Annotated in this window: 57 protein-coding genes and 1 riboswitch (1 of these 58 running past the window's edge); of the genes, 23 read left to right on the forward strand and 34 right to left on the reverse strand. The window is 65.0% G+C overall.

What is annotated here, in order from left to right; genetic code table 11:
- Positions 1-3,293: the 3' portion of a PAS domain S-box protein gene (locus AAE027_RS08920; protein WP_370986264.1), read on the forward strand. 37 nt of this gene lie to the left of the window's left edge; 3,293 of the gene's 3,330 nt are visible here — the last part of the coding sequence; the start codon falls outside the window, past its left edge; it ends in the stop codon at positions 3,291-3,293.
- Between the two features lie 413 nt (positions 3,294-3,706).
- Here the strand turns inward: AAE027_RS08920 and AAE027_RS08925 are convergent, their stop codons facing one another.
- The 11 genes from AAE027_RS08925 to AAE027_RS08975 form a co-directional block, all read right to left on the reverse strand.
- Positions 3,707-4,873: a serine hydrolase gene (locus AAE027_RS08925; protein ID WP_370986265.1), complete on the reverse strand. Its 1,167-nt coding sequence runs from the start codon at positions 4,871-4,873 to the stop codon at positions 3,707-3,709.
- Positions 4,874-5,106: 233 nt separating this feature from the next.
- Positions 5,107-6,279: a thiolase family protein gene (locus tag AAE027_RS08930; RefSeq protein WP_370986266.1), complete on the reverse strand. Its 1,173-nt coding sequence runs from the start codon at positions 6,277-6,279 to the stop codon at positions 5,107-5,109.
- Between the two features lie 141 nt (positions 6,280-6,420).
- Positions 6,421-8,010: a phosphoglycerate dehydrogenase gene (gene serA / locus AAE027_RS08935; protein ID WP_370986267.1), complete on the reverse strand. Its 1,590-nt coding sequence runs from the start codon at positions 8,008-8,010 to the stop codon at positions 6,421-6,423.
- Positions 8,011-8,225: 215 nt separating this feature from the next.
- Entirely contained in the window at positions 8,226-9,398 is a 1,173-nt protein-coding gene (locus AAE027_RS08940) for a phosphoserine transaminase (RefSeq protein WP_370986268.1), read from the reverse strand.
- A gap of 78 nt (positions 9,399-9,476) precedes the next feature.
- The gene (locus tag AAE027_RS08945; protein ID WP_370986269.1) at positions 9,477-9,668 is read right to left on the reverse strand and encodes a hypothetical protein; all 192 of its coding nucleotides are present in this window, start codon (positions 9,666-9,668) and stop codon (positions 9,477-9,479) included.
- A 275-nt stretch (positions 9,669-9,943) separates the two neighbouring features.
- Positions 9,944-10,408: a GNAT family N-acetyltransferase gene (locus AAE027_RS08950; protein ID WP_370986270.1), complete on the reverse strand. Its 465-nt coding sequence runs from the start codon at positions 10,406-10,408 to the stop codon at positions 9,944-9,946.
- Positions 10,409-10,424: 16 nt separating this feature from the next.
- The gene (locus AAE027_RS08955) at positions 10,425-11,015 is read right to left on the reverse strand and encodes a glutathione S-transferase family protein (RefSeq protein WP_370986271.1); all 591 of its coding nucleotides are present in this window, start codon (positions 11,013-11,015) and stop codon (positions 10,425-10,427) included.
- A gap of 72 nt (positions 11,016-11,087) precedes the next feature.
- Positions 11,088-11,897, reverse strand: a complete 810-nt coding sequence (locus AAE027_RS08960; RefSeq protein WP_370986272.1) for an outer membrane protein — start codon at positions 11,895-11,897, stop codon at positions 11,088-11,090.
- Positions 11,898-12,065: 168 nt separating this feature from the next.
- Positions 12,066-12,899: an outer membrane protein gene (locus tag AAE027_RS08965; RefSeq protein WP_370986273.1), complete on the reverse strand. Its 834-nt coding sequence runs from the start codon at positions 12,897-12,899 to the stop codon at positions 12,066-12,068.
- A 527-nt stretch (positions 12,900-13,426) separates the two neighbouring features.
- A complete protein-coding gene (glmM, locus tag AAE027_RS08970) occupies positions 13,427-14,770 on the reverse strand; it encodes a phosphoglucosamine mutase (protein WP_091886618.1) in 1,344 nt (447 codons plus the stop codon).
- 221 nt (positions 14,771-14,991) lie between these two features.
- Entirely contained in the window at positions 14,992-15,159 is a 168-nt protein-coding gene (locus tag AAE027_RS08975; RefSeq protein ID WP_164939789.1) for a hypothetical protein, read from the reverse strand.
- A gap of 91 nt (positions 15,160-15,250) precedes the next feature.
- Between AAE027_RS08975 and AAE027_RS08980 the strand changes: the two genes are divergently transcribed.
- Positions 15,251-16,387 (forward strand): alpha-hydroxy acid oxidase, encoded by a 1,137-nt coding sequence (locus AAE027_RS08980; RefSeq protein ID WP_091886621.1) that lies wholly within the window; start codon positions 15,251-15,253, stop codon positions 16,385-16,387.
- A 209-nt stretch (positions 16,388-16,596) separates the two neighbouring features.
- Here AAE027_RS08980 and AAE027_RS08985 read toward each other — a convergent pair whose 3' ends face one another.
- The 7 genes from AAE027_RS08985 to AAE027_RS09015 all read right to left on the reverse strand — a co-directional run bounded on the left by AAE027_RS08985 (position 16,597) and on the right by AAE027_RS09015 (position 25,008).
- Entirely contained in the window at positions 16,597-17,223 is a 627-nt protein-coding gene (locus AAE027_RS08985; protein WP_370986274.1) for a hypothetical protein, read from the reverse strand.
- A gap of 56 nt (positions 17,224-17,279) precedes the next feature.
- Entirely contained in the window at positions 17,280-18,113 is an 834-nt protein-coding gene (locus tag AAE027_RS08990; protein WP_128931465.1) for a shikimate dehydrogenase, read from the reverse strand.
- Positions 18,114-18,204: 91 nt separating this feature from the next.
- The gene (locus AAE027_RS08995) at positions 18,205-19,959 is read right to left on the reverse strand and encodes a SulP family inorganic anion transporter (protein WP_370986275.1); all 1,755 of its coding nucleotides are present in this window, start codon (positions 19,957-19,959) and stop codon (positions 18,205-18,207) included.
- A gap of 93 nt (positions 19,960-20,052) precedes the next feature.
- The gene (locus AAE027_RS09000; RefSeq protein WP_091886630.1) at positions 20,053-20,325 is read right to left on the reverse strand and encodes a helix-turn-helix domain-containing protein; all 273 of its coding nucleotides are present in this window, start codon (positions 20,323-20,325) and stop codon (positions 20,053-20,055) included.
- Positions 20,326-20,698: 373 nt separating this feature from the next.
- Entirely contained in the window at positions 20,699-22,747 is a 2,049-nt protein-coding gene (locus AAE027_RS09005; RefSeq protein WP_091886639.1) for an elongation factor G, read from the reverse strand.
- A 178-nt stretch (positions 22,748-22,925) separates the two neighbouring features.
- A complete protein-coding gene (locus AAE027_RS09010) occupies positions 22,926-23,405 on the reverse strand; it encodes a DUF992 domain-containing protein (RefSeq protein ID WP_370986277.1) in 480 nt (159 codons plus the stop codon).
- A gap of 400 nt (positions 23,406-23,805) precedes the next feature.
- Positions 23,806-25,008: a pyridoxal phosphate-dependent aminotransferase gene (locus AAE027_RS09015; RefSeq protein WP_091887068.1), complete on the reverse strand. Its 1,203-nt coding sequence runs from the start codon at positions 25,006-25,008 to the stop codon at positions 23,806-23,808.
- Between the two features lie 605 nt (positions 25,009-25,613).
- On the opposite strand from AAE027_RS09015, the gene AAE027_RS09020 reads away from it, so the two are divergent.
- The 6 genes from AAE027_RS09020 (at position 25,614) to AAE027_RS09045 (ending at position 29,745) form a co-directional block, all read left to right on the forward strand.
- The gene (locus AAE027_RS09020; RefSeq protein WP_370986278.1) at positions 25,614-26,264 is read left to right on the forward strand and encodes a glutathione S-transferase family protein; all 651 of its coding nucleotides are present in this window, start codon (positions 25,614-25,616) and stop codon (positions 26,262-26,264) included.
- Positions 26,265-26,423: 159 nt separating this feature from the next.
- Positions 26,424-26,600, forward strand: coding sequence for a hypothetical protein (locus AAE027_RS09025; protein ID WP_164934664.1), 177 nt, complete (start codon positions 26,424-26,426; stop codon positions 26,598-26,600).
- A gap of 73 nt (positions 26,601-26,673) precedes the next feature.
- On the forward strand, positions 26,674-26,832 hold the full coding sequence (locus AAE027_RS09030) for a hypothetical protein (protein ID WP_091886648.1): 159 nt from the start codon (positions 26,674-26,676) through the stop codon (positions 26,830-26,832).
- 128 nt (positions 26,833-26,960) lie between these two features.
- The gene (locus tag AAE027_RS09035) at positions 26,961-27,773 is read left to right on the forward strand and encodes a PAS-domain containing protein (RefSeq protein WP_128939785.1); all 813 of its coding nucleotides are present in this window, start codon (positions 26,961-26,963) and stop codon (positions 27,771-27,773) included.
- 322 nt (positions 27,774-28,095) lie between these two features.
- Positions 28,096-28,551 carry a GNAT family N-acetyltransferase gene (locus AAE027_RS09040; RefSeq protein ID WP_370986279.1) on the forward strand — a complete coding sequence of 152 codons (456 nt, stop codon included), beginning with the start codon at positions 28,096-28,098 and terminating at the stop codon, positions 28,549-28,551.
- Positions 28,552-28,803: 252 nt separating this feature from the next.
- Positions 28,804-29,745, forward strand: a complete 942-nt coding sequence (locus AAE027_RS09045; protein WP_370986280.1) for an aldo/keto reductase — start codon at positions 28,804-28,806, stop codon at positions 29,743-29,745.
- Between the two features lie 13 nt (positions 29,746-29,758).
- Here AAE027_RS09045 and hmuQ read toward each other — a convergent pair whose 3' ends face one another.
- The 4 genes from hmuQ to AAE027_RS09065 all read right to left on the reverse strand — a co-directional run bounded on the left by hmuQ (position 29,759) and on the right by AAE027_RS09065 (position 33,671).
- A complete protein-coding gene (hmuQ, locus tag AAE027_RS09050; RefSeq protein ID WP_370986281.1) occupies positions 29,759-30,082 on the reverse strand; it encodes a heme-degrading protein HmuQ in 324 nt (107 codons plus the stop codon).
- 355 nt (positions 30,083-30,437) lie between these two features.
- On the reverse strand, positions 30,438-30,809 hold the full coding sequence (locus tag AAE027_RS09055; RefSeq protein ID WP_370986282.1) for an endonuclease domain-containing protein: 372 nt from the start codon (positions 30,807-30,809) through the stop codon (positions 30,438-30,440).
- A gap of 88 nt (positions 30,810-30,897) precedes the next feature.
- A complete protein-coding gene (locus tag AAE027_RS09060) occupies positions 30,898-32,115 on the reverse strand; it encodes a DUF1501 domain-containing protein (protein WP_370986513.1) in 1,218 nt (405 codons plus the stop codon).
- 2 nt (positions 32,116-32,117) lie between these two features.
- Positions 32,118-33,671 carry a DUF1800 domain-containing protein gene (locus AAE027_RS09065; protein ID WP_370986283.1) on the reverse strand — a complete coding sequence of 518 codons (1,554 nt, stop codon included), beginning with the start codon at positions 33,669-33,671 and terminating at the stop codon, positions 32,118-32,120.
- A 114-nt stretch (positions 33,672-33,785) separates the two neighbouring features.
- Between AAE027_RS09065 and AAE027_RS09070 the strand changes: the two genes are divergently transcribed.
- Entirely contained in the window at positions 33,786-34,001 is a 216-nt protein-coding gene (locus AAE027_RS09070) for a cysteine-rich CWC family protein (RefSeq protein ID WP_370986284.1), read from the forward strand.
- A gap of 157 nt (positions 34,002-34,158) precedes the next feature.
- On the opposite strand, the gene AAE027_RS09075 is transcribed toward AAE027_RS09070, so the two are convergent.
- From AAE027_RS09075 to AAE027_RS09085, 3 genes are all read right to left on the reverse strand, one after another.
- Positions 34,159-34,857 (reverse strand): glutathione S-transferase family protein, encoded by a 699-nt coding sequence (locus tag AAE027_RS09075; RefSeq protein WP_370986285.1) that lies wholly within the window; start codon positions 34,855-34,857, stop codon positions 34,159-34,161.
- A gap of 267 nt (positions 34,858-35,124) precedes the next feature.
- Positions 35,125-35,355 (reverse strand): hypothetical protein, encoded by a 231-nt coding sequence (locus AAE027_RS09080; RefSeq protein ID WP_370986286.1) that lies wholly within the window; start codon positions 35,353-35,355, stop codon positions 35,125-35,127.
- Positions 35,352-36,131 (reverse strand): TSUP family transporter, encoded by a 780-nt coding sequence (locus AAE027_RS09085; RefSeq protein ID WP_370986287.1) that lies wholly within the window; start codon positions 36,129-36,131, stop codon positions 35,352-35,354. Before AAE027_RS09085 ends, AAE027_RS09080 begins: the two co-directional genes overlap by 4 nt.
- Before the next feature lie 294 nt (positions 36,132-36,425).
- Between AAE027_RS09085 and AAE027_RS09090 the strand changes: the two genes are divergently transcribed.
- From AAE027_RS09090 to uvrB, 4 genes are all read left to right on the forward strand, one after another.
- Positions 36,426-37,343, forward strand: coding sequence for a LysR substrate-binding domain-containing protein (locus AAE027_RS09090; protein WP_370986514.1), 918 nt, complete (start codon positions 36,426-36,428; stop codon positions 37,341-37,343).
- Between the two features lie 103 nt (positions 37,344-37,446).
- Positions 37,447-37,671, forward strand: coding sequence for a hypothetical protein (locus AAE027_RS09095; protein ID WP_370986288.1), 225 nt, complete (start codon positions 37,447-37,449; stop codon positions 37,669-37,671).
- Between the two features lie 51 nt (positions 37,672-37,722).
- Entirely contained in the window at positions 37,723-37,950 is a 228-nt protein-coding gene (locus AAE027_RS09100; RefSeq protein WP_370986289.1) for a TFIIB-type zinc ribbon-containing protein, read from the forward strand.
- Between the two features lie 93 nt (positions 37,951-38,043).
- Positions 38,044-41,007 carry an excinuclease ABC subunit UvrB gene (gene uvrB, locus AAE027_RS09105; protein WP_370986290.1) on the forward strand — a complete coding sequence of 988 codons (2,964 nt, stop codon included), beginning with the start codon at positions 38,044-38,046 and terminating at the stop codon, positions 41,005-41,007.
- 87 nt (positions 41,008-41,094) lie between these two features.
- Here uvrB and AAE027_RS09110 read toward each other — a convergent pair whose 3' ends face one another.
- Positions 41,095-41,481, reverse strand: a complete 387-nt coding sequence (locus AAE027_RS09110; protein ID WP_370986291.1) for a hypothetical protein — start codon at positions 41,479-41,481, stop codon at positions 41,095-41,097.
- Positions 41,482-41,818: 337 nt separating this feature from the next.
- Between AAE027_RS09110 and AAE027_RS09115 the strand changes: the two genes are divergently transcribed.
- The 4 genes from AAE027_RS09115 to AAE027_RS09130 all read left to right on the forward strand — a co-directional run bounded on the left by AAE027_RS09115 (position 41,819) and on the right by AAE027_RS09130 (position 44,696).
- Complete coding sequence (locus tag AAE027_RS09115) at positions 41,819-42,259, forward strand: nuclear transport factor 2 family protein (protein ID WP_370986292.1); 441 nt, start codon at positions 41,819-41,821, stop codon at positions 42,257-42,259.
- 260 nt (positions 42,260-42,519) lie between these two features.
- The gene (locus AAE027_RS09120) at positions 42,520-43,431 is read left to right on the forward strand and encodes a hypothetical protein (protein ID WP_370986293.1); all 912 of its coding nucleotides are present in this window, start codon (positions 42,520-42,522) and stop codon (positions 43,429-43,431) included.
- A gap of 337 nt (positions 43,432-43,768) precedes the next feature.
- The gene (locus tag AAE027_RS09125) at positions 43,769-44,188 is read left to right on the forward strand and encodes a hypothetical protein (RefSeq protein WP_091886700.1); all 420 of its coding nucleotides are present in this window, start codon (positions 43,769-43,771) and stop codon (positions 44,186-44,188) included.
- 370 nt (positions 44,189-44,558) lie between these two features.
- Positions 44,559-44,696 (forward strand): hypothetical protein, encoded by a 138-nt coding sequence (locus AAE027_RS09130; RefSeq protein WP_164934668.1) that lies wholly within the window; start codon positions 44,559-44,561, stop codon positions 44,694-44,696.
- A 38-nt stretch (positions 44,697-44,734) separates the two neighbouring features.
- Here AAE027_RS09130 and AAE027_RS09135 read toward each other — a convergent pair whose 3' ends face one another.
- The 3 genes from AAE027_RS09135 to AAE027_RS09145 form a co-directional block, all read right to left on the reverse strand.
- Positions 44,735-44,881 (reverse strand): hypothetical protein, encoded by a 147-nt coding sequence (locus AAE027_RS09135; RefSeq protein ID WP_164934669.1) that lies wholly within the window; start codon positions 44,879-44,881, stop codon positions 44,735-44,737.
- A 198-nt stretch (positions 44,882-45,079) separates the two neighbouring features.
- Positions 45,080-45,559, reverse strand: a complete 480-nt coding sequence (locus tag AAE027_RS09140; protein WP_370986294.1) for a MaoC family dehydratase — start codon at positions 45,557-45,559, stop codon at positions 45,080-45,082.
- Positions 45,559-46,011: a MaoC family dehydratase gene (locus tag AAE027_RS09145; RefSeq protein ID WP_370986295.1), complete on the reverse strand. Its 453-nt coding sequence runs from the start codon at positions 46,009-46,011 to the stop codon at positions 45,559-45,561. Before AAE027_RS09145 ends, AAE027_RS09140 begins: the two co-directional genes overlap by 1 nt.
- A 182-nt stretch (positions 46,012-46,193) precedes the next feature.
- Between AAE027_RS09145 and AAE027_RS09150 the strand changes: the two genes are divergently transcribed.
- The gene (locus AAE027_RS09150) at positions 46,194-46,490 is read left to right on the forward strand and encodes a DUF4282 domain-containing protein (protein ID WP_091886710.1); all 297 of its coding nucleotides are present in this window, start codon (positions 46,194-46,196) and stop codon (positions 46,488-46,490) included.
- A gap of 144 nt (positions 46,491-46,634) precedes the next feature.
- Here the strand turns inward: AAE027_RS09150 and ychF are convergent, their stop codons facing one another.
- From ychF to AAE027_RS09170, 4 genes are all read right to left on the reverse strand, one after another.
- Positions 46,635-47,732 (reverse strand): redox-regulated ATPase YchF, encoded by a 1,098-nt coding sequence (gene ychF / locus AAE027_RS09155; RefSeq protein ID WP_091886713.1) that lies wholly within the window; start codon positions 47,730-47,732, stop codon positions 46,635-46,637.
- Between the two features lie 5 nt (positions 47,733-47,737).
- Positions 47,738-48,343, reverse strand: coding sequence for an aminoacyl-tRNA hydrolase (gene pth, locus AAE027_RS09160; protein ID WP_370986296.1), 606 nt, complete (start codon positions 48,341-48,343; stop codon positions 47,738-47,740).
- 58 nt (positions 48,344-48,401) lie between these two features.
- Positions 48,402-49,121: a 50S ribosomal protein L25/general stress protein Ctc gene (locus AAE027_RS09165; RefSeq protein ID WP_091886720.1), complete on the reverse strand. Its 720-nt coding sequence runs from the start codon at positions 49,119-49,121 to the stop codon at positions 48,402-48,404.
- A gap of 222 nt (positions 49,122-49,343) precedes the next feature.
- The gene (locus tag AAE027_RS09170) at positions 49,344-49,604 is read right to left on the reverse strand and encodes an accessory factor UbiK family protein (protein ID WP_370986297.1); all 261 of its coding nucleotides are present in this window, start codon (positions 49,602-49,604) and stop codon (positions 49,344-49,346) included.
- 198 nt (positions 49,605-49,802) lie between these two features.
- On the opposite strand from AAE027_RS09170, the gene lgt reads away from it, so the two are divergent.
- The 5 genes from lgt (at position 49,803) to AAE027_RS09195 (ending at position 54,508) form a co-directional block, all read left to right on the forward strand.
- A complete protein-coding gene (gene lgt / locus AAE027_RS09175; protein ID WP_370986298.1) occupies positions 49,803-50,648 on the forward strand; it encodes a prolipoprotein diacylglyceryl transferase in 846 nt (281 codons plus the stop codon).
- A gap of 21 nt (positions 50,649-50,669) precedes the next feature.
- The gene (locus AAE027_RS09180; RefSeq protein ID WP_370986299.1) at positions 50,670-51,788 is read left to right on the forward strand and encodes a class I SAM-dependent methyltransferase; all 1,119 of its coding nucleotides are present in this window, start codon (positions 50,670-50,672) and stop codon (positions 51,786-51,788) included.
- A complete protein-coding gene (gene pgeF, locus AAE027_RS09185) occupies positions 51,785-52,552 on the forward strand; it encodes a peptidoglycan editing factor PgeF (RefSeq protein ID WP_370986300.1) in 768 nt (255 codons plus the stop codon). The genes AAE027_RS09180 and pgeF overlap by 4 nt, the downstream gene beginning before the upstream one ends.
- 191 nt (positions 52,553-52,743) lie before the next feature.
- Positions 52,744-53,358, forward strand: coding sequence for a hypothetical protein (locus AAE027_RS09190; RefSeq protein WP_370986301.1), 615 nt, complete (start codon positions 52,744-52,746; stop codon positions 53,356-53,358).
- A gap of 196 nt (positions 53,359-53,554) precedes the next feature.
- On the forward strand, positions 53,555-54,508 hold the full coding sequence (locus AAE027_RS09195) for a ribose-phosphate pyrophosphokinase (RefSeq protein ID WP_370986302.1): 954 nt from the start codon (positions 53,555-53,557) through the stop codon (positions 54,506-54,508).
- 175 nt (positions 54,509-54,683) lie between these two features.
- Here AAE027_RS09195 and AAE027_RS09200 read toward each other — a convergent pair whose 3' ends face one another.
- Positions 54,684-55,256, reverse strand: a complete 573-nt coding sequence (locus tag AAE027_RS09200; RefSeq protein WP_370986303.1) for a 6,7-dimethyl-8-ribityllumazine synthase — start codon at positions 55,254-55,256, stop codon at positions 54,684-54,686.
- A 77-nt stretch (positions 55,257-55,333) separates the two neighbouring features.
- Positions 55,334-55,508, reverse strand: a riboswitch (FMN riboswitch).
- Positions 55,509-55,772 lie beyond the last annotated feature (264 nt).

Genomic DNA, 55,772 nt, shown 5'->3' on the forward strand with positions numbered 1-55,772 from the left:
ATCCCCGGCTGGCCGTGCACGCGACCTCTGCGCTGCCCGCCTGGCTATGGTCGATCGACGGCACGCGCGTGCTCTGGGCAAATCCGGTCGGGGCAAAACTGTTTGGCGCGGCCCATGCCGCCGTCCTTGCAGAAAGAACCTTCGGCCCGGCGGACAGCCACCGCCGCCAGGTCGCCCGGCTCGCCCGCAGCCTGCCGGCGAACGGCGCCGTGCGGCTCGAGCGGCTACGCGGTTTCGGCGCCCGGCTCGGCATGCTGATGACCTGCGCCTGCGCCCGGCTCGACTTTGCCGATGGCGGCCATGGCGTGCTCGTTGCCGCGATGGACCCGACCCTGCGCCCGATGCCGCTGGTCGAGCGGCTGCATCGTCTCGTCGCCGGCGCCAAGGTGCCGATGGCCGCGTTCGCGCCCGACGGGATGTTCGTCGGCGCCAGCGAAGCCGCCCGTTCCCTGCTCGGCTTTCGCGATCTCTTTGAGGCCGGCCTCGACCGCGCCCGCAGCGAAGCGCTCACTAGCGGCCGCGCCGCGACGCCGATCGGCATCGGCCAGATGGTGCTGCAACGGGTCGGTGTCGGCGCCGATATCGGCCTCGTCGCGCTAATCGATCCCGCGCAGGAGCCGCGCGCAGCGGCCGCGCCTAAAAGCATGCCGAACGATCCGCCATCGCAGGATCCGCCGGTCGGGATCGCATTGTTCGACGCCTTCGCAGAGCCGGCCGATGCAAGCGAAACCGCCGAGACGCTGACGCCCGCGCCTGAACCTGCCGTGAGCGAAGCGCTCGTGGAGGCCTTCCAAGAACCGGTGCCCGACCAGACCACCGCGGCCGCGGCCAAAACTCCGGTTGAAAACTGCGCCCGGGCCATTGTGTCGCCGCAGGCCGCGCGGATCACGTCAGCCATGTTCGAGCTGCCGTCGGGCCACACCGAGACGCCCGCACCGCATCAGCATCCGCTGCGCTTCCTGTGGCAGATGGATGCGGAGGGACGCTTTGTGCTGCTCTCCGACGAATTCATCCGCCTGATGGGCCCGCACACCGCCGCCGGCTTCGGCCGCCCCTGGCGCGAGATCGCCGCGGACTTTGCGCTCGATCCCGAGGGGCGCGTTGCGCGGGCGCTGGAAAGCCACGATACCTGGGCCGGCATCACCGTGAACTGGCCCGCCGATGGCGGCGAGCATTTGCCGGTCGAGCTCGCGGGCCTGCCGATCTACGACCGCGAGCGCAATTTCGCCGGCTTCAAAGGCTTTGGCGTCTGCCGCGATCTCGACGGCCTCAACCGGCTCGAAGCGCTCCGGCGCTTCGAGCGGCTGGCCGAGGCGCCGGCGCAGCGCGGCCTGTCCGCCGATGTCGTCGAGCCGGACTCCGAGCTGGGGGCCGAGGCCGCGACGCCGCCTCCGCCCATCGAGCCGCCTGCACCCGAGCCTGAGCCTGAAGCTGAACTGCCCGAACCCGCAACTGATGTGACTTCACACCCAACCGAGCCCGAGACGTCAGTGGAAACGCCAGTGGAAACGCCTCCCAACGTCGTGCCGTTTCGTCCGCATGGCGATGCGCGCTCGCCGACGCTGACGCCGGTCGAGAACAGCGCGTTCAACGAGCTCGCCCGGCAATTGTCCGAGCGCCTCGAACGCGACCGCGAGTCGATCGCGGCCGATACATCCGAACCGCCGGCGGCAGAGATCACGCCCGAACCGCCTGCGCCGGAGCTTGAAGCGCCACAAACCGCAGCCGAATGGCTGACCGAGCCCGCACCGCCGGCACGCGGCGCGCCGGCGCGCGACCGCGCGCTGCTCGACCTGTTGCCGACGGGCATCCTGATCTATCGCCTCGATCGCCTGCTCTACGCCAACCCCGCCTTCCTCGCACGCATGGGCTACGCCAACCTGGGCGCGCTGGAGCATGCCGGCGGGCTCGACGCGCTCTATGTCGAGCCGGGCGTCTCTGCAGCCAGCAGCACGTCGCAAGGCGGCACGCCGGTGACCATCAGCGCGGCGATCGCGAACGGCGAAGAGCCGCTTGCGGCCACCGAGGCGCATCTGCACACGATCGACTGGGACGGCGAGAGCGCGCATGCGCTGATCTGCGCGCTGCCGCAGGCCGCGCCCATCGTCGCTGCGCCCGTCATCGCCGAGACCATTGTCCCCGAATCCTTCCCCTACGCGCCCGACCTCGAGCCCGCGGCCGGCGATGCCGACGCCGAGGATCTCGCCGCGATCCTGGACACCACGGCCGAGGGCATCGTGATGTTCGACGCCGAAGGCAACATCCACGCCTGCAACCGCAGCGCCGAGGCGCTGTTCGGCTATGACGGCGAGGCGCTGCTCGAGCAGAATCTGGCGACGCTGTTCGCGCCGGAGAGCCAGCAGATCGTCGCCGACTATCTCGAAAGCCTGAAGAGCCAGGACATTGCCAGCCTGCTCGACCACGGCCGCGAGGTGCTGGGCCGCGAGAAGAAGGGCGGCGTGATTCCGCTCGCGATGATCATGGGCCGCACACGGCCGGACGGGCCGAACTTCTTCGCCGTGTTCCGCGATCTCTCGCAGAGCAAGAAGGGCGAGAGCGAGCTGACCCAGGCCCGCCATCGCGCCGACGGCGCAGCGACGGCCAAGGCCGACATGCTGGCGCGGATCAGCCACGAGATCCGCACCCCGCTCAACGCCATCATCGGCTTTGCCGAGGTGATGATCTCCGAACGTTTCGGCGCGCTCGGTAACGAGCGCTATGGCGAATACATGAAGGACATCCGCGCTTCGGGCGAGCGCGTCATCGCGATCATCGACGATCTCTTGGAGCTGTCGCGGATCGAGACCGGCAAGCTCGATCTCAACTTCGCCAACCTCAATCTCAACGACCTCGTCGAGGCCTGCGTTACGGTGATGCAGCCGCAGGCCAACCGCGAGCGCATCATCATCCGCACCTCGCTGGCGCATGCGCTGCCGCAGGTGACAGTGGATGCGTGCGCGATGCGGCAGATCACCGTGAACCTGATCTCGAACTCGATCCGGCTCGCCAGCGCCGGCGGCCAGGTCATCGTCTCGACCGCGCTGACCGATCGCGGCGAGATCGCGCTTCGCATCCGCGACACCGGCCATGGCCTCAGCGAGCGCGAGGTCGCCGCCGCGATGGAGCCGTTCCGCACCCCGCCGCCGGGCGACGCCGCGGACAGCGCTGCGCTCAGCCTGTCGCTGACCAAGGCGCTGGTCGAAGCCAACCGCGCCCAGTTCAACATCAAGAGCGCGGGCAATTCCGGCACGCTGATCGAAGTGGTGTTCGCGCCGGCGCTGGCGAAGGCTTAAGGGAGATTGCAATGAATCGAGCGAGCCACGGCCTCGCTCGGGCCGTCATTCCGGGGCGCGCCTCTCGGCGCGAGCCCGGAATCCATCGAGCCGCAGCGACGGTGGAGCGATAGATTCCGGGCTCGTCGCTTCGCGACGCCCCGGAATGACGATGGATTGGGCGCGTGGTTTATGCACGATACCCGTCATAGGCTGGGCGCGTCGACACGCTTGCTCGGCGCCTTATGCACGGTCACAAGCCAAGAAAAACACGGCGCTTGCGCCGCCATGTTTGACTAGGCGCCCCGGATCGTCGACATCATAGGCGATCGGGCCCTTCGCAGGATTGTCCGTCATCCTATCGTCGAAAGGACGAGCCCGGACTTGAGTCTACTCGACTTGCGTCAACTCGACTTCGGTCAATTCGACTTGGGTCAACTCGACGACAAACCACCCTCGACGTCGGCGCTCAGAAGAGTGGACATGATTTTCTGTCCCACGGACGAGGCGAGGCTGCCGGCGGACAGAACGACGACGCCATTGCCCGACGGAGCGTTTGCGCCGTTCTGAACCCAGCTCTCAAACCCCATCCACGAGCTGAAGCCCGGTACGCTGCCATCTTTCGACAGGACACGTCCCGCAGCGCCGGCGATTTTCGGAAAGAACCATCCAATTGCGACCGTGGGGCCCTGCGTCTGCACCTGGCAGGTGCCCGTCGTACCGCATTTGCCGCGGGCCGGGCTGGCCTGCTGCTGCATCTGCAGGATGGCGAATTCCGTTGGTGAAGGCTGCAGTTGGCCCATGTTGTAGAGCAGCCATTGAAGCATGTCCGAGGCGCAGCTGACGATCGCTCCGGCGCCGAACTCCATCGTTGGGCCCGGCTTATAGCTCTGACCCACGTCGTAAGGCTGCGTCCCGTTATACCCACACGCCATGCTGGGCACTTGGCCCGTACTGAACAAAGCGGTGTTGCTCATGCTCAGATCCGCGCACAGCTCCGCGAGTTGCGCGTTGTACCCATCATAGACGTCGACGTAGGGGTTCTGCGGGTTGAGACCGACGATAGCCAGGAGCGACCAGGCAAGGTTTGAATACGTGTAGCAGTGGCCCGCGGGGCAGATCCAGGACGAGTGCTGTCCGCTGTTGAACCAATCGACGAGGTCGGCGAGGTTCTGCAAGTTGCTTGGCGGGCAGAACTGTCCCCGCGGATCGGGGGGCTCGTCATTGTCCTGCGGAAATCCAGAAGCATAAGTGACGATATCGGCAACCGGAATCCCGCTGATCGCTACCGGCAGGGAAATCGAGGGCATGCAGGACCCAACCGTATTTCCATCATATGTGCCTTGAAGACTGTAAAAAATCCTGGACGTGAAAACTTTTGAAATGGATCCGATTTCGAACAGAGTATTTGGCAGCTTCGCAGCGCTCACGACATCATGGTTTGAGTCCCAGACTTCAGTCTTAGAGGGAGAGAAGAACTTTGCGGAGGGGGTGCCGAAGCCGTCAAAATCCGTGAACGCGTAGACTGCCATCCCCATGTAATCGCTGACGGCCGCGTCTATGATGTTTTGGATCGCCGAGCTCGGGTCCGAACAGGCCATTTGCGCCCCTCCCCATTGCAAGCTGCATCGCAAGCAAGCTTTAGCACCTTTCGCTGCGGTTGTCTTTATGAGAATGACACCGTAGAGGTTGATAGCGTGATTTGATGGTGAAGAGCGGTCCAAGTCCCCGCGTGGGCGCTACGTCTGGGTTGGGCCTACCTAGCGCTCAGGCGCTCAAATAAAAGGGCACGGCGCTTGCGGCGCCGTGCCCTTTCGCATTCCTGTGGCCTGGATCAGCTGTAGATCTCGAACAGGCCGGCGCCGCCCTGGCCGCCGCCGATGCACATGGTGACGACGCCCCACTTGGCCTTGCGGCGCGCGCCTTCCTGCAGGAGATGGCCGGTGAGCCGCGCGCCGGTCATGCCGAAGGGATGGCCGATCGCGATCGAGCCGCCGTTGACGTTGTACTTGGCGGGATCGATGCCGAGCGTGTCGCGGCAATACAGGCACTGGCTGGCGAAGGCTTCGTTGAGCTCCCACAGATCGATGTCGTCGATCTTGAGGCCGGTGCGCTTCAACAGCTTCGGAATCGCGAACACCGGGCCGATGCCCATCTCGTCGGGCTCGCAGCCCGCGGTCGCCCAGGCAACGAAGCGGCCGAGCGGCTTGAGGCCGCGCTTCTCGGCGTCCTTGGCTTCCATCAGCACCACGGCGGCGGCGCCGTCGGAGAGCTGGCTGGCATTGCCGGCGGTGACGAACTTGCCGGGACCCTTGACCGGCTCGAGTTTGGCAAGGCCCTCCATCGTGGTGTCGGGCCGGTTGCACTCGTCGCGATCGACGACGTAGTCGACGATGCTCTCGGCCTTGGTCTGCTTGTCGACCACCTTCATCTTGGTCTTCATCGGGACGATCTCGTCCTTGTACTTGCCGGCCTGCTGCGCCGCGGCCATGCGGCGCTGCGATTCCAGCGAGAACTCGTCCTGATATTCGCGGCTGAGCTTGTAGCGCTCGGCGACGATGTCGGCGGTGTCGATCATCGCCATGAAGATGTCAGGCGCGACCTTGAGCAGTTCCGGATCGATCGACTCCTTCGGCGAGCCGCCGCCCGGAATCGAGATGCTCTCGACGCCGCCGGCGACGATGCAGTCGGCACCGTCGGAGCGGATCGAGTTGGCGGCCATCGCGATGGTCTGCAGCCCCGAGGAGCAGAAGCGGTTCACCGAGACGCCGGCGGTGGTCTTCGGCAGGCCCGCGAGCAGCGCCGCCTGGCGGCCGATGTTCGGCGCGCCATGGGCGCAATTGCCGAGATAGCAGTCCTCGACATAGTCCTTGTCGACGCCGGCGCGCTTCACCGCGTGCTGGATGGCGTGGGCCGCGAGCGACATCGGCGCCGTGATGTTGAACCCGCCGCGGCCGGATTTGGCAAGACCCGTGCGCGCATAGGAAACGATGACGGCTTCACGCATTGTGTTCTCCCTTTTCGAACGATTTTGAACGGAGCGTCCCTATCGCCATTGGTACACAAAGTTTGACGCGCGCGGGGAAAATAAAACGCCGCCTCCAGGTGATGGAGGCGGCGTTGTTCCGCGGGTCGGAATATGTCGATGTTAGAACGTCAGCGCCTTGGCCTGCTTGACCTGCGGCAGCGCCTGCACCTTGGCGAGCACATCCGCCGGCACCGCGCCGTCGACCTCGATCAGCGCGATGGCATCGCTGCCGGGGGCGACGCGGCCGAGATGGAAGGTGGCGATGTTGATCTTGGCATCGCCGAGCAGGCTGGCGAACTTGCCGATGAAACCCGGCTTGTCCTCGTTGGTGACGTAGATCATCGACTTGCCGAACTCGGCGTCGACGCGGATGCCCTTGACGTCGACCAATCGCGGCTTGCCGTCATGGTACACGGTGCCGGAGACCGAGCGCTCCTGGCGCTCCGTCGCCACCGTGACGGTGATCAGGCTTTCGTAGTCACTCTGGGCTGCGCGCACGATCTCGTCCACCACCATGCCGCGCTCCTTGGCGACGACGGGCGCGGACACCACGTTGACCTCGCCCAGCATCGGCCGCAGCAGGCCCGACAGCACCGCGGAGGTGATCGCCTTGATCTTCATCTCGGCGACGTGGCCTTCATAGGTGATCTCGACCTTGAGGATGCCGCTTTCGGTGAGCTGGCCGGCGAACGAGCCGAGCTTCTCGGCGAGCGCGATGAACGGCTTCAGCTTCGGCGCTTCTTCCGCGGTGATCGAGGGGAAGTTGACCGCGTTCGAGATCGCACCGGTGAGCAGATAGTCCGACATCTGCTCGGCGACCTGGAGCGCGACGTTCTCCTGCGCTTCCGTGGTGGAGGCGCCGAGATGCGGCGTGCAGATCACGTTGGGATGGCCGAACAGCACGTTGGACGTCGCAGGCTCTTCGATGAAGACGTCGAAGGCGGCGCCGGCGATGTGCTTGGAATTGAGCGCATCGACCACGGCCTGCTCGTCGACGAGGCCGCCGCGGGCGGAGTTGATCAGGCGCACGCCCTTCTTCATCTTGGCGATCGCGGCCGCATCGATGATGTTCCTGGTCTTCTCGGTCAGCGGCGTATGCAGGGTGATGAAGTCGGCGCGCTTGAGGAGATCGTCGAGATCGACCTTCTCGACGCCGATGTCTTTGGCGCGCTCCGGCGACAGGAACGGGTCGAACGCGATCACCTTCATGCGCAGGCCGAGCGCGCGGTCGGCGACGATCGAGCCGATATTGCCGCAGCCGACGACGCCCAGCACCTTGCCGGTGATCTCGACGCCCATGAAACGGTTCTTCTCCCATTTGCCGGCCTGGGTCGAGGCGTCGGCCTGCGGGATCTCGCGGGCGAGCGCGAGCATCAGGGTGATGGCGTGCTCGGCGGTCGTGATCGAATTGCCGAACGGCGTGTTCATCACGATGATGCCCTTGGCCGTGGCGGCGGGAATCTCGACATTGTCGACGCCGATGCCGGCGCGGCCGATCACCTTCAGCTTCGTGGCCTTGTCGATAATCTTGGCCGTCGCTTTCGTCGCGGAGCGGATCGCGAGGCCGTCGTAATTGCCGATGATCTCGGCGAGCTTGTCCTTGTCCTTGCCGAGATTGGGCTGGAAGTCGACCTCGACGCCACGGTCTTTGAAGATCTGCACGGCTGCGGGCGAGAGCGCGTCGGAAATGAGAACTTTGGGTTTGGTCATGGGGATGATCCTTCGCCTTCCCTACCGGGAGGATCGGCCTGCGATGGCCGGAATTGAATGAGGAGGCTTTGTCTTCCCCCTCTTCCCGTTCTTACGGGGAGAGGGTTGGGGTGAGGGGCAGCCACAGGCGAAGGTGCAAGCGGAGAGAGCCCCTCACCCGGATTGCTGCGCAATCCGGCCTCTCCCCGTAAGAACGGGGAGAGGCGAAAAGAAAATCACGCCGCCTTGGCCAGCTGCGCCTTGGTCTCGGCAAAGGCCCAGTCGATCCACTGCGTCAGCAGCTCGACGTCCTTGGCCTCGACGGTGGCGCCGCACCAGATGCGCAGGCCGGCCGGGGCATCGCGGTAATAGGCGAAGTCGAAGCCGGCGCCTTCCTTCTCGACCAGCGCGACCAGCTTCTTGGAGAAGTCGGCCTGCGCGTCCTCGGAGAGCGAGGTGATCGCGGGATCGGTGAACTTCAGGCACACCGAGGTGTTGGAGCGGATCGACGGATCCTTCGCCAGGAAGTCGATCCACGGCGTCTTCGCCTTCCAGTCGGCGAGCACCTTGGTGTTGGCGTCGGCCCGCGCGATCAGCGCCTTGAGGCCGCCGATCGACTTGGCCCAGTTCAGCGCATCGAGATAGTCCTCGACGCAGAGCATCGAGGGCGTGTTGATGGTCTCGCCGACGAAGATGCCTTCGTTGATCTTGCCGCCCTTGGTCATGCGGAAGATTTTTGGCAGCGGCCAGGCCGGCTTGTAGGTCTCGAGCCGTTCCACCGCGCGGGGCGAGAGGATCAGCATGCCGTGCGCGGCCTCGCCGCCGAGCGCCTTCTGCCAGGAGAAGGTGACGACGTCGAGTTTTGCGAAATCGAGCGGCTGCGCGAACGCGGCCGAGGTGGCGTCGCAGATCGTGAGCCCTTCGCGGTTAGCGCTGATCCAGTCCGCGTTCGGCACGCGCACGCCGGAGGTGGTGCCGTTCCAGGTGAAGACGACGTCGCTCTTGGGATCGACCTTGGAGAGGTCGGGGATCTCACCATAGGCTGCGTTCAGCTTGGTGACGTCCTTGAGCTTCAATTCCTTGACGATGTCGCTGACCCAGCCTTCGCCGAAGGATTCCCAGGCGATCGTGGTGACGGGCCGCGCACCGAGCAGCGACCACAGCGCCATCTCGACCGCGCCGGTATCGGAGGCCGGCACGATGCCGATGCGGTAATCGGCGGGGACCTCGAGCACTTCGCGTGTCAGATCGATCGCGAGCTTGAGCTTGGCCTTGCCGATCTTCGCGCGATGCGAGCGGCCGAGGGCTGCGTCTTTGAGATTTTGGGCGTTCCAGCCGGGGCGCTTGGCGCAGGGGCCGGAGGAGAAATGCGGCACGTTCGGCCGCAAAGCGGGCTTCGCTACAGTCATGTCTACCCTTCCAGATAGTAAGCCTCCCGTTGGGGGGAGGTGTCCCGCCGCGGCTGATACGGGAATCGGGAAGGGCAGTCAAGGAAGTTCCGGCGTCTCACGGGGGAGTGAAGGCGCCTCTGGCGCGATACCAGGGGATTCGACGGCAGCGAGCGCATTCAGCAAGTCCGTGGCCTCGCTGATCAATTGCGCGGCTTTGCGGCGGCTGCCGACCTTCAAAATGCATTTGTCATTGGCCTGCACGACGTAGTTGTTGCCGACCTTGATCATCGAATAGCTTGTCATCGAAATCCCCGAACCGACCGAGCTCGGTGTCTGACACTGCCGTAGCACCGTTCGTTCCTGTACAAACATGAACGACGGGCGGGTAGTTTATCAGCTCTTAAAATGAACGAATGCGCGATCCGAATGTGCTGATTGCGCAACGCCCGCGGCTAGAGCCACTTTCGTTCCGATAGAATCAAAACGGAGATCCAGAATCTTTTCTTGACGCGTTTTCTTTACGCGAACCGGTATCCACTTCGCTTGAAAACGCTCTTGCTGCCTCAAAAGCGGACAGTCATGCCCACATGACTCGCAGCGAATCCGAGCCGCGTGTAGAAGCGCTGCGCATCGACGCGCGTCTGATGCGTCAGCAGCTCGACCAGATTGCAGCCGCGTGATTTCGCTTCCGCGATCGCCCATTGCACCAATCGCTCGCCGATGCCACGGCTGCGACAATCGGAAGCAACGCGGACGTCTTCGAGCAGGCCGCGCACGCCGCCTTGCGAGCTGATGCCGGGCAGGATCGCGAGTTGCAGGCAGCCGACCACCCTGCCCTCGCTCTCGGCGACCACGAGCATCAGATTCGGATCGCGCTCGACCCGCGCGAATGCCTCGTCATAGGCGGCGGGCAGCGGATCCTCGACGCGCTCACGCCCGCGTCCGAGATGATCATCGGCGAGCATCGCCACGATCGCGGCGACATCGTCGCGGCGCGCGCGGCGAATGGAAACGGCCTCAGTGTTCATGCGCGTTACTCCAGGCTCAGCGCGCCGGCGCAAGGCTGAGAAACGCCTCGGCCTCGTCGATCCAGCGACGGACGGCCGCATGGCGTGCGAGATCGAAGCCGCCCTCATGCGCAACGCGGGTATAGGCGAGCAGCGAGACATCCGCGAGCGAAACCGCCTCACCAGTGAAGAAGCGGCTGACCGAAAGATGCTGCTCCATGCGGTCGAGCGCCGCATAGCCGCGCTTGACCTTCTCGGGGTCGAGCTCGGATGCCTCCTTGCCGAGATAGACCAGGAGGAAACGGCACACCGCGATATAGGGCTCGTGGCTGTACTGCTCCCAGAACAGCCATTCGTCCATCTTGGCGGCAATGAAGGCGTCGCGCGGAACGAGCGCGCTGTCGCGGGCGAGATAGCGGATGATGGCGTTGGATTGCGCCAGCGTGCGGCCGTCGTCGAACGCGACGGTCGGCACCTGACCGGCGCCGTTCATCTTCAGGAATTGCGGCGTGCGGGTCTCGCCCTTGCGTGTGTCGATTTCAATCCACTGGTAGGGCAGCGCGAGCTTGTCGCAGACCCACTTCACCTTCAGACAATTGCCGGAATTGCTGTCACCGTAGATCTGCATCGCTGCCGCCCTGCTTTTGAGCGACAGAGCATCAGGACGGACCCGGCGTGTCAATTGCCCCGGCGCACCAGATCAGAACTTGTAGCCGAGGCCGGCGCGAACGGTGTTGATGCTGGTGTCGACCTGGGAGGTGAAGCGGATATACTCCCACTCGGCGCGCATGAAGAGACCGCCCACGAGGTTGATATCCACCCCGAGGCCGCCGCTGTAGCCGTAGATCAGATGATTGTGCTGCGCCTCGCTCGCTGAGACCGGCCCCTGCAGAACGCCGGCAGGCGTCACGAAATCCTGGGCGCTCACAGTGCGAACGATATCGGCATTGCCGAGCGCGAGCCCGCCGAACACGTAGGGCAGAAAGCATCCCCATGCATAACCGGCCCTGCCGCGAAACGTTGCCATATCCTTGATCGCGATCGAAGCCGTCGAGCTCGCTGTCACGCTGTGCACGTTGCCGTCGGACAGCTGGTTGCTGCGCGTTTCGCTGGCGGTGGTCGATCCTCCGAACTTGCCGTGCAGATAGCTCGCCTCCAGGCCGATCACGACATCGTCCCACTGAGCATTGTAGCCCGCGAAAGCACCATATCCACTGCTACGCTGAGAGGCCTTTCCGAGGCCGAGATTCCATTGCGAGACCTGCATCTCCTGCTCGATCAGAGTGTCCGCGAGCAGCGCGGCCATCATATTGCTGGTCGATCCGTTGAAATTCTCGTCGGACGAGCCATAGCCGCCCTGGCCTCCGACATAGAAGCCCTGCCAGTTGACGTTGGATCTGGTCAGGCCTTCCGTGAAGCTGCCGCGCAGGATCGGCAGGTCCGGCATGTCGGCCGCGTGCGCGGCAGACACCGTCCCCAACATCGCTGCCGCCACCATCAGCCTACGCATCGCAACGCTCCATCGGACTCGAACTGTTGCGATGATCATCGCCTGTTAACCTTAACCAATGGTTGCGTTCGCCACGTTCGTCGCTGTCGCGCCATGAAAAATCCGCAAAGCAAAACGGCGCGGGATGAACCCGCGCCGTTAAGACGTCTTAAGCGATGAGGCTGACGATCAGCCCTTGGTGACCAGCGGCGGCGGCGCGTAGACCGGCGGGCTGTTGAGATCCCAGCGCACGCCGAGCTTGACGTCGTGCGAGGTGAGCTCCTTGATCTTGATCGAGGTCGGACCCGAGGCGCTGTTGTCGAACAAGCGGAAGTTGCCGGGCGCTGCGTCGCCGAGGTTCATGTAGCTGTAGGCCAGTTCGACGGTGAAGCCGGGATTGACCTTGTAGGCGAGACCGGCGTGGGCGGCCCAGGCGAAGTTCCACTTTCCGTTGTCGGCGAAGTAGGCGACGCTGTTGGACAGGGTGCCGCCGCTGAATGACACGCCGTCATCACGGAAGCCGCTGATCTTGTTGTAGGAGCCGCCGACACCGGCACCGACGAACGGAGTGATGCACCACCAGGTGCCGAGATCGACATAGGCGTTGGCCATGACGACCCACTCGGACTTGCTGCCGCTGTAATTGTTGGAGCCGACGAAGCCGGGCCCAATGACGTTGTCGGCACCATGCAGATTAGCCTTGCCCCGGTACTGGCCGATCACGTCCGCACGAAACCAGTTGTTGAAGCGATAGCCGACACCGAGATCGAACAGCGGCGACGAGTCGAAGCCGAGTCCCTCCGTCGTCCTCGTAAACCCCGGCGCTACGGCGGCGTCGATGCGCTTGGCGCTCTGGTTGGTCATGCCGATGTCGCCGCGGAGATACCAGCCACCGAAGTCGGCGGGCTGAGCGGGCGGCGCGTACATCGGAGGGGGCGCTGCGATCGGCATATCAGCGGCGAACGCCATCGACGAGATCAGGGTTGCCGCACCCGCGGCAAGGAGAGACTTAACGCTACGCATTTTGGCTTCGTCCTTATGGCCGGTGAGGCAAAAATGCAGACGCCCCACGTTCTGGAAACTCACGACCCGGACGATGGCAGCAAATGTTTAAGCGCCACTTAACCCTAATTTTTAAGGTTGATTTTTTCTCACCATACACGCGCGCGCCGCGCCAGCGTTGCAAGAATGCCGCGCCAAATGCGACGACCTCGCCGCAATTCCTAACGATGTGTGAAACCGCAACGCGGCGAGAGAGGATGCGTTAACGCGCGTGCCGCGGCAGCCTGGGCAGGAACACGGCAAGGCCTTCGACCGCCGTCTCTTAAGAACGCCGATGCTTGCATCGGCTACGGCGCAGCGGCGAGACGGGTAAGGCATCTCTCCGCTAGCTCGGAATCGTAGGGTGGGCAAAGGCGCACTTGCGCCGTGCCCACCATCAATCCAACACTGCAAATGAAGCGGTGGGCACGCTTCCGCCTTCGCTCTTCGAGCTACGGCGGACAAGTCGCTTTGCCCACCCTACGTTACTGCGGGAGAAGGAAGAAGTCTTACGCCGCCGCCTGGCCGAGCGCGGAGACGATGGTGTCGACGACGTCCTCGACCAGGATGCGGTCCTCGCCCTCGCCCATGACGCGGATCACCGGTTCGGTACCGGAAGAGCGGATCAGGAGACGGCCGCAGCCGTTGAGGCGTTTCTCGCCGTCGGAGATCGCCGACTTGACGTCGGAATCGTCGAGCGGCTTGCCGCCCTTGTGACGGACGTTCTTCAGGATCTGCGGCAGCGGATCGAAGCGGTGGCAGACTTCGGACACGGGACGGCGCAGCTTCTGCACCACCGCCAGCACCTGCAAGGCCGCAACGAAGCCGTCGCCGGTGGTCGCGTAGTCGGACAGGATGATGTGGCCAGATTGCTCGCCGCCGAGATTGTAGCCGCCGTTCAGCATCTGCTCGAGCACGTAGCGGTCGCCGACGGGCGTGCGGACGAGATCGAGCCCCTGCCCGTTCAGGAAACGCTCGAGGCCGAGATTGGACATCACGGTCGCGACGATGCCCGGCCGCGACAGCCGGCCGTCTTCCTTCCAGCTCTGCGCGATCACCGCGAGCAGCTGATCGCCGTCGACGAGATGACCGCGCTCGTCGACCAGGATGACACGATCGGCGTCACCGTCGAGCGCGATGCCGATGTCGGCGCGCATCTCGCGGACCTTCTTCGACAGCGCTTCCGGCGAGGTCGAGCCACATTCCTTGTTGATGTTGAAGCCGTCGGGCTCGACGCCGATCGGAACGACGTCGGCACCCAATTCCCACAGCGCTTCCGGCACCACCTTGTAGGCGGCGCCGTTGGCGCAATCGATCACGACACGCAAGCCATCCAGCGACAGATCGCGCGGCAGCGTGCGCTTGGCGAATTCGATGTAGCGGTCATGCACGCCGTCGATGCGGCGGGCGCGGCCCAAGCTCGCGCTCTGCGCGAGCCTCTTGTCGAGGGATTCGTCGAGCAGCTGCTCGATCTGCCGCTCGACGTCGTCGGAGAGCTTGAAGCCCTGCGGGCCGAACAGCTTGATGCCGTTGTCCTCGAACAGATTGTGCGAAGCCGAGATCATCACGCCGAGATCGGCGCGCATCGACTTGGTCAACATCGCGACCGCCGGCGTCGGCATCGGGCCGACCAGCAGCACATCCATGCCAACCGAGGTGAAGCCAGCGACCATCGCATATTCGATCATGTAGCCGGACAGGCGGGTGTCCTTGCCGATCACAACCCGGTGGCGGTGGTCGCCGCGCTGAAACGCAAGGCCCGCGGCCTGGCCGACCTTGAGCGCGAGCTCCGGCGTGATCAGTCCGTTGGCGCGGCCCCGAATCCCGTCCGTCCCGAAATATTTGCGGCTCATATCGTCCCCCAGGCAACAATCAGGGGTCCCCTCGACAACCACGGGCTGCCCGAAAAGGCCCCGCATCCCTGATTTGCTGAGCTCTTATAAAACCATCGCGGCTAACTTGGCTTCAAAAAATATGATGAATCGTTACGGAACCGGGCCCGCCGCGTGCCCGATAACGTATTGTTAACACTATATTTCCCTGCAGGGAAGCCGGAACGGGACGGAACCCGGCCCTAGCCGGTGCGCTTCACATGGCCGTCGCCGCGGCTCGGCGGTGGCTGGGTGACATTGACGGGATCGGAGGCCGGAAAGGTCTCTTCCAGGCCTTCTTCCAGCGCTTCCTCGAGGTCGCGCTTCTCCTTGATCTCTTCCGGCGAAGGTGCGGCGTGCGGCCTCGTCATGGCGCCCTCCTCTCAAACGATTTGGCTGTGCATCTAACCATGCTAGATGACCCCGAAATCATCCGATGCAAGACGGGCCGGGGAAACGATCATGAAGCACATCACCTGTATCGACGATCTTCGCGCGCTGCATAAGCGCCGCGTGCCGAAGGCGTTCTTCGACTATTGCGACCGCGGCTCCTATGCCGAGGAGACGCTGCGCGCCAACCGCGAGGACATGCAGGCGATCAAGTTCCGCCAGCGCATCCTGGTCGACGTCTCCAAGCGCGACACCTCGACCACGATCCTCGGCGAGCCCTCGACCATGCCGCTGATCCTGGCGCCCGTCGGCTTGCTCGGCATGCAGCATGGCGACGGCGAGATCCATGCCTGCCGCGCCGCGCAGGCCGCCGGTATCCCGTTCACGCAATCGACCATGTCGATCTGCTCGATCGAGGACATCGCCGCCAATGTCGAGAAGCCGTTCTGGTTCCAGCTCTACGTCATGAAGGACCGCGGCTTCATCAAGGATCTGATCCAGCGCGCCATCGCGGCCAAGTGCAGCGCGCTGGTGCTCACCGTCGACCTGCAGGTGATCGGCCAGCGCCACGCCGACATCAAGAACGGCATGACGGTGCCGCCGGAATGGTCGCTATCGAAGCTTCTGGATTTCGCCAGCAAGCCGGCCTGGGTCTCAGGCGTGCTGCAAGGCAAGCGCCGCACCTTCGGCAACATCGCCGGCCACGTGAAGAACACCGAGGATCTCAACCGCCTCGCCGAATGGACCGCATCGCAGTTCGACACCTCCTTGAGCTGGAAGGACGTCGAGTGGGTCCGGAGCATCTGGCCGGGCAAGCTCATCATCAAGGGCATCCTCGACGTCGAGGACGCCGAGGAAGCCGCCAAGACCGGCGCGCAGGCCCTCGTCGTCTCCAACCATGGCGGCCGGCAGCTCGACGGCGCGCCGTCCTCGATCGAGGTGCTGCCCGAGATCGCGGACGCGGTCGGCGACAAGATGGAGATCATGTTCGACGGCGGTATCCGCTCCGGCCAGGACGTGATGCGCGCACTCGCGCTCGGCGCAAAATCCTGCATGATCGGCCGCGCCTACGCCTATGGCTTAGGAGCCGGCGGCCAGGCCGGCGTCGCCAAGGCGATCGACATCATCCAGAAAGAGCTGCTCACCACCATGGGCCTGTGCGGCGTCAACAGGATCGACGAGATCGACGATCACGTCATTGCGGTGTGAGGCGAAACCGTCGCGTCAAACACGGCTGTCGTCCCGGACAAGCGCGCCCTAAGCGCGCGCCGATCCGGGACCCATAGCCACAGGCGGACGTGGCTACGGGAACTCGGAGTTACCTCCTTAGCGCAACAACTTGACCCTGTTGGTTATGGGTCCCGGATCTGCGCTGACGCTTGTCCGGGACGACACTGGGGGTGTGGCTGCAGCTCTGCTCACATCGGCGGCGTGACCCCGTCGCGGCCGACGCCGACGCGGTTGGTCTCGAAAGAGCCGTCCGGCAATTGCTTCGTGAAGGCGATGATCTTGGCGCCGGCTTTGAGCTCGGACTTCTCGCCCGGCACATAAGTGACCACCGGGGTGTTGTCGGCGACGAACACCTTCTTCTCGCCGTCCTTGTACTTGACCAGCAGCGTATGGCCGTCATTGCCGACCACGCTCTCGGCGACCGTCGCATTGGTCATGCTGGAATTGGGCTTGAGATCCCAGGGCCGCGAGCCCTCCCCGGTGCCGCGCATGCTCTCCGGAAAGACGTGGACCTCGACCGCATTCTGGCCGCCGTTCGGCCCAGGCACGGTGGTCGCGCCGATGAAGGAACCCGGCTTGATGTCGGCGAGTGAAATCTTGGTGATGCCTGCGACGTTCACGTCAGAGGCAATGTGAAGCTTGACGTCTTCGCCGCTGCGCGACTTGACCTGCATGGTATCGCCATTGACGCTCTCGATCGTTCCGCGCACGCGCGTCGGCACCGGCGCTTTCTGGGCGAGGGCGCCGTAGGTCGAGAGGGCCACCATTGCGACGGCGAGAAGTGGACGTGTGAAAGTTGCACGTTGAACAGACATGACGGTCTCCGGTTATCCCCACGGAGGGAGAACTCCGGAACAGCCGCGCTATTCTTTCAAGTCTTTGTGAGATCGGCCTCGACCAGCGCGCGCAGCTCGGCGGTGACCTCCGGCCGCTGGCCGAACCACAGCTCGAAGCCGCGCACCGCCTGATGCAGCAGCATGCCGAGCCCGTCGGCGGTCTTCAGACCGCGCGCTTTTGCTGCTGCAAGCAGCGGCGTCACCAGCGGGACATAAACGAGATCGGCGACCACGGCCGCTTGCGGCAGGCGCGCAACATCGACATCGAGTGAAGGCTGGCCATGCATGCCGAGCGAGGTCGTGTTCACGAGAAGTTTTGCACGCGGCAGAACGTCGTTGATCGCATCCCATGCAACGGGGTGCACGTTCGGCCCGAACTGTCTTGCCAGCGTCTCCGCCCGCGCGATGGTGCGATTGGCGAGATGGATGCGCTTGATGCCCCGCTCGCGCAGCCCGAACACGACGGCGCGCGAGGAGCCGCCGGCCCCGAGCACCAGCGCCTCCTCAGCCGTATCCCAGCCGGGCGCGCTGGCGTCGAGATTGCCGATGAAGCCTTCGACGTCGGTATTGGTGGCGTGCAGCTCGCCGTCTTCGAACCATAGCGTATTGGCCGCGCCGACGGCCGTTGCGCGCGCATCGGGTTTCGACAGCGCCAGCACGCCCTCCTTGTGCGGGATGGTGACGTTGGCACCGACGAAGCCGCGCAGCGACAGCCGCAGCACGAAGTCGCGCAGGTCCTCGGGCGGAACCGCCTCGATGACGTAGCCCCCCTCGATCCCGAGCGTGCGCAGCCAGTAATGATGAATCAGCGGCGAGCGCGAATGCGCCGCCGGCCATCCGATCAGACAAGCGGCGGGAGCCCTGGTCACGTCATCCTTCCCTCAAGCGATGTGGAAGGCGATCCATTTCGCGTCCCGAAGGCTCTGTCAAGCGCACGAGCGCCGCATCGCCACGGCGCCGTCAGCTCGCGGCAACCTCATCGGCCTCGGGCTGCGTTGCGCGGCCCTTGATATCGGCAATCGCGCGCTCGAGGCTCTGGCGATAGCGCGCGCGCGGCGGCGTCACGCCATGGGTGAGCAGCGCGCGGCGAACCGCCGGCGATGCCCCCGTGATGAACAGCCTGATGCCCTGGCGATGGGCCTTGGCGGCGACGCGCCCGAGCACGTTCGCCGCGGTGGAGTCCAGGAACGGCACCGCGGCGAAATCGACCACGAAGGCCTTGCGCTGGTCGGCGACGCCGTCGAGCACGCCTCCGATCGCAGAGGCGGCGCCGAAGAAGAACGCACCGGTGATGCGATAGACCAGCACGTCGCGGTCGACCGCCAGCGCGGAATCGTAGGGAACGCGCGCACCGTTGCTGTCATCGGGGCGATCGGGGACCACCAGCGGCGTGCGCTCCTCGATGCCCGTCATCTCCGCCATGCGGTGGATGAACAGCACCGCGCCGAGCGCGAAGCCGACCAGAATGCCTTCGGTCAGATCGCGGAAGATCGTGAGCAGGAAGGTTGCGAGCAGCACGACGGCATCGCCCCATGACGAGCGCAGGAGCGTCGCGAATTCCTGCTTCTCCGCCATGGTCCAGGCCACCACGACGAGCACGGAGGCGAGCGCTGCGAGCGGAATGTAGCTTGCGAGCGGCGCCGCGATCAGCATGAACAGCAGCAGGAAGACCGAATGCAGCATGCCCGCGAGCGGGCCGCGCGCGCCGGCGCGGATGTTGGTCGCGGTGCGCGCAATCAGGCCGGTAACGCAGATGCCGCCGAACAGCGCCGAGCCGATATTGGCGACGCCTTGCGCCACCAGCTCGCAATTGGAGCGATGACGGCGACCGGTCATGCCGTCGGCCACCACAGCCGATAACAGCGATTCGATGGCGGCCAGCAGCGCGAACGCAATCGCATCCGGCAGCACGGCCTTTGCCTTCTCCAGCGAGAACGCGGGCAGCGCCGGCGAGGGCAGCTCGCGCGGAATGCCGCCGAAGCGCGAGCCGATGGTCTCGACCGGCAGCGACAGCACGGCGCTGGCGACCGCCGCGAGCGCAACCGCGATCAGGATGCCGGGCCAGGACGGCCGCCAGCGCCGCAAGGCAGCGATGATGACGATGCTGCCGATCGCGACCACGACGGCCGATGGATTGATGGTGTCGAGGCTGCCGGCGAGCGCAACGAGCTTGGGAACGAATTCGCTGGGCTCTTTCCCGGCCAGCGTGATCCCGCCGAGATCGCGGAGCTGGCTCGCAAAAATGATGACGGCGATGCCGGCGGTGAAGCCGACAGTCACGGGATAGGGAATGAACTTGATGTAGGTGCCGACCCGCAACAGGCCCGCGGCAACCAGGAACAGCCCCGCCATCATGGTGGCGAGGATCACGCCGTCGACGCCGTGCCGCTCGGCCGTCACCGCAACCAGGACGATGAAGGCGCCCGCGGGTCCGCCGATCTGGAAGCGGCTGCCGCCGAGCAGGGACACGACGAAGCCGCCGACGACGGCGGTGTAGAGGCCGCGGTCCGGTGTCACGCCCGAGGCGATTGCGATCGCCATCGACAGCGGCAGTGCCACGATCGCGACGGTGAGGCCGGCGAAGACGTCGGCGCGAAAGTCCGCGACGCCGTACCCCTCACGCCAAATGGTGACGAGCTTTGGCAAATACAATTCGACAAAGGTCGGCCGGCGAAGCTGATGCAGTTGGCCCGCTTGATCGCTTGTGATGCTCATGCCCACGATGCTCCGAAGCATCGTGCGTCCCGTGTTGCCGAGGTGCGACGATGCGCTATCCCATTCCTGATCCCGAGCATGATCAACGCCCGATCATGCCCCCACCCGCCGCGGCGGCCCCGGCTCCTTGAGGCGAACGCCGCGCCCGCCAATGTCGCTGCGCGCCTGCTCGCCGATCAGCTCGACGCCGGCCCGATCGAACGCCTCGACCACCTTGATCAGGGTCTCGACCACGCCGCGAACATTGCCGGTGCTGGCTTCCATCCGCTGGATGGTCGGCAGCGAAACGCCGGCGAGCTCGGCCAGGGTTTTCTGGTCAATGCCGAGCAGCGCCCGCGCTGCCCGCATCTGGAACGACGTAATCACCGTGACCTCACGTATCAGAGCCTATAAATGATATCTGGGACATATACAATGATATAAAATACATCATATGAGGCCGAGCGCAAGGGACTGCCCATCTACCTCCTTCGTCATTGCGAGGAGCCCGCGACAAAATTGCAAAGCAATTTTGCGCTGGTGCGACGAAGCAATCCAGACTGCCTCCGCAGAGACATTCTGGATTGCTTCCGCCTTCGCCAAAGGCTTCGGCGGACAAGTCGCTGCGCTCGCAATGACGGAGGTTGGGCGCGGGTTCGGCTCAATGAAATGCCGCATCCGCGGAGGCAGCCCCTCACCCCACCCTCTCCCCGTGAAGAACGGGGAGAGGGAGTGAGAGGCCGGTTGCCTCACTTACAGATCACGCCGCGTGCTGATGGGCGGCGATGATCTGGTCGGCGGCGCGGCCGGTCACTTCGGCCATGTGGTCGAACTGGCGGGTGAAGCTGCCGGCGCCGGCGGTGGCCGAGCGCAGCTCGACGATGAGTTCGCCGATCTCGGCTTCCGGCATCATGGCGCGGACGCAGTCCCAGCCGCTCCAGCCGTCGCGCGTGTCGAAGCCGAGGATCTGGCCACGCCGCGCCGACAGGATCGCGTTGATCTTGGCGGTGGCGTCGGTCGGGCAGACGATCTCGACCATGTGGATCGGCTCGAGCAACACCGGCTGGCATTGCGGCAGGCCCTCGTTGAGTCCGACCCGCGCCGCCGTGCGGAAGGCGAGGTCCGACGAGTCGACGCTGTGATAGGAGCCGTCGGTCAGCGTCACCTCCACGTCGGTGACGGGGAAACCGAGCGGGCCGCGCGCCAGCCCGTCGACGACGCCTTCCTCCACCGCCGGGATGTAGTTGCGCGGCACCGCGCCGCCGACCACCTTCTCGGCGAACTTGAAGCCGTCGCCGCGCGGCAGCGGCCTGATGTCGAGCACGACGTCGCCGAACTGGCCGTGACCGCCGGACTGCTTCTTGTGACGCCCGCGCTGGGTGATCGGCTTGCGGATGGTCTCCTGATAGCCGATCGCGGGCGGATGCGAGGTGACCTTGACGCCGAAGCGGTCTCGCAGCCGCTCGCCGGCGACGCGCAGATGCATCTCGCCCTGGCCCCACAGCACGGTGTCATGGGTCTGGGCGTTCTGCACCACGACCAGCGAGGGATCCTCCTCGTGCAGCCGGGCCATCGCCTGGCCGAGCTTGACGTCGTCCTTGCGATCGGTGGCCGCGATCGAGATCGCGAGCACCGGCGGCGTCGGCTCCACGGCGACGAGCGCAGCCGGCGGGGTCTTGCCGCTCGAGACGGTGTCGCCGGTCTTTACGGGATCGAGCTTGGCGAGCGCCACGGTGTCGCCGGCTTCGGCCGAGGCACGCTTGGTGTCGTAGGCGCCGTTGACGGCGAGGATGCCGGAGATGCGCCCCGTGCCACCGGCTGAGGATTGCAGCGTCGCACCGTCGTCGAGATGACCGGCGAGCAGCCGCGTCAGCGACAGCTTGCCGCCATGTTGCGAATGCAGCGTCTTGAAGACGTAGCCGAGCGCATCCTTGGTGTCGGGAACGCCGAGACGTTTTGCGGTCTCCGCAACGCCGGGCGCCTCGTGGCGCAGCGCTTTCATCAGACGCAGCACGCCGTTTTCGCGCGCGGCGGCGCCCAGCAGCACCGGACAGATCAGTCCTTCGCGCAATTCGCGGGCAAGGTCGTCGAACACGGCATCGCGCGGCGGCTGTATGTCTTCGAGCAGCTGCTCCATCAGCGCATCGTCGTGGTCGGCGAGCTTCTCCAGCATCGAGAAGCGAGCCTCCTTCTCGCGGTCGAGATTGCCGCCTTCGAGCGCGATCACCTCGGAGGCCTTGTGCTCGCGATAGACGAAGGCGCGCTCCAGCGCGAGATCGACGAAGCCCTCGATCAGCTCGCCGTTCCAGATCGGAATCTGGCGCAGCACCAGCGGCACGCACGAGGCGGGCTGCAGCATTGCGAGCGTCTCGCGGATGCGCTCGCTGGCGCGGTCGATCTTGTTGAGGAACAGGAAACGCGGGATCTTCAGCTCCTCCAACTCGCGCAGGATGATCTGAAGCTGCGGCAGCTTCTTCTCGTCGGCCTCGCAGACCACGACCGCAGCATCGACCGCGGGCAACACGGCGCGCATGTCGTGGGCGAATTCGACGGAACCGGGACAGTCGAGGAAGGTGTAGCTGTCACCCATGAAACTCGTGGTGGCGGCAGTCAGCCCGACGGTCATCTTGTGATCACGGGCCTCTGGCGTGGCGTCGCCGACGGAAGTTCCGGCATCGACGCTGCCGGCGCGCGGGATCGCACCCGTTCGCGCCAGGATTGCTTCGAGAAGTGTGGTTTTACCGCTTTGGAATGGGCCCACCAGCGCGATGCACCGTGGACCTCGGGGACTTCTGACGTCTTGTCCCATTCGCCGCCTCCTTCTTGTGGAGCTCGGCCCATGATTGGGTCGGCAAACGCAGATGCTCTGCCCGTCCCCAAGATTTGGCAAGCATCAAACGTCGCTGCGGTGCGTCGTCGGTATTCACCTCTCCCGGAGGGAGAGGTGAGTCTCGTAGCTGGCTCAGTCAATTAGAATTGACGACGGCTCAACGCCCCGGACGAAGTTCCAGGCTCTCCAGACCCGCGGCGACGTTGAGGCCGACCTGGCCCTGCACGCTGAGCGGCTGGAGCGCGATCGAATTGTTGGAGCCGCCGACCAGCACGTTGCCACCAAGCCCGACGCCGACCGAGGCGCTGCCCTGCGCGCCCGCGTAATTGCCGGAGAGATCACCGGGGCCGAGCCGGTCGACCGGCGCGAACACGCCCCAGGCGAGCGCCGTCTCCTGGGTGATGCCGATGTCGAGGCCGACTTTGCGGATGGTCGCGACGTAGCGGTCGTCGGGCAAGCCGTCGGCGCGCAGCACGCAGCCGAGATGGGTCACCGATCCCACGATGAAGCCGACGCTGGCGCCGCCGCGACATTCGAGCACGCCGATCCGCGTCATCCGTTGCTGCGAGCTGGCAGCAACGACGGAGACAACGAGGCTTGCGGCGGTGAGCCCGGCGAGGAGGAACGAACGGCGCATGAAACGTCTCCGGCGATGAATGGGATGCGAGCAGGAAGGACGCGGCACACGCCGCGCGATCGTCTATGCCACAAGAGTCTTGGCGGTGCCAGATCGGACATATCTGGAATCGAATTCGCGGAGAGAGGCCCCTCACCCCACCCTCTCCCCGTAAGAACGGGGCGAGGGAGTGCGCGAGCCTGCGCCCCTCACGATGCGAGAAGAATTAGAGTGCGCAATCGGACGCGACTTAACCTCTCCCCGCCCTTCTGTGGGGAGAGGTCGGATCGCGCAGCGATCCGGGTGAGGGGCATGGCAAGATGCCGACCAGAACAAAGGACCGTCCGACTCCGCTTATCGAAACACAACAAAAAAGGCCCGCACGACGCGGGCCTTTTCAATTTGCACTGTCGCGACAGGCTCAGCGCAGATTGCCGCAGAAGCGCTGGATGCGCTTGCAGGCGTCTTCAAGGTCGGAGGTCTTGGTCGCATAGGAGATGCGGAACGCAGGTCCAAGGCCGAAGGCCGAGCCCTGCACCACGGCGACGCCTTCGGTCTCCAGGAGCTCGGTGACGAACGTCTCATCATTGTCGATCACCTTGCCCGACGGCGCGGTCTTGCCGATGGTGCCGGCGCAGGACGGATAGACGTAGAACGCGCCTTCGGGCCGCGGGCACTCGATGCCCTTGGCCTGGTTGAGCATGGAGACGACGAGGTCGCGGCGCTCCTTGAACACCTTGTTGTTGGCGGGAATGAAGTCCTGCGGACCGTTCAGCGCTTCGACCGCCGCCCATTGCGCAATCGACGACGGGTTCGAGGTCGACTGCGACTGGATGGTCGACATCGCTTTGATCAGCTGCGCCGGGCCACCGGCATAGCCGATGCGCCAGCCGGTCATGCAATAAGCCTTCGACACGCCGTTCACAGTGAGCGTGCGGTCGTAGAGTTTCGGCTCGACCTGCGCGACGGTGGTGAACTGGAAGTCGTCATAGACGAGATGCTCGTACATATCGTCGGTCATCACCCAGACATGGGGATGCCTGAGCAGCACGTCGGTGAGCGCCTTCAGTTCGGACTTGGTGTAGGCGGCTCCCGTCGGATTCGACGGCGAGCACAGGATGACCCATTTGGTCTTCGGCGTGATCGCGCGCTCGAGCGCCTCGGCCTGGAGCTTGAAGCCGGTCGCGGCGGTGCAGACCACCGGCACCGGCTCGCCGCCGGCAAGCGCCACCATTTCAGGGTAGCTGACCCAATAGGGCGCGGGAATGATCACCTCGTCGCCCGGATTGATGGTCGCCATCAGCGCGTTGTAGAGCACCTGCTTGCCGCCGGTGCCGACGATGATCTGGTTCGGCTTGTAGGCGACGCCGTTCTCGCGCTGAAACTTGCCGATGATGGCTTCCTTCAGCTCGGGGATGCCGTCGACCGCGGTGTACTTGGTCTTGCCGGCCTCGATGGCGCGGATCGCCGCCAGCTTGATGTTGGCGGGCGTGTCGAAGTCGGGCTCGCCGGCACCTAAGCCGATGACGTTGCGGCCCGCCGCTTTCAGCGCGCGTGCTTTATCCGTGACCGCGATGGTCGCGGACGGCTTCACACGGTCGAGCGCAGCGGCAAGGAAGGACATCGTCATCTCCTGACAAGCGTCGTGAAGCCCTCGGCCTCACGACTCTGATTGTGGGAATGAGCCACCCTAAAACGTGAGCCGCTGCACCGCAAGAAACTTCGGCCCGATCCGGCAAAAGTTTGCGGATTTCCCGCGTTTCGAGGCGCGATTGACCGCAATGTTCCGCAACTTTGCCGGCCAAATTCCTCATATCCGGCAAGGCTTGTCCTCGGAGCAATTGATAGCCGGGTCCCGGGCATCCACCTTCCTCGAACCGCTTGACGCGGCGTGGATGGCCGGGACCTAGCCGAGCGGAAGCGATGGCGTCCTTCGATCGGCTATGCCCGGCCATGACAACGCGGAAGCACTGGCGCCCTAAACCCGATGCATACGGTCGTCCGCGGACTTCACGATTGCGCGGAGCAACGCATTGGTGTGCTGACGCAAGCGTGATCTCGGTTGCATGGTCGCGCGGAAATGATCTTCCGTGGCGTTGCAGTGCGGTAGGGTTTTCGAGTTTTTCTATGGGCCGGCTCTTGCGGCGGATTCGCATCGGCATCATTGTTTAGCCGCGCTGCAGGGCAGCCAGCGCCGTGCCTTCCCATCCTCGGAAACGAACTCCCAGAATGTACAAACTCTATTCGATGCAGCGCTCCGGCAACAGCTACAAGGTCCGCCTTGCGCTGGCGCTGCTCAACGTGCCCTATGAGGCCATCGAGATCGACATTCTGCGCGGCGAGAGCCGCACGCCGGACTTTCTGTCGAAGAACCCGTCCGGCCAGGTGCCGCTGCTCGAGGTCGGGAACGACCGCTATCTCGCCGAGTCCAACGCCATCCTCTGGTACGTTGCCGTCGGCACGCCGCTCGCGCCGGAGAACCGCATCGACCGCGCCGAGGCGCTGCAATGGATGTTCTTCGAGCAGCATGCGCTCGAACCCAACATCGGCGCGGCCTATTTCTGGCTGTCGCTGGTCAGGGGCGGCCGCGATCTGCAGACCCATTCGCTGGAGGATTGGATGGAGCGCGGCTATGGCGCGCTCCAGGTGATGGAGAACCACCTCAAGACCAACGCCTATTTCGCCGCCCGCCAGCTCACGGTCGCCGATATCGCGCTCTATGGCTACACCCATCTCGCCGACCGCTGCGACTTCGATCTTTCGACTTTCCCGGCGGTCCGAGACTGGCTGAAGCGCGTGGAAGCTGCGCCCGGCTTCGTGACGATGGACTGGCGCCCGGCCGATATCGACGACCCCGCCAGCATTGCCGCGGGCGCCTGACAGGCCTGCCCGCCGCTCCGGCAAATAGCGGGCATAAGGGTCGCCTTTGCCGCAATGTCGCCGCTTTCGGCGCGACAGCCGCCGCAATATTGCCGGTTGAAACTGGGAAATTGTGGAAAGTCGCGGGTGATTCGCTCGCGTATTGAGGGATTTAGACCCATGATTCGGGCGTCCGGCACGGCAGGCTTTCAGGGCCAATCCGCCACCGTCGCGTCTTCCCGGCTGACCAACGCGGTCGCGGCCTCGCTCGCCGTCGCCGCACTCTCGCTGTGCCTGATCGTCACTCTGACGGTGATGTCGACCAAGGCGACCATGGCGATGGGCCTGCCGATCTGATTCCCGTTTCATCCTGGACCAGCCTTCAAGGCGCCGTGCGGCCCGCGCCGACCGGCATTGCGACAGGACGTCGATGAAGTCACCTGTGGTAGTCGTTGCGATCACCCTGACTGCGGCCATCCTGGTCGCGGCATCGCTGTTGATTTTCACCGGCATGCGCAAGAGCTCGGGCAGCTCGACGCTGAATGCGCCTGCGCTGCAACAGCGTCTCAGGCACGCGCACTTGGTCTAAAATCATCCGAAAGATTTGCGCTCCGCCGCAAGCGCCCATTAAGCGCATCGCGCGAAATCGCATCACATCGGCGCAACTATCCGCCAGTGTTGCGGTCTTACCTCGTGGGGGAGGAGCGAGACTGGCCCATGCGGTTCGGATGGCGCGCGATCTCCGGTCCGGTGCTGACGGCAGCGACCCTGCTGCTGGCGATGCTCTTCGATCGCGTCGTCCCCACTCCCTCGCCTGCGCCGCTGCTGGTCTGCCTCGTGGCGCTTGCCGGCGCGCTGTCGGGCCTCGCCTCGGCCATGACCAGTGCAGCGGTCGCGGTGATCGGCGCGGCACTGCTCTTCCTCAACCATCACGGCGTCTCCGGCTATGGCAACGCGGATCTTGTCCGGCTCGGCCTCCTGGCAATCACGGTCGCCGGCACCGCTGGCATCACCGGCCTGATGCGCGCGCGGATGCTCGGCACGTTCGCGGCCGAGCGCCAGAGCCACGCCACCGCCGCGCGCCTGTCGGCCGCGCTCGACCAGATCGATATCGGCGTCGTGCTGCTCGATGCCGAGACGCGGGCCGAATTCATCAACCGCGCGTTCCGCGAATATTTTGCGGTGCCGGACCAGATCGCCGACGGCAAGCCGCCCTTCATCGCGCTGATGTATCACGGCCGCGACACCGGCGCGTTCGAGCTGCCCGAGGACGAGCTCGGCACCTTCATCGCCCAGCGCATGGAGATGGTGCGGATCGGCGATGCCACGCCGATCAACATTGCCTTGCGCAACGGCGAGGTGCTGCGTTTCGTCTGCACCGCGCTGCCCGACGGCGGCCGCATGCTGAGCTACACGCCGGTGACCGACCTCGTGCGCCACACCGATGCGCCGGCGAGCGCCGACTACTACCGCTCGCTGCGCGATCCCGCGAACCGAAGGCTGATGAGCTATCTGCGCGTTGCGGAGTAGGCGCGGCAACGTGCGCGCATCGTACGCCGGCGCTCGCGGATACAGCCCCTCACCCCACCGTCTCCGCGTAAGAACGGGGCGAGGGCGCGAGAAGCCGGTGCGCACCTCACTTTCGACTGTGCCGATATATCTCTACCTCTCCCCGCCCTTCTGCGGGGAGAGGTCGGATCGCTCCGGCTATGCGAAGCATCGTCCGGCGCGATCCGGGTGAGGGGCAAGGCAAGCTGTCGCCACGACTAAGTGTCCATCCGACTCGCGAGACAAATTGATCAGCAAGCCCGTCATGGGTATGAAGTATCCTTCATCGATCGCGGAAATTCACATGTCCCTCACCATTCGCTCCGTTACGAAGCAGGACTACGATCAATGGCTGCCGCTGTGGGACGGCTACAATGCCTTCTACGGCCGTTCGGGCCCAACCGCGCTCGCGCCCGAGATCACGCGCATGACGTGGCAGCGTTTCTTCGACGCCTATGAGCCGGTGCATGCGCTGGTCGCCGAGAGCGATGGCCAATTGCTCGGCCTGACGCACTATCTTTTCCATCGCAGCACCACGGCGATCGAACCGTCCTGCTATTTGCAGGATTTGTTCACGCGCGAGGTCGTGCGCGGCAAGGGCGTCGGCTCCGCGCTGATCCATGGTGTGTATGAACGGGCGCAACTAGCGGGGTCGCCGCGCGTCTACTGGCAGACGCACGAGACCAATCTCACGGCGCAGAGCCTGTACGACAAGGTCGCGGAGCGCTCCGGATTCATCGTCTATCGCAAGCTGTTCTGATCCTTCTCCACATCCTGTGGATAAGTCCCGCTGTCACCCGCGCGTAACATAGCGGGACTACGTTCACGCCTGCGTCTGATCAGGCCCCCCGTCACCGATCAAGCGCCCCAAGCGGTCCCCGTCAGTCGCCGCGTCTGACAGGGGCCGCATTTTTTTGTCCGCCTCATGGGCATGGCAGCAGCGCGGCGAGCGGCTTGCTGCTGGGGCACGCCGTGGTCAGAATGCGCCGCGGCTCATCTGACAGGATCTCCCATGGACATTCGCAATCTCGGCGCCTCCGGCCTGCGCGTCTCTGCGGTCGGGCTCGGCTGCAACAATTTCGGCCAGCGCACAGATCTGGAGACCTCGCGCAAGGTGATCCATCGTGCGCTCGATCTCGGCATCACGCTGTTCGACACTGCCGACATCTATTCGAACATGGGCGGCTCGGAGACGGTGCTCGGCGCCGTGCTGGGCGACCGCCGCAAGGACATCGTGCTGGCGACGAAATATTCGAAGCCGATGGCGGAGGACGGCACCAAGCAGGGCGCCTCGCGGCGCTACATCATGAACGCGGTCGAGGCGAGTCTGAGGCGGCTCAAGACCGACTACATCGACCTCTACCAGCAGCACGATTATGATCCGCTGACGCCGATCGAGGAGAGCCTGCGCGCCCTCGACGATCTCGTCCGGCAGGGCAAGATCCGCTACATCGGCAATTCGAACTTTCCGGCTTGGCGCGTCGCAGAAGCGGAGTACGTCGCACGCGCGATGAATCTCAGCCGCTTCGTCTCCTGCCAGGACGAATATTCCCTCCTCGTGCGCGACATCGAGAAGGATCTGTTGCCGGCAGCAACGGAATACAAGCTCGGATTATTGCCGTTCTTCCCGCTCGCAAGCGGACTTCTGACCGGCAAATACCGAAGGGGCGAGGCAGCGCCTGACGATACCCGCTTCGGCAAGGTGCCGCGGCTGCGCGACCGCTACGTCACGCCGCGCAACGAGGACATCGTCGAGAAGCTCACGGCCTTTGCCAAAGCACGCGGGCACAGCATGCTCGAGCTCGCCTTCTCCTGGCTCGCCGCGCGCCCGCAAGTGTCGAGCGTGATCGCCGGCGCCACCAGCGTCGAGCAAGTCGAGGAGAACGTCAAGGCGATCGCCTGGCAGCTCAGCGCGGAGGAGATGGCGGAGATCGACAAGATCACTCTGAGCTAAACTCTGCGGCGCGCTACTTCGCGCCGCGCCCCACAGTCTGCATCACCTCAAAACCTTCGAACTGGGGATGGCCGAGATAGAGCGGCTTGTTGTCGCCGGCCTTGTGATGCGCCGCGCGAAACGCCTCCGACTTGGTCCACGCCTCGAACGCCGCGTAATTCGCCCAGACCGTGTGCGAGGCGTACAGCGTGTGGTCCTCGAGCTCGGGTCCCCGCAGCAGATGGAATTCGACGAAGCCCGGCACCTTGTCCAGATGCGTGTCGCGCGTGAGCCAAACCTGCTCGAAAGTGGCCTCGGAGCCCTTGGCGACTCGGAAGCGGTTCATGGCGATGTACATGGGTGATTTCTCCTGTAGGCGCAATCGTCAGGGACGCGATGCTCTCTCGCTCCCTCGCCCCGTTCTTACGGGGGAGAGGGTGGGGTGAGGGGCTGCCTCCGCGAGCTCGGTCTGAATTGTAGTCGAAGCGCATGAGGCACGCACCTTCATCGTACGAGTCGGATGGATTTTTGATGACGGCTACACCGTGCCCTGCCCCTCACCCGGATTGCTTTGGACGATGCTTCGCATCGCCAAGCGCAATCCGACCTCTCCCCGCAAAGAGCGGGGAGAGGTTAAGTGCGCCTCGATGGACCTTTCGATTGGTCTGGCATGTAAGGGACATACCGCTCTCTCTCGCTCCCTCGCCCCGTTCTTACGGGGAGAGGGTGGGGTGAGGGGCCGCCTCCGCGAGCTCGGTCTGGATTATAGTGAGAACACCTTCGATATTTTCAAGAACGTCATTGTTCCAGAAGCGAAGCACCCTGTAACCTTTCTCTGCTAGACGTTCATCACGAATTGCATCTGTTGCAGATTCATTGTGCTGACCGCCATCAACTTCGATGATGAGCCGCTTCTCCCGGCACACGAAATCACAGATGTACCCGATGATCGGCTCTTGTCGCACGAACTTGTGTCCATCGATCCTCCGATTGCGAATGCGATTCCAGAGAACCGTCTCCGCATCCGTCTGATTGACGCGAAGGCGTCGTGCAAGTCGGATGGACTTCTGATCGTGGCCGCGCATTGCCCCTCCCCCTCACCCGGATTGCTTTGGACGATGCTTCGCATCGCCAAGCGCAATCCGACCTCTCCCCGCAAAGAGCGGGGAGAGGTTAAGCCACCAATCCCTTCATCGGCCGTGCTCCCGCGCTGTCCGGGAACACCGCCTCCGCCAGCACGCGATCCGAGAGCCCAAATTGCCCCTGCAGCACGCCCTTGATCACGGAGCGCAGATCCGTGGTGGGCTTGAGGTCGCGCCCTTCATGGAGGTTGGCGAGTTTGAGGCCCGGCCAGTCGGAGATTACGCGGCCGCCCTTCACGGCGCCGCCGGCGAGCAGCGCGATCGTTCCCGTGCCGTGATCGGTGCCGTCGGTGCCGTTGATGCGCGCGGTGCGGCCGAACTCGGTGGCGACCACGACCACGGTGTCGCGCCAGCGCGCGCCGAGCCCGCTTTCGAATTCGGCGAGCGCGCCGTCGAGCCCGCCGAGCAGGAAGGCGAGACGCCCGACCGGGCCGCCTTCATTGGCGTGCGTGTCCCAGCCGTCGAACGCGAGCGCGGCGATGCGCGGACCGTCGTCGGCGGCCATCAGCTTTGCCGCACCGCGCGCCACCTGGCGCATCTGCGCGGCCGCGTTGCCGCGTTTCGGCTTCATGTCGTCGCCGCTTGCGGCCTTGTCGAGCTGGAGGCCTTGCGACAAGGCCGCCGCCAGCACGGGATCGCGATGGCGGTAGAGCTCGACGAGGCGCATCGCGGTGTCGTCGTCGGCCTGCGGCAGCGCGACCGGCGCCCAGCCGACGGTCGGTGCATTGCCGCGCAGCACCAGCGGCGTGGTCGGGCCGACGGCAAGCCCGCTCGACACGCGCTCGCCGCGCGGCAGCGCTTCCAGCGCGCGATTGAGCCAGCCGGACTGCACCCGGCCCGGGCCGGCATAGCCGCTTTCGAGCACGTCCTGGCCGTCGAAATGTGAACGATCGCGATACGGTGTTGCGACCGCGTGGATCACCGCGGCGTGCATCTCGCGATACATGCGGGAAAATTCCGGCATCGCCGGATGCAGCGCGAAGAACGAGTCAAGCATGATCGCGGGATGCGCGCCATCCGCGGTCAGCGCGATCGAGCCGTGCAGGCCGGCGTAATCGGGGTCGCCGATCGGGGCGACGGTCGAAAGCCCGTCGAGTGCGCCGCGCAGGATCACCACGACCAGGCGCGGATCGCGCCCGTCGGCGGCGCGGGCGAATTTGGGCAGATAAGCCCAGGCGGCGAAGGAGGCGCCGCCGAGCAAGAGTCCGCGGCGCGAGGTGAGGACCCGGTTCTCGACGCAGTCGATCATCATCATCTCCGCTGCATTTCCGGCGACATCAACAGCAGCGCCAGCGCCTGCTGCCGCGACTCCGCGCGCTCGATGGTTCGCCGTGTCTCGATGGAGGCCGCGTCCGCAGCCGCGAATTCCAGCAGGTCCAGCGGATCGATGTTGTTGCCGAGCCGCGCCCCCATCTGCGCCGCGATGTCGAGCCGCAGCTTCATGCCTTCGGGCGCGGCCCAGGCGGCGCTGGTGTCGGGGAAACCATTCGGTCCCGCCGGCGACCACAGAGGTTGGCCGAGCAAGTTCAGATTGTTCAGATAGGTGCCGGGATCCTCCGGCACGCGCGCGAGCAGCCGGCCGCTCGCGACCAGGAAATCGTACGGCGAGCGCATCTTGGTCAGCGGCGCTTTCCACGCTTCATCGGAATCGACCAGCGCCATGGCAAGCGCCTTGAGGTCGCCGTCGGTCTTGACGAAGATGTCGCGCAACCGCGCAACGAGAGCAGGCGGCGGATCATCGGCGACGAAGTGACGGACCAATTTGGTGGCGATGAAATTCGCGGTCGAGGCATGGCGCGCGATGTCGGCGAGCGCGGCCTCTCCCTGCGCGAGGCCCGCCTGAGCGTAGGTCTTGCCAAGCAGGATCTGCGACCCGGGCTGATGCGCATTGACGTTGAACACGAAGGAGCCAGGCACTCCTAATTGCCCCTGCCGTCCGGCAAAGGTCCAGCCGGTGATGATGCGCGCGAGCGAGGTGACGTCGTCCTGCGTGTAGCCGCCGCCGACGCCGAGCGTATGCAGCTCCATGATCTCGCGCGCCAGATTTTCGTTCAGCCCGCGCTTGCGGTTTTGCCCTGCGCGCGAATCCGGTCCGAGCGATTGCTGGTTGTCGAGGAAGAACAGCATCGCCGGATGCTGCTCGACCGCCTTGAGCATGTCGGCGAAGCGCCCGAGCACATGCGGCCTGATCGCCTCGCGCTCGAACGCGCCGGCCCAGATCCGCGCCAGCTCGCCCTTGCCGGCGGAGATGCAGAAATGATTGGACCAGAACACGACGAGACGCTCGGTGAAGCCGCACTCGGCGAGGGTGGCGCGCTGCAACCGGGCCAGCGCCTCGGCGCGAAACGTCTTCTGGATGACGTTGAGCGGTTGCGGCGCGGGCTTTGCGGCAGGCGGCGCGGCGGCGTTGGGCTGCATGGCCTCCGGCTTCGCCGCATGATCGGCCGGTCTTGCATCCGCCATCTGGCCGGCGACCTCCGCCGCCGCTGCGTTCAGCGAGAGATTGCGGCGCAGGGCGGGCTTCTGATCGGCAGGCGCTTGTGTCGACGGTGCTTCAGCGGCCGCCTTCGCGGCCTCGCGCGCCTGCTTGACCTGGTCCTGATAGGCGAACACCGCCTGCCCAAGCTGCAGCGTCGATTGCAGGCCCGGCGCTTCCAGCAGCACGCCATGGGGGCGCGCGAGCTCTGCCTTCACGAAACCGCGCGGATCGGAGGCGGCGTTGATGAGATCGCCGGACGCGCCGCCGCGGGCGCCGAAGCCGAAGCGGTTGAGCGCAACGAGCGCGGCTTGCGAATCGCGGGCCATCGATCTGTCCTTCGCGCGTTGGGGGCCGCTTTCGGAGTCCGTGCGCAACGCGTAATATACCGCAGCGACAGATGAACCCGACATGAAAATGACGGCGAAGCTTCGACGTAAATCATGACAAATCCGCAAGAATCCTCATCGCAGGAACCGCGCCGCCTCACCTGCTCCCGCTGCGGCGCCGAGTTCGGCTGCGACCTCTCAGGCAATTGCTGGTGCGCGGAGGAGACGGCAAAACTGCCGATGCCAATCGAGGGCGAGGATTGCCTGTGCCGGGCGTGTTTGCGCAAGGCGGCGGGGGAGGCGCGTAGCCCGGATGGAGCGCAAGCGTAATCCGGGAATCATTTCGCGAACGCAAATCCCGGATTGCGCTTCGCTCCATCCGGGCTACGGCAGTATCGGTGGGCAAAGCGAAGCGTGCCCACCATTTCATTGCGTGTGTGGGAGATGGTGGGCACGGCGCTTTGCGCCTTTGCCCACCCTACGAAGCTTATACCTCATGCCCCGGCGACTTCCGCGCCATGCCGTCGAACGCATCGAGCAGTTTTTCGCGCCAGACGTAGACCGGGTCGTCCGCCTCGAGCAGCTTGAACGGGCTCACCACCCGCGCCCATTGAAAACCGCCGAACACGATGTAGTCGGCATAGTTCGGCGCGGCGCCGCCGATGAAGGGCTGCTTCTTCAACGTCTGGCGCATCACCTCCAGCGACTTGCGGAACGCGACCACGCCGGTGTCGCGGCTGGCCATGACCTCTTCCAGCGACTTGCCGCCGAAGCGCGCCTCGCGCGACTGGCGGAAATAGGCGGCATCGACCTCGGCGAGGTTGTTCGGAATGTCGGCGACGATCAGCGGAAAGATGCCGCCGACGATGGCGATATCGCCGAAGGCATTGATCATGCGCGCCATGGCGCGACCGCCCTCGCCGCCGAACAACGACGGACGATCCGGAAAATTGTCTTCGAGATAGTTCGCGATGGTCCAGGAATCGACCACAGGCTTGTCGTGATGCAGCAGCACCGGAACTTTCTCAGAGCCGTGCGGCGCGATCGCGCTCTTCTCGGTGAAGCGCCAGGGCAGCGATTGCGCCGTCAGGCCCTTATGCGCGAGCGCCATCCGCGTGCGCCAGCAATACGGGCTGAACGGGCGCGCGGCGTCGGTGCCGACGAGTTCGAAGAGTTTGAGTGACATGAAAGGCAACTCCATCCGCTCCGTCATTGCGAGGAGCTCTTGCGACGAAGCCATCCAGACCGCCGCCGCAGGGACATTCTGGATTGCTTCGCTTGCGCTCGCAATGACGATGTGGAGAGCGGGGCGCGCCGACGACGACTGTCATGCCCCGGCTTGACCGGGGCATCCAGTACGCCGCGGCGGTCGTGAGACACACTGCTGCTGGTGTTTACTGGATCATCCGCCTTTGCGGAGGATGACAGCGAGGGCGTGGGGAAAGTGAAGGCATCACCGCCCGTTCGCGCGCAAAAGCCGCTCGCCGCCTTCCGTCACCGCGATGATCAGCCCGATTCCGGGCACCGTCTCGCGCGCGACGTAGCCACGGTCAGCGGCGTCTTCCCAGATGGTGAGGCGCGGGCACGAGGTCTTCCAGGTCGCGATCACCTCGGCATAGGCGCGAGGCTCGCGTGCGACCCATTCGACGAAATCCAGCACCAGCGGATCGGTGGCCTCGCTCATTGCAAACCTCCCTTGTCGAAGGCCGCCAGCACCGGTGTGCGAACCAGGAGCCAGCCGCCATAGGCCATGTAGTAGCAGGCGATGGTGGTGATCAGCTTATTCGACCAGGCCACGAATTGCTGGTCGGTCATCGCTTCCAGGATGCGCCGCGCCAGCGTGGTGCCGAGCATGGAGGCCGCAATCGCGACGCCGGCGAGCACGGGATCGAGGCTCGCGGCCTGGTCGATGATGCCGCCGAAATAGACCAGCTTGGTGAAATGGCTGACGAGCTGGCACATTGCCTTGGTCGCCACCTTCTCGCGCCGGCCGAAATCGCCGCCGAGGAAGAAGGTGTCGAGCAGCGGGCCGGAGACGCCGGTCATCAGCATCAATCCCATGCAAATCGTGCCGTAGACCGTGCCCTGCCAGAGCCTATCAGGGTCCGGCTTGATGTTCGCGGGCAGCAGGCGCGCCATGAACGGGGTGATGCCGAGCAAGAGCAGCGCCATCGGCTTGTCCGGCACATAGCGGGTGAGCGACCAGGCCGCGAGTGCGATGGCAGCGCCGACCATGTAGTTCGCGACCGGCCGCCAGCGGATATGCGCCCGCCAGAGCAATGCGCGCCAGCCGTTCGAGGCCATCTGCGTGATCGCATGCAGCACCATCGCGGTCGGCAGCGGCATCAAGGCCAGCAGCACGCCGATCAGGATCAGCCCGCCCGCCATGCCGAACAGCCCGGATAGGAACGCGGTGGCGACCATCAGCAATCCGAGGGCAGCGATCATGATGGACGTCACGAAGGGGGTCTCCTGTGGTGGGCAGGTAAGGGACGTAAACTCTTTCACTCCCTCGTCCCGCCCTTGCGGGGGCGGGACGAGCAACGCTCGCCCTGAGAGCGTGGGGTGAGGGGGAGTCTCCGCAAGGGAGGTGACAGTTGGACGCGCGGAGAGTCCCCCTCACCCGGAATTTGCTCCGCAAATTCCGGCCTCTCCCCGCACGCGGGGAGAGGCTAAGAGAACGTGCCTCGCTTGCTCCCCTCGCGCAAACTGAGTTATCTTGGCCTGGCATCAGCTTTCCTGAGGGTCGGGCATTTGCGGCGGCTGCTGTTTCTCAACGGCATCAAGGCATTCGAGGCGGCGGCGCGGACCGGCAGCTTTGCCGCGGCCGGCGTCGAGCTCAACGTCTCGGCGGCCGCCGTCAGCCGCATGGTGCATCTGCTGGAACAGCGGCTCGGCCTCGCGCTGTTCGAGCGCAAGGCCAACAAGCTCGTGCTGACGCAGGCCGGCCGTGCCTATCAGAGCGGTCTGACGCCGATCTTCGATGCGCTGGCGAGCCTCACCGCGCAGGTGACGGCGCCCTCCAGCGTACGCGTGCTCACCATCGGCGTCGGCCACACCTTTGCGATGCGCTGGCTGATCCCACGCCTGTCGGAGTTTCGCAGCGAGGAGCCCGACATCGAGGTGCGCTTCACCACCGGCGGCGCCTCGGTGCCATTTGGCGAGGACTGGAGCTGCGGCATCAAGCTCGGCACCGGCGACTGGCCCGGCCTGGTCGCCGAGCCGCTGTTCGCCGGCGACCTCACGCCGGTCTGCGTACCGCGCCTTGCGAGCGGCTTGAAGCGGCCGGCCGATCTGAGGGGACCGAGCCTGATCCGCGTCGCGCATTCGCCGGAGGACTGGCCGCTCTGGCTCAAGGCCGCGAACCTGGTGCGCATCAACGCGCGCGGGCCTGAGTTCCAGTTCTACGGCCAGGCGCTCCAGGCCGCCGCCGACGGGCTCGGCATCGCCATGGGGATCCGGCCCTATATCGACGACGATCTCGCCGCCGGGCGCCTGGTGGCGCCGTTCGATCTCTCAGTGCCCAAGGGCATGCGCTGGTACCTGCTCTATCGCAGTTTCCAGACCGAGCATCGCGACTTCGCCGCGTTCCGCCGCTGGATCATGCGCACGGCGTCGGAACCGGCGGCGCGTCCGGTGCGGCGGATCGGCCGTGCCGCGGCGCGGAACTGATGCGCTCGGCAAAAAAGCCCCGCGGCTTGTGAACGGCTTCACATCCTGAAATTCGCAAATGTGGTCCCCTGACCCTCCGAAAAGAAAAGTGGGACCTACAAGAATGACGACCCTTTACGACGGCTTTGACATCGAATCCTTCGAAGCTGGCAAGGGACTGTGGCACGCCCGCATCCGGCGCGCCGATTTCAGCCCGGTTGCCATCGACGGCGTGCTGTTTCCGGCCATGGAAGTCGGCTTCGCCTGGCCTGATCGCGACGCCGCGATTGCCGATGCCAAGCACCACATCGATCGCTTCCGCCGGCGGGCCGACAGCGACGGCGAATAATAGACGAGCGGGTCTGCAACGGACCTGCGACAGGGCGGCGGGGAACCGGTCATGTCAATCATCGAAGCCGACGGACTACGGCCGCGGATCTATGCCCGCGCCGTGCTGTCCAACTGCCCGGAATGCGACGGCGATCTCATGGTGCTGCGTGTGATCGGCGGTCGCGCCGGATGCGAGTACTGGACCATGCGCTGCCCCGATTGCGGCGGCATCCATCTCGACATCCTGAGGCCGCATCAGGCGGGCGAGGACGACGAGGGGCCGCTGCCGGCGGCGTGAGCCTCGAGGCTGCTGCCAACCTGCTGTCAGCAGGCTGCATGACGATGGGCATTCGCCCTTTATCGCGGCGCGGACTCGTCCCATATTCGCCCCATGGCGAAGAAACCCGCATCCTCCGAAAAATCCGGCAAATCCCCGAAGACCAAGGCCCCGAACTCGAAGGCGCATCGCCCCGATGTGCAGCCGATCGGGCCGGCGCTGGCCGAGCTGCTCAATCCCGCGATCAATCGCGGCGATGCGGGCCTGGGATCGGGCACCGGCCTGCAGCCGCCGCCGGACAATTCGCGCGATCGCCGGTCCGGGGGCGAAGCCGCCGCACATCGCGCGCGCGCATCAACGCCGAAGGAGTTTCCGCAGGATACGGCCAAGAACATTGCAAAGACTATTGCAAAGCCGATGCCGCCGCGGGCCTCGACCGAAGGCTTCGACGAAGCACCGCAGGCCAATTACGGAACCTCGGCCACGATCCCGAAACTCGATCCGGAACTGGCCCGTCAGCTCGGTCTTCCCACTGAAGAGGACGACGCCGAGGCGCTGGCGCGGCCGCCGCGCTCCAAGATGGAGGCGCTGGGCGTCAAGGCCACCGCGGATGCGCTGGAGGCGCTGATCCGCGAGGGCCGCCCGGAATTCCGCAAGGACGATGGCTCGATGCGGGTCTGGACGCCGCACCGGCCGCCGCGCCCGGAAAAGTCCGAAGGCGGCGTGCGCTTCGAGATCAAGTCTGAATATGAGCCCAAGGGCGACCAGCCGACCGCGATCGCCGAGCTCGTCGAGGGCGTCGATCGCAACGACCGTTCGCAGGTGCTGCTCGGCGTCACCGGCTCGGGCAAGACTTACACGATGGCCAAGGTGATCGAGGCGACGCAGCGCCCCGCCCTGATCCTCGCGCCGAACAAGACGCTCGCGGCCCAGCTCTATGGCGAGTTCAAGAATTTCTTCCCGGACAACGCGGTCGAGTATTTCGTCTCCTATTACGACTACTACCAGCCGGAAGCCTACGTCCCGCGCACCGACACCTATATCGAGAAAGATTCGTCGATCAACGAGCAGATCGACCGCATGCGCCACTCGGCGACGCGCGCGCTGCTCGAACGCGACGACGTCATCATCGTCGCCTCGGTGTCCTGCATCTACGGTATCGGCTCGGTCGAGACCTACACCGCGATGACGTTCGCGCTGAAGAAGGGCGAGCGCATCGACCAGCGCCAGCTCATCGCCGACCTCGTCGCGCTCCAGTACAAGCGCACCCAGGCGGATTTCACCCGCGGCACGTTTCGCGTCCGCGGCGACGTCATCGACATCTTCCCCGCGCACTATGAGGACCGCGCCTGGCGCGTGAACCTGTTCGGCGACACCATCGAGAACATCGAGGAGTTCGATCCGCTCACCGGCCACAAGCAGGACGAGCTCGAATTCATCAAGATGTACGCTAACTCGCACTATGTGACGCCGCGGCCGACGCTGGTTCAGGCGATCAAGTCGATCAAGTTCGAATTGAAGCAGCGGCTGGACCAGCTCCACGACCAGGGGCGTCTTCTGGAGGCGCAGCGGCTGGAGCAGCGCACCACCTTCGACCTCGAGATGATGGAGGCGACCGGAAGCTGCGCCGGCATCGAGAACTATTCGCGCTATCTCACCGGACGCCGCCCCGGCGAGCCGCCGCCGACGCTGTTCGAATACGTCCCCGACAACGCGCTGATCTTCGCCGACGAGAGCCACGTCACCATCCCGCAGATCGGTGCCATGTTCCGCGGCGACTTCCGCCGCAAGGCGACGCTCGCCGAGTACGGTTTCCGCCTGCCCTCCTGCATGGACAACCGCCCCTTGCGCTTTGAGGAGTGGGACATGATGCGGCCGCAGACCATCGCGGTGTCGGCGACGCCGAGCGGCTGGGAGCTGAACGAGAGCGGGGGCGTGTTCGTCGAGCAGGTGATCCGTCCGACGGGGCTGATCGATCCTCCCGTGGATATCCGCCCCGCCCGCACCCAGGTCGACGATCTCGTCGGCGAAGTGCGCGCCACCGCGCAGGCCGGCTATCGCTCGCTGATCACCGTGCTGACCAAGCGCATGGCGGAGGACCTCACCGAATATCTGCACGAGCAGGGCATCCGCGTCCGCTACATGCACTCGGACATCGACACCATCGAGCGCATCGAGATCATCAGGGCTCTCCGCCTCGGCGCCTTCGACGCGCTGGTCGGCATCAACCTCTTGCGCGAAGGCCTCGACATTCCCGAATGCGCGCTGGTCGCCATTCTCGACGCCGACAAGGAAGGCTTTCTGCGCAGCGAGACCTCGCTGATCCAGACCATCGGCCGCGCCGCGCGCAACGTCGACGGCAAGGTGATCCTCTATGCCGACCAGATGACCGGCTCGATGGAGCGCGCCATCGCCGAGACCAACCGCCGCCGCGAGAAGCAGGTCGAGTACAACACCGCCAACGGCATCACGCCGGAGAGCGTGAAGAAGCAGATCGGCGACATCCTCAACTCCGTCTACGAGCGCGACCACGTGCTGGTCGAGGTCGGCGGCCACGACATGACCGACGACGTCATCTCGATCGGCCACAATTTCGAGGCGGTGCTCGCCGATTTGGAAACGCGCATGCGCGAGGCCGCCGCCGATCTGAACTTCGAGGAAGCCGCCCGCCTGCGCGACGAAGTCAAGCGCCTGCGCGCCACCGAGCTCGCGGTGGTCGACGACCCCACCGCGAAGCAGCGGGCCGTGCAGGGCAAGGCCGGCGCCTACGCCGGCACGAAGAAATACGGCGACGCCGCGAATTTGCCGGTCAGCGCGATGAAGAACAAGAGCGCCGCAACAGCGCTCAAGGCCGGCGGCGGCAAGGGCTCCCGCGTGCACAAGCCGCATCTCGACGAGATGCACGGCCCGGAATCGCTGCCCTACCGCGCGAGCCCGACGCTGCCGTCAAAGCCGTTCGGCAGCACCAGCCGGATCATCCAGCCGACGGATTCAAGGCAGTCCGGGCCGGAGTTCGGGCCGGCGCCGAAGTCGACGGGCGGGGCGCCGGGGCGACGGGGTGGGTGGAAGAAGAGGTAGGGCGGCGCATCCGAGCCAGTGGTGGCTATGGATTCCGGGCTCGCCGCTTTGCGGCGCCCCGGAATGACGAGGAGAGATTTGCCCCCCTCACCCCACGCTCGCCGTCACCACGGCCATCACCGACAGCAGCAGCATGATGGTCACGAGCTGGAGCGAGGCGACGGGCTGGGTGCGCCAGGCGGTGATCTTGTCGGACAGTGACAGATGGGCCTCGAAGAATTTTGGTTCATAGACGGTCTTGAAGAAGGCCGGGAAGCTCGGGCCCAGGGTCACCGCGAGCAGCGCGTGGGCGAGCGCGGCGATGGCGACGAAGATGGCCACGCCGGGGTCGCCGACGAGGTCGTGGTTGCCGACGAGCTTCAGCAGGAAGGCTGCGGTGGCGAAGGTCGGAAAGCTCTGGAGGGTCGCAGTCAGCGCGAGGCCTTCGAGCGCGTTATGCAGGCGGGACTTTCTCGCGGTGGCGATGGCGGCCATGGCATGTCTCCCTGGTGACATGCCGATGACGTTAGCGGGGTCGGGACAGGGGTGATGTGAGATGGGTCACGCGGTGCGGCGGGCCCTTCACCTCGCCCCGCTAGCGGGGTGGACGCGGGCCTTCGGTTCCATAAGGCCCGCGCTCAGAACCGGGAAAATACGGGACTCTATTGTAAATCTCACAAACCGCGTTCAATGGTGCTTTGCGAAAACGTGAATTGCGTTTTGACCGAAATCCCGTAGTTATTCGTACACGAACGAGTTGAGCCCCCGGCACCCTTACTGTGCATGGGGTTGTTTTCCGTTTTTTTGCAAGCCAGCTTCAGGACTGCCCAAAATGACAGAGCACAGCCTCTGGCGTTTCTCGCGCGCGTTGCACCGCGCGATCAACGACCGGCATTTCAGCGACCTCGAGGCCCTGATCGACGAGGATATCGAGTGGGCGCTGTACGGTCCGATCGACATGTTTCCATTCCTCGGCGCACGGCAGGGCAAGGACGCCGTGCTCGACGTCATCCGTCAGCTCGCCGACAATTTCCACGTGCGCCGCTTTGATCGCGAGAGCATCATGCTCGGCGTCGATTCCGCCGCCTCCATGCTGCGCTATTCGCTGACAGCGCTCGATTCCAACAAGCCGATCAGCTTGCGCGTCGCGCAGTTCGCCCAGTTCAGGGCGGGCAAGCTCGTCAGCATGCGCGTGCTGGTCGACACCTTCGACCTGGTCGAGCAGGCACTCGGCCGCGCCATTCATCTGCCGAAGATGAGCCGCGCCGGCTGAGGGGGATGCCAACGGGTCCCGCTGTTCGGGACTCATGACGACACTCACATGACGCCCTGGCCTCCAGCCCCGCCGGATGCGGCCGTGTCAGAAGCTCGTCATCGGGCGCGCGCCTGCCGCGCGGCCCGTTGGTTCGTCATTTCGCGGCGAGCCGTCACAATTTCGCGACGATGAATCAGCATGTTTCGCGCGGAATGGCGCGTGGCCGAATGCCGATATATATTATCGAAAAGCATGCGCTGGGGTTCGCGGGCAGGACGATGGAATTCTCGACAGGGTTGGGCTGGACCAGGCTGCCGTTGCTGGCGGCCACCTTCATCTTGGGCTCGGTGCTGACGGTCTCGGCGCAGATCATTCCGCCCACAGCGGCCGCGCCTGACGACGAGACCGAGACTGCGGCGACGGAGGCCCCCGACGTCAACGACCCCGATGTGCTCAAAGGCATCGACGTCGACAAGCTCGACTGGAGCCAGCTCGCGGTCGATGCCGGCACCGGCATCGACCCCATGGCCGCCAAGAAGCGCGCCCAGGCCGCGGCCAAGGATGGCCTGGACTGGTCGTCGAACCCCAAAGCGAACGGTTCCTCGGCGGTGACGGTGAAGCAATCCGTGTTCTCGTTCTGGGATACGCGGATCGGCGCCGACATGACGGTGACGAGCGAGCCGCGGACGATGTCCGAGCTGCTGGCGCAGAAAGCCACCAATGGCGGCAACCTGCCGCAATCCTCCGGCAGCGCCTGGGCCGCCGCGACCGCGCCGGGCGCGGGCTCGATCTGGGACAAAACCGCGGTGGAGGCCCGGGTCGATCCCGGCACTGAACAGAGCAAGATCGGGGCCTCGCTGACCAAGTCGGTCCCGCTGTCGGGCGACACGTCGCTGACGCTCCAGAACGGCTACAGCGTCAACCAGCAGGGCACGACGGCCGTCCCCGGCATCGGCGGCCACATCACCCGCAATTACGAGACCGACCAGACCGCCAAGGTCACCCTCACCGACACCGGAACCAGCATCACCGCCGGCCAGACGCTGTCGACCACCGACGACAAATGGCTGCGCAAGTTCGGCGCCGAGCAGAAGCTGTTCGACAACGTCACCGTCTCCGGCTCGGTCGGCGAGACCTCGCAAGGCACGATCAACAAGAGCCTGACGGCCGGGTTCAAGAAGAGCTGGTAGCTCTTTCGCCTCTCCCCGCCTGCGGGGAGAGGCCGGAATTTGTGATAGCAAATTCCGGGTGAGGGGGAGCCTCCGCGAGTCCAACTTTCACCGTGTTTGCGGCCACGCCCCTCACCCCTCCCTCTCCCCGCAAGAGCGGGGCGAGGGAGTCGACGACTGCTCGAACCGCAGCCATTCACACTCTCCTAACCATACGCCACGGCAAAACCCCCGAATGGTCCGCCCTTGCCGCATCTCGGCCCATTTGCGGTCAAAATCGGGCGTCCTAGTCGCCAAAACAGACGTCGTCGTGCGGGGGACACTCGCGCCGCGCTCAAACGCGAAAAGGGGAATAACGATGAACGCCATCCGTCCGGAAAAGACCGAAACCACCGAGACCGAGACCGTCGACAACAACCTCGCCGCCGTGACCGAGGTCGAGGCCGGCATCCGCGATTTCGTCCGCAACGACATCGCCTATCTGCGCCGGCCGGCGGCCACGACCGACGCGCCGCCGCTCGACGCGAGCGCGGAAGCCACCGTCAACAACGTCAACTCGCTGATCCAGCGCGTGGCCGGAACCTCGCTGGCCGAGATCGAGAATTTGATCTCCGAGCTCGAGAGCCTGCGCGACCTGCTCCATGCCGAAGGCCAGCGCGTCCAGCGCGAGATCTCCGGCTACGCCCAGCTCAGCCAGGCCGCGATGAAATCGACCCGCATGATCGCCGACAACGTTGCGCAGTGGAAGCGCGCCGCCGACGGCCTGCGCAACAGCTGATCGCAAGCACAGCTTCACGCGCCGCCGCGTTCCCGGAAGGGAGCGCGGCGGTTTTGATTCTGGGATGCGTGACGGGTGCTCACACGTTCCCCAATGAAGGTGTCATCGTCCGACTTGATCGGGCGATCCAGTATTCCAGAGACAGCAGTGATTGAACCGGGAGGCCGCGGCGTACTGGATGCCCCGGTCCTGCCAGGTCCAGCCGGGGCATGACAGCGGTGGATGTGGCGCGAACGGATGGCAGGGCAGCGGCGGCATGCGGCCACGCAGTCTACGCGCTCCACGCATACCCGCTTTGAACCCTCCGCCCCTCCCCGGCGACGAATGCCAAGCGCCCGCAGCCTTTTTCGGCCGGGCCGGGGGACATGTCATGGAAAGCATTCGGCCCGACAACACGGACCCTATATCGCTGCGGCCCGCGCCCAATCAGCTCGGCACGATCATGCTGCGCTTTGTCGGATTGCTGGCGGTTGCGATCGCGGTGCTGGCGTTCGTCTACAGCCGCTGACACGGGGCCGGACGCGGCCCCGACAATTCTACGAACTCTTACCGGGCGGCTTCCACGGTCGAGGCTTCCAGGGTGTAGCCGCCATCGGCATAGCCCTTCACCACCATGCCGGCGACCAGCATCACGGCCAGCGTCGCGGTCGCGAAGATGAATCCGACAAATTTGAGTGCGCCGCGATCTGCCATGGTCCTCGTCCCCTGTCTCTGCCCAATTCGTTTCAAATAGACAGCGACAGGTTCATAATTAGTTAGCAACTCGGTGGTTCCGCCAAACTGCTTCGCGGTAACCATGTTGCGCAGGCTTATGGCAGCCGCCCGGAATCGCGTCCATAGCGCGCGGGCAACACTCGCGCACTCAATTGGACCGTTCATCCTGGAACAGGTCTAACCAACCTTCCGCATCGGCACGAAGGCGGTGGCGGTGATCGAGTAGACCTCCTCGCCGCGCTGGTTGGTGCCGGTGGTGCGGGCCGTCAAAATGCCCCAGCCGGGACGCGAGGCGGAGCTGCGCTTGTCGATGACGACGCTGACGTAACTGACGGTGTCGCCGGCGAGCACCGGCCTGATCCAGCGCAGATCGCGAAAGCCCGGCGACGGGCCCCAGACCGCGACTTCCTCGCCGCGCGAGGCGGCCTCACGCGCCAGGCGCTGGCCGTCGGCGACAAGCAGGCTCATGCAAGCCGAGCCGACATGCCAACCGGAGGCGGCGAGCCCGCCGAACAGCGAATTCTTGCCTTCCTCCTCGTCGAGGTGGAAGCGCTGCGGGTCGAACTTCGCGGCGAAAGTCTTGATCGACTCCGCCGTGAACGTATAGGTGCCGATCTCGCGGCGCTGGCCGATCTCGATGTCCTCGAAGAACCGCATCAGAGCGCTCCCTCGCGCCGCTTGATCAGGATCGGCGAGGTCATCTCGGCGAGGGCCTGCCCCACCGCGTTGCGCGCGGTGCATTTGAACTTGACGATGCCGAGCTCCGGGCGGCTCTTCGAGGTGCGCGCCTCCACGACGTCGACGTCGAGCATGAGGTCGTCGCCGGGCCGGAGCGGAGACAACCAGCGCACCTCGTCGACGCCGGGCGAGCCGAGCGAAGCGGCGCGCGTGATAAAACCGTCGGCCATCATCCGCATCATCAGCGAACAGAGGTGCCAGCCCGAACCGGACAGGCCGCGCAGCATGCTTCTCGCCGCCGCCTCTTCATCGAGGTGCATCGGCTGCGGATCGAACTCGGCGGCAAAGGCCAAAATCTCGTCGCGGGTGACATGGCGCGGGCCGAACGTTCCGAACCGCCCGGGCGGGAAATCTTCGAAGGTCAGGGTCATCTTGGGATTGGTTCGTGGAAATGACAGATTGTGGCCGCACTTTGCGGCAATCTCAACCCGCGGGCCCGCATGGCTCGTGCTACATTCGGCGCAGCGGGGTTGGTCTTGAGTCGGATCAACCGGGGGTCGGGATCATTGAGCAAGGCCCAATTTGGCAAGGCCGCTTTGCCCTGGGGAGAGCGATGTTTTCATTCAGCGACCTGTTTCAATGGGACCGCTTCATCACACCGACGATCATCAAGACCTTCTACTGGCTGGTGATCGCGCTGATCTGCCTGTTCGGCCTCTCCGGCATCTTCTCCGGCTTGGCTGCGATGGCGATCAGTCCGTTCGGCGGCTTCCTTGTGCTGCTGTCGTCGATCGCGAGCGTCGTCGTCGGCGTGGTGTTCTCGCGCATCCTCGCCGAGCTGATCCTGATCGTCTTCCGCATCAACGAGCATCTCGGCGCGATCAGGGACCAGGGCAGCGGGACGCGGTGAGGACGGCGCAGGTGCCGTAGGGTGGGTTAGCCGAAAGCGTAACCCACCAACTTCGTTCGGCAAACGCGGAAGCATGGTGGGTTACGCCTTCGACTGCGCTTCGCGCAGCCGAGGGCTAACCCACCCTACGAATCTATCGAGATCTTACGTATTAAACCTGAAATGCATCACGTCGCCGTCGGCGACGACGTATTCCTTGCCTTCGAGCCGCAGCTTGCCGGCGTCGCGGGCGCCGGCTTCGCCGCCGAGGGCGACGTAGTCCTCATACGCGATGGTCTCGGCGCGAATGAAACCTTTCTCGAAGTCGGTGTGGATCACACCGGCCGCCGCCGGCGCCTTGGTGCCGCGATGGATGGTCCAGGCACGTGCTTCCTTCGGTCCCACCGTGAAATAGGTGATGAGGTCGAGCAGCGTGTAGCCGGCGCGGATCAGGCGGTCGAGACCGGCTTCCTCGAGACCCAGCGTCTCCAGGAAGTCAGCGCGTTCTTCACGCGAGATGGTCGCGATCTCCGACTCGATCTTGGCGGAGATGACGACGGCGACGGCGCCTTCCTTGGCGGCCTGCTCCTGCACGGCCTTGGAGAACGAATTGCCTGTTGCGGCCGAGCCTTCCTCGACGTTGCAGACGTAGAGCACGGGCTTTGATGAGAGCAGCCCCAGCATGGAGAAAGCGCGCTCCTCCTCGGCCTTGCGCTCGACGAGGCGGGCGGGCTTGCCTTCGCGCAGCAGCACCAGCGTGCGGTTGACGAGGTCGAGCTGCTCCTTGGCGTCCTTGTCGTTACCTTTGGCTTTCTTGGAGAGGTTGTCGACACGCTTCTCGAGGCTGTCGAGGTCGGCGAGCATCAACTCGGTCTCGATGGTCTCGATGTCGGCGAGCGGCGCGATCTTGCCCTCGACATGGGTAACGTCGGAATCCTCAAAGCAGCGCACGACATGTGCGATCGCGTCGACCTCGCGGATGTTGGCCAGGAACTGGTTGCCGAGGCCTTCGCCCTTGGAGGCGCCGCGCACGAGGCCGGCGATGTCGACGAAGGTCAATCGCGTCGGGATGATCTGCCCCGACTTGGCGATGGCCGCGAGCTTCTCCTGCCGCGGATCGGGCACGGCGACTTCGCCGACATTCGGCTCGATGGTGCAGAACGGATAGTTCGCGGCCTGCGCCGCGGCCGTCTCGGTCAGCGCATTGAACAAGGTCGATTTGCCGACATTGGGCAACCCGACAATCCCGCATTTGAATCCCACGAGCGTTATTCCTTGCCGTTCTCGTCCTTGGTCAAAAATCCCTTCGCCTGCATGGCGAGATGCACCCTGTTGGCGAAGGTCGCGTCCGTGCCCTTGGCGATCAGTGCCGCGTGCTCGGCAACCGCGTCGCACAGCGTCGCCACCCATTCGCTGTCGGCCTTGGCGAAGTCCGACAGCACGTGGCCATGCACCAGGTCCTTGATGCCGGGATGACCGATGCCGAGCCGCACCCGGCGATAGTCGTTGCCGATGTGGGCCGAGATCGAACGCAGGCCGTTGTGCCCGGCGATGCCGCCGCCGATCTTCACCCGCACCTTGCCCGGCGGCAGCTCAAGCTCGTCATGGAACACGGTGACGTCGCCAGGAGCGATCTTGAAGAAGCCTGCCGCCTCCTGCACGGCGCGGCCGGACTCGTTCATGTAGGTCATGGGCTTGAGCAGGATGACGCGCTCGGTGCCGAGCGCACCTTCCGAGGTCTCGCCCTGAAAGCGGCGGCGCCATGGCGCAAAGCCATGACGCCGCGCGATCTCGTCGACGGCCATGAAGCCGATATTGTGCCGGTTACGTGCGTATTTCGCGCCGGGATTGCCGAGCCCAACAAAGAGTCGCATGACGCGGCGCGCCCCTCGCTCGGCGCGCGATCAAGGATCGCGCGCCAGCTTTGAGAGATTACTTCTTCTTGTCGCCGCCGGCCGGAGCCTTGGCAGCCGCAGCCGGAGCAGCAGCGCCCGCAGCCGGAGCAGCCGCCGGAGCAGCAGCACCCGCGGCCGGAGCCGCACCACCCGCCGCAGCCGCAGCCGCCGCCTTCTGCTCTTCGGCGTAGCCCGACGGCGGGACGATGGTGACGAGGGTCGCGTCCTCGCGGGTCATCGCCTTCACACCGGCCGGCAGCTTGATGTCCGACAGATGCAGGGAGTGACCGATTTCGAGCGAGCCGACATCGGCCTCGATGTATTGCGGAATGCTCTCGACACCGCATTCGAGGTCGATCGCGTGGGCGACGATGTTGACGGTGCCGCCGCGCTTCACGCCGGGCGAGCCTTCCGCCTTCACCACGTGCAAGGGCACGCTGATGCGGATGGTGGCGCCTTCGCCGAGCCGCATGAAGTCGACATGGATCGGGAAGTCCCTGACCGGATCGAGGTGATAGTCGCGCGGAATCACGCGGTGCTTCTTGCCCTCGAGGTCGATGTCGACCAGCGTGGTCAGGAACCGGCCGGCGAGGATGCGCTGGCGCAAGTCGCGATCTTCAATCGAGATCGTCACCGGGGGCTGGTTGTTGCCGTAAATCACTCCGGGCACTCTGCCGGCGCGACGCTCAGCCCGGGCGGCCCCCTTGCCGCTCTTCGGACGTGCGGTCGCCTTCAATTCCTTGACGGTCGTCGCCATGTCGTTAAGTCCTTGTTTTTGCAAAAGTTAATGGGCCGCAGCGCGGCCCATGGCATAGTCCGCAGCAAGCCTCCAGGGGTGCGGGGGCCGCGGACGTGGCGGGCTTTTACCCGGAAGATGCGGAAATGACAAGGAGAATGGGCTGCCGGCCCGAGTTCCCACCCTCCCCCTCCAGGGGAGGATAAGAATAAGAAAGGATGCCCTTACGTCGGCGCGCTGCCCTTACGTCGGCGCGCCGCCGAGCTTGGCCTCCAACGCGGCGATCCTTGCCTTCAGCGCCTCGTTCTCCTCGCGGGCGAGGCGGGCCATGTCCTTGACCGCCTCGAACTCCTCGCGCTTGACCAGATCCATGTCGCGCAGGAATTTTTCGGCCTGGGTGCGCATCACCGTGTCGAACTCGCGCTTGACGCCTTGGGCGGCACCGGCGGCGTCATTCATCAGGCGGCCGATCTCGTCGAAAAACCGGTTGCTGGTCTGGGTCATGGCGGCCTCCGATAAACTTTGCGCGAACTCTGCGAAACACAATGGCAATCCGAAGGGAACGGTTCAAGGGCCGAGCGGGGGTATCCTTGTCATGCTCCGGTTTCCTTGCAATCGTACTCAACGTCCCTGCATAAGAAGAATCACAGGGCGTCTGCTGGCGCTCGATCGCCGCAATCTCGTCCAGACATAGAAGGCGCGATGCCCTTTTTGCTCATCGACTTCCCAGCCTTCAAGCCGATCGCGATCGAGATCGGTCCGTTCGCGATCCGCTGGTACGCGCTGGCCTATATCTGCGGCATCGTGTTCGGCTGGCTCTATGCGCGCTCGCTCCTGAAGAACCAGCGTCTGTGGGGCGGTCCCGCACCGATCTCACTGCTCCAGATCGACGACTTCATCCTCTGGGTCACGCTCGGCATCATCCTCGGCGGCCGCACCGGCTACGTCCTGTTCTACAATCTGCCTTTCTTCATCGACCATCCCGCCGCGATCTTCAAATTGTGGGAGGGCGGCATGTCCTTCCATGGCGGCTTCCTCGGCTGCGTCGTCGCGGTGATGTGGTTTGCCTATCGAGGCGGCATCTCGATCCTGTCGCTCGGCGACATCACCACCGCGGTCGCCCCGGTCGGGCTGCTGCTCGGACGCATCGCCAATTTCATCAATGGCGAATTGTGGGGCCGCGCCACCGATGCGAGCCTGCCTTGGGCGATGATCTTCCCGAACGATCCCACACAGCTGCCGCGCCATCCGAGCCAGCTCTATGAGGCCGGCATGGAGGGCATCCTGCTGTTCACGGTGCTCGCGATCATGATCCGCTTCGGTGCCCTGAAGCGGCCCGGCATGATCCTCGGCGCCTTCATCCTGATCTATGGCCTGACCCGGATCGCCGGCGAACACTTCCGCGAACCGGACGCACAGCTCGGCTTCCTCTGGGGCGGATTAACCATGGGCATGCTGTTGTCGATCCCGATGCTTATCGTCGGCGCCATACTTATTGTATGGGCGATCCGGCGCGGCGCGCCGAAGCCTCTCGAGGCCATTCGTTAAATCATTTCGAGAACATGGATCGTGACCGACTCGCCGCTACTCAACGAGATCAAGGCGCTGATCAAATCCTCAGGCCCGATGCCGGTCTGGCGCTACATGGAACTGTGCCTGATGCACCCGCGCTACGGCTATTACGTCTCGCGCGATCCGCTCGGGCGTGAGGGCGACTTCACCACCGCGCCCGAGGTCAGCCAGATGTTCGGCGAGCTCTTGGGGCTGTGGGCCGCCTCGGTGTGGAAGCAGATGGGCTCACCGCAATTTCTGCGGTTGATCGAGCTCGGCCCCGGCCGCGGCACCATGATGGCGGACGCGCTGCGCGCATTGCGCGTGCTGCCGCCGCTCTATCAGGCGCTCTATATCCACATGGTCGAGGTCAATCCGGTGCTGCGCGACCGGCAGAGCGCGACGCTGTCCGCCGTGCGCAACATCGCCTGGCACGACAGCATCGACGAGGTGCCGGAAGGCCCGAGCATCATCCTCGCCAATGAATATTTCGACGTGCTGCCGATCCATCAGATGGTCCGGCACGAGAACGGCTGGCACGAGCGCGTGATCGAGATCGATCCCAACGGCAAGCTTCAATTCGGCGCGGCGCCCGAGCCGACGCCGCGCTTCGACGTGCTGCTGCCGCCCTTGGTGCGTGCCGCGCCCATCGGCGCCGTGTTCGAATGGCGGCCCGATGGCGAGATCATGAAGCTTGCGACGCGCGTGCGCGACCAGGACGGCGCGGCGCTGATCGTCGACTACGGCCATTTGCGCAGCGACGCCGGCGACACCTTCCAGGCGATCGCGCGTCACAGCTTCACCGATCCCTTGAAGGCGCCGGGCCAGGCCGACGTCACCGCCCATGTCGACTTCCAGGCGCTGGCGCGTGCGGCCGAGGACGTCGGCGCGCGCGTGCACGGGCCGGTGACGCAAGGTGACTTCCTCAAGCGCGTCGGCATCGACACCCGCGCGGCGGCGCTGATGCAGAAGGCGACGCCCGAAGTCGCCACCGACATTTCGGTGGCGCTCAAGCGCCTGACCGATACCGGGCGCAGCGGCATGGGCTCGATGTTCAAGGTGCTCGGCATCTCCGAGCCGCGGCTATCTGGCCTTGCCGGCCTCAGCGATCTCGAACAGGCTGGAGAGGCCTCATGACGCTTGCTTCGTCGCTGCTGTCGGCCGTGCCCGGCCTGCGCCACGCCTTCTTCACCCGCGAAGGCGGCGTCTCCAGCGGCATCTATTCGGCGCTGAACGGCGGGCTCGGCTCGAACGACGATCAGACCCTCGTCGCGGAGAACCGCCGCCGCATGGCCGAACATGTCGGCGTCGCGCCGGAACGTTTCCTCAGCCTGTACCAGATCCATTCGCCCGACGTGCTCGTCGCAGATCGCGCGTGGCCGAGCGGGCCACGGCCGAAGGGCGATGCGCTCGTCACCAAGACACCGGGGATTGCGCTGGGCGTCTCCACCGCCGATTGCGGGCCGGTGCTGTTCGTCGATCCCAACGCACGCGTGATCGGCGGCGCCCATGCCGGCTGGAAGGGCGCGCTATCAGGCGTGCTGGAAGCAACGATCTCGGCGATGGAGAAACTCGGCGCTACCCGCGGCGGCATCATCGCCGCGATCGGCCCCTTGATCCGGCAGGAAAGTTACGAAGTCGGCAACGAGTTCGTGGCACGCTTCATCGAAGCCGACGCGGAGAACGCCATGTTCTTCATCCCGTCGGTGCGCGAGGGCCACGCGATGTTCGATCTCGCCGGCTTCATCCGCAAGCGGCTCGAATCCGCCGGCATCCTGATGATCGACGATCTCGGCCTCGACACCTACTCCGACGAGCGCTTCTTCAGCTACCGCCGCTCGGTGCATCGCAAGGAGCCGGACTACGGCCGCCACATTCACGCGATCGCGCTCGAAGCGTGAACACACCGGCAACATTAACGATCGTCATTCCGGGGCTCGCGAAGCGAGAACCCGGAATCCATCGTGCGGCAGATCACGCGGCGAAATGGATTCCGGGCTCGCGCCAGGTGGCGCGCCCCGGAATGACAGTGTGTTTGTGGCGCGCCCGCCCTAGACCTTAATCGATTTTAACGATATCGCTGCCCTCCATAATGAGGGAAGCGTCATCTTTTCCGCGCCGCGCGGGCTCGCGCGTGCTGGCGGTCATGCTGCTGGCGGCTGCGACCATGCTCGCCGGCTGCGCCGGCGGCAATGCGCCGAGCAATTCCTATGCGATGGCGCCGAGCGGTGGCAGCGGGGCAACGGTCGCCTTCGAATCGATCGATGGGCCACCGCCGCAGGTGTTCGACCGCATGGTCGGCGTGCTCGACAGCGAATCCAAGCTGCGCAGCCTGTCCGTGGTCTCCCGCGAGGGCACGGCCGCCTATCGCGTGCGCAGCTACCTCTCCGCCCAGGTCGTGCGCGGCAAGACCGTGATCGCCTGGGTTTGGGATGTCTACGACGCCAACCAGCAGCGGGCGCTGCGCCTCTCCGGCGAGGAACCGACCTCGGCGAAGGGTGGCCGCGATGCTGCCCGTGATCCTTGGGCGGCTGCCGACGACCTCGTGCTGCGCAAGATCGCCCAGGCCGGATTCAGCGGACTTTCCAACATGATCAACGGAACGCCGGATGCTCCGGGCCTGCGGGGACCGGCGGTGGCAGGCGAGATCCGGGAGGCGCCGGCGGCGGAGATGCCGGCCACGGCGCTCGGCTATGCCGAGCAATAACCCCCGCTAAACCACGGGCCCAAGTTACGGCCAAACCGTTGGCCCGACTCGGGATTTTCGAAGGGAAAACGTAGCATCCCGGGTTGCCATTTGAGCCCCCGGCCTGATATTTCCTCGCCCGTCGTAAACCGTGCTTCCAGTGGGTATTCGTAGGATGTTGAACGTCGTATCCAGCAAAGCGCGGGAGGAAGCGTCCATGTCGGCCAAAAACGGCTCCATCAAGCTCGTCGCCGGCAACTCCAATCCGGCTCTCGCTCAGGCCATTGCGCAAGGCCTCGACCTGCCGCTGACCAAGGCGGTGGTCCGGCGCTTTGCCGACATGGAGATCTTCGTCGAGATTCAGGAGAACGTCCGCGGCTCGGATGCGTTCATCATCCAGTCGACGTCCTTCCCGGCGAACGACCATCTGATGGAATTGCTGATCATCACCGACGCGCTGCGCCGCTCCTCGGCGCGCCGGATCACCGCGGTGCTGCCCTATTTCGGCTATGCCCGGCAGGACCGCAAATCGGGTTCGCGCACGCCGATCTCGGCCAAGCTCGTCGCCAATCTGATCATGCAGGCCGGCGTCGACCGCGTCATGACGCTCGACCTGCATGCCGGCCAGATCCAGGGCTTCTTCGACATCCCGACCGACAATCTCTACGCGGCCCCGCTGATGGTGCGCGACATCAAGGAGAAGTTCGACCTCTCCAAGGTGATGGTGATCTCGCCCGACGTCGGCGGCGTGGCCCGTGCGCGCGGCCTTGCCAAACGCATCAACACTCCACTCGCCATCGTCGACAAGCGCCGCGAGCGTCCGGGCGAGTCCGAGGTCATGAACGTGATCGGTGACGTCGCCGGCCACACCTGTATCCTCGTCGACGACATCGTCGATTCCGGCGGCACGCTGGTGAACGCAGCCGACGCGCTGATCGCCAAGGGTGCCAAGGACGTCTACGCCTACATCACCCACGGCGTGCTCTCCGGCGGCGCCGCCGCCCGCATCTCCGGCTCGAAGCTGAAGGAGCTGGTGATCACCGACTCGATCCTGCCGACCGATGCGGTGACCAAGGCGCCGAACATCCGCATGCTGCCGATCGCCAGCCTGATCTCGGATGCGATCGCGCGCACGGCGGCCGAAGAGTCGGTGTCGAGCCTGTTCGACTGATTTTTCTTCTTCGCCTCTCCCCGCGTGCGGGGAGAGGCCGGATTGCATCGCAGATGCGATCCGGGTGAGGGGGACTCTCCGCGAGTCCAACTCTCACCGTCCCCGCTGAGACTCCCCTCACCCCACCCTCTCCCCGCAAGCGGGGCGAGGGAGTGCGCGGTCCTTCCGCCCCTTACTACCCCACGATCCCCGCCGCGACCTGGCCGCGCAGGCGCTCGAGGCCGAGCAATGTCTCCGCACAGGCGGCCGCGACCTCCACGCCCTTGATCGCAAAATGCTTGCGGAAGAAGTCGTAGTGCACCTCGGTCTCGTGGAATTGCTGCGGCGTCAGCACCGCCGAGAACACCGGCACCTCGGTGCGCAGTTGCACGTCCATCAGCGCCTTGATCACTGTGTCGGCGACGAACTCATGGCGGTAGATGCCGCCATCGACGACGAGGCCGGCCGCGACGATCGCGGTGTAGCGCCGCGTCTTGGCGAGGACCTGTGCGTGCAGCGGGATCTCGAACGAGCCCGGCACCTCGAACACGTCGACATGGGTAAGGTGCCGCGCTTCTGCCTCCTTTAGGAAGGCGATGCGGGCCTCCGCGACCACGTCGCGGTGCCAGCAGGCCTGCACGAAGGCCACGCGCTGCGGCTTTGCGAAGCGTGGGTGTTCGGGCGCCGGATCCTGCGGAACCGGCGGTCGGGCGACTTCAGTTTCGACTTTGGCGCTTTGGACTTGGGGATCTTGCAACATCTGATTCATGGCTTTCCTCGGTTTAAGGACCAGAATCAGGGCACACGGAACGACAAACAGCCGCATCTTGCGATGCGTCTGCCACCGACCGTTCTCTTTCATCCGGACTTTGACCGTCGGCTTCGGAGTTGCACCGAATCTGCTGACCCTTCCCTTCAGTGAAATCCTTTTCAGGACAGAACCTGGGGGAAGGCGCTCGCGGGCTTGGGCCTTTCGGCCCTTACCGCCGGTGGGGACTTTCACCCCGCCCTGAGAACATCGGCCGTTCGGGATGAACGGCCTGAGGTGAAATATGCCGCCGGCGAGCCGTCGCGGCAAGCGCGTTCCGCATGGGCAAATCGCATGGTCCCATGCCGTCGCGGTGGGAGCGGCCCTCGCCGGACGGAATTAGCGATTGATCCCGGCCCCCCCGAATCCGATTCCGGTTTGTTCTGCTTCGTCCGGTTTTGCCTCGCCCCGTTAAGAATTGTGGCGGAGATGAGCTGTGGACGAAGGAGTCCTGGCTTGTGGACGGACTCGGGACCC

Origin of the sequence: Bradyrhizobium sp. DN3, from assembly GCF_041357655.1 — a bacterium.
In the GTDB taxonomy this organism is placed as follows: domain Bacteria; phylum Pseudomonadota; class Alphaproteobacteria; order Rhizobiales; family Xanthobacteraceae; genus Bradyrhizobium.

Excerpts from the sequence above, each read along its gene's own strand:
- AAE027_RS08925 (WP_370986265.1), bottom strand. The coding sequence starts at position 4,873 with ATGGCCTGTTCGGACCCGAGCTCGGCGATCCAAAACATCATAGACGCG.
- AAE027_RS08930 (WP_370986266.1), bottom strand. The coding sequence starts at position 6,279 with ATGCGTGAAGCCGTCATCGTTTCCTATGCGCGCACGGGTCTTGCCAAA.
- serA (WP_370986267.1), bottom strand. The coding sequence starts at position 8,010 with ATGACCAAACCCAAAGTTCTCATTTCCGACGCGCTCTCGCCCGCAGCC.
- AAE027_RS08940 (WP_370986268.1), bottom strand. The coding sequence starts at position 9,398 with ATGACTGTAGCGAAGCCCGCTTTGCGGCCGAACGTGCCGCATTTCTCC.
- AAE027_RS08945 (WP_370986269.1), bottom strand. The coding sequence starts at position 9,668 with ATGATCAAGGTCGGCAACAACTACGTCGTGCAGGCCAATGACAAATGC.
- AAE027_RS08950 (WP_370986270.1), bottom strand. The coding sequence starts at position 10,408 with ATGAACACTGAGGCCGTTTCCATTCGCCGCGCGCGCCGCGACGATGTC.
- AAE027_RS08955 (WP_370986271.1), bottom strand. The coding sequence starts at position 11,015 with ATGCAGATCTACGGTGACAGCAATTCCGGCAATTGTCTGAAGGTGAAG.
- AAE027_RS08960 (WP_370986272.1), bottom strand. The coding sequence starts at position 11,897 with ATGCGTAGGCTGATGGTGGCGGCAGCGATGTTGGGGACGGTGTCTGCC.
- AAE027_RS08965 (WP_370986273.1), bottom strand. The coding sequence starts at position 12,899 with ATGCGTAGCGTTAAGTCTCTCCTTGCCGCGGGTGCGGCAACCCTGATC.
- glmM (WP_091886618.1), bottom strand. The coding sequence starts at position 14,770 with ATGAGCCGCAAATATTTCGGGACGGACGGGATTCGGGGCCGCGCCAAC.
- AAE027_RS08975 (WP_164939789.1), bottom strand. The coding sequence starts at position 15,159 with ATGACGAGGCCGCACGCCGCACCTTCGCCGGAAGAGATCAAGGAGAAG.
- AAE027_RS08980 (WP_091886621.1), top strand. The coding sequence starts at position 15,251 with ATGAAGCACATCACCTGTATCGACGATCTTCGCGCGCTGCATAAGCGC.
- AAE027_RS08985 (WP_370986274.1), bottom strand. The coding sequence starts at position 17,223 with ATGTCTGTTCAACGTGCAACTTTCACACGTCCACTTCTCGCCGTCGCA.
- AAE027_RS08995 (WP_370986275.1), bottom strand. The coding sequence starts at position 19,959 with ATGAGCATCACAAGCGATCAAGCGGGCCAACTGCATCAGCTTCGCCGG.
- AAE027_RS09005 (WP_091886639.1), bottom strand. The coding sequence starts at position 22,747 with ATGGGACAAGACGTCAGAAGTCCCCGAGGTCCACGGTGCATCGCGCTG.
- AAE027_RS09010 (WP_370986277.1), bottom strand. The coding sequence starts at position 23,405 with ATGCGCCGTTCGTTCCTCCTCGCCGGGCTCACCGCCGCAAGCCTCGTT.
- AAE027_RS09015 (WP_091887068.1), bottom strand. The coding sequence starts at position 25,008 with ATGTCCTTCCTTGCCGCTGCGCTCGACCGTGTGAAGCCGTCCGCGACC.
- AAE027_RS09020 (WP_370986278.1), top strand. The coding sequence starts at position 25,614 with ATGTACAAACTCTATTCGATGCAGCGCTCCGGCAACAGCTACAAGGTC.
- AAE027_RS09025 (WP_164934664.1), top strand. The coding sequence starts at position 26,424 with ATGATTCGGGCGTCCGGCACGGCAGGCTTTCAGGGCCAATCCGCCACC.
- AAE027_RS09030 (WP_091886648.1), top strand. The coding sequence starts at position 26,674 with ATGAAGTCACCTGTGGTAGTCGTTGCGATCACCCTGACTGCGGCCATC.
- AAE027_RS09035 (WP_128939785.1), top strand. The coding sequence starts at position 26,961 with ATGCGGTTCGGATGGCGCGCGATCTCCGGTCCGGTGCTGACGGCAGCG.
- AAE027_RS09040 (WP_370986279.1), top strand. The coding sequence starts at position 28,096 with ATGTCCCTCACCATTCGCTCCGTTACGAAGCAGGACTACGATCAATGG.
- AAE027_RS09045 (WP_370986280.1), top strand. The coding sequence starts at position 28,804 with ATGGACATTCGCAATCTCGGCGCCTCCGGCCTGCGCGTCTCTGCGGTC.
- hmuQ (WP_370986281.1), bottom strand. The coding sequence starts at position 30,082 with ATGTACATCGCCATGAACCGCTTCCGAGTCGCCAAGGGCTCCGAGGCC.
- AAE027_RS09055 (WP_370986282.1), bottom strand. The coding sequence starts at position 30,809 with ATGCGCGGCCACGATCAGAAGTCCATCCGACTTGCACGACGCCTTCGC.
- AAE027_RS09060 (WP_370986513.1), bottom strand. The coding sequence starts at position 32,115 with ATGATCGACTGCGTCGAGAACCGGGTCCTCACCTCGCGCCGCGGACTC.
- AAE027_RS09065 (WP_370986283.1), bottom strand. The coding sequence starts at position 33,671 with ATGGCCCGCGATTCGCAAGCCGCGCTCGTTGCGCTCAACCGCTTCGGC.
- AAE027_RS09070 (WP_370986284.1), top strand. The coding sequence starts at position 33,786 with ATGACAAATCCGCAAGAATCCTCATCGCAGGAACCGCGCCGCCTCACC.
- AAE027_RS09075 (WP_370986285.1), bottom strand. The coding sequence starts at position 34,857 with ATGTCACTCAAACTCTTCGAACTCGTCGGCACCGACGCCGCGCGCCCG.
- AAE027_RS09080 (WP_370986286.1), bottom strand. The coding sequence starts at position 35,355 with ATGAGCGAGGCCACCGATCCGCTGGTGCTGGATTTCGTCGAATGGGTC.
- AAE027_RS09095 (WP_370986288.1), top strand. The coding sequence starts at position 37,447 with ATGACGACCCTTTACGACGGCTTTGACATCGAATCCTTCGAAGCTGGC.
- AAE027_RS09100 (WP_370986289.1), top strand. The coding sequence starts at position 37,723 with ATGTCAATCATCGAAGCCGACGGACTACGGCCGCGGATCTATGCCCGC.
- uvrB (WP_370986290.1), top strand. The coding sequence starts at position 38,044 with ATGGCGAAGAAACCCGCATCCTCCGAAAAATCCGGCAAATCCCCGAAG.
- AAE027_RS09110 (WP_370986291.1), bottom strand. The coding sequence starts at position 41,481 with ATGGCCGCCATCGCCACCGCGAGAAAGTCCCGCCTGCATAACGCGCTC.
- AAE027_RS09115 (WP_370986292.1), top strand. The coding sequence starts at position 41,819 with ATGACAGAGCACAGCCTCTGGCGTTTCTCGCGCGCGTTGCACCGCGCG.
- AAE027_RS09120 (WP_370986293.1), top strand. The coding sequence starts at position 42,520 with ATGGAATTCTCGACAGGGTTGGGCTGGACCAGGCTGCCGTTGCTGGCG.
- AAE027_RS09125 (WP_091886700.1), top strand. The coding sequence starts at position 43,769 with ATGAACGCCATCCGTCCGGAAAAGACCGAAACCACCGAGACCGAGACC.
- AAE027_RS09130 (WP_164934668.1), top strand. The coding sequence starts at position 44,559 with ATGGAAAGCATTCGGCCCGACAACACGGACCCTATATCGCTGCGGCCC.
- AAE027_RS09135 (WP_164934669.1), bottom strand. The coding sequence starts at position 44,881 with ATGGCAGATCGCGGCGCACTCAAATTTGTCGGATTCATCTTCGCGACC.
- AAE027_RS09140 (WP_370986294.1), bottom strand. The coding sequence starts at position 45,559 with ATGCGGTTCTTCGAGGACATCGAGATCGGCCAGCGCCGCGAGATCGGC.
- AAE027_RS09145 (WP_370986295.1), bottom strand. The coding sequence starts at position 46,011 with ATGACCCTGACCTTCGAAGATTTCCCGCCCGGGCGGTTCGGAACGTTC.
- AAE027_RS09150 (WP_091886710.1), top strand. The coding sequence starts at position 46,194 with ATGTTTTCATTCAGCGACCTGTTTCAATGGGACCGCTTCATCACACCG.
- pth (WP_370986296.1), bottom strand. The coding sequence starts at position 48,343 with ATGCGACTCTTTGTTGGGCTCGGCAATCCCGGCGCGAAATACGCACGT.
- AAE027_RS09165 (WP_091886720.1), bottom strand. The coding sequence starts at position 49,121 with ATGGCGACGACCGTCAAGGAATTGAAGGCGACCGCACGTCCGAAGAGC.
- AAE027_RS09170 (WP_370986297.1), bottom strand. The coding sequence starts at position 49,604 with ATGACCCAGACCAGCAACCGGTTTTTCGACGAGATCGGCCGCCTGATG.
- lgt (WP_370986298.1), top strand. The coding sequence starts at position 49,803 with ATGCCCTTTTTGCTCATCGACTTCCCAGCCTTCAAGCCGATCGCGATC.
- pgeF (WP_370986300.1), top strand. The coding sequence starts at position 51,785 with ATGACGCTTGCTTCGTCGCTGCTGTCGGCCGTGCCCGGCCTGCGCCAC.
- AAE027_RS09190 (WP_370986301.1), top strand. The coding sequence starts at position 52,744 with ATGAGGGAAGCGTCATCTTTTCCGCGCCGCGCGGGCTCGCGCGTGCTG.
- AAE027_RS09195 (WP_370986302.1), top strand. The coding sequence starts at position 53,555 with ATGTCGGCCAAAAACGGCTCCATCAAGCTCGTCGCCGGCAACTCCAAT.
- AAE027_RS09200 (WP_370986303.1), bottom strand. The coding sequence starts at position 55,256 with ATGAATCAGATGTTGCAAGATCCCCAAGTCCAAAGCGCCAAAGTCGAA.